Raw genomic sequence first — 57,671 nt, 5'->3', positions numbered from 1 at the left:
GGCGGCGAGCGCAAGGGGCGGTGTGGGCGCAGCCAGGTCCTATGGCCTCACATTGCGATCGATCAGGCGCTCGAGGTCTCGACCGCCGTCGCCGACGTAGGTGTGTCGCTGCGCGGTGCGGAATTCGCCCACGACCAGCGGACCGGTCACCGGACCCCTGGCCACATAGCCCGCGGCCCGGTAGCCCGATTGGAGGCGGCTGTTGGCGGAGAGCACATAAACCAGCGAGGCGTTGGTCTGCCCGACGTCCTCGGCTCTCACCTCAGCCCCCTTGGCGCTCGCGTGGACCACGGCGCGCTTGCGGCGACGCCCGAGGTCGACGTCTGCGTTCTCGCCTTCGCTGTGAATTTTGAAGCCGAAGAAATTTACGTCGGCGCGGCCGCCGGCGGAGTGGACATGAATGAACGGCAGATCGACATCGGCGCGATCGCCGGGCGTGTCATCGTCCACGGCCGAGACCGGCTGGCTGTAGACGGGGAGCAGGACGTGAAGCTGGGCCCGGGCGGGCGCCAGGGCGTCCGCGGGCGACCGGCCGTTCAGCGGCGCCACGCGCAGCCGCACGAATTCGCCTCTCGCGCTTTGGTAGTCGCAGGACTGGCCGTCCGTCGCTCGTGCTGTCCGGGTCAACTGACCCTCGTTTGCGGGGCAGTCGAGCACGGAGACGACCTTCAGCGGCGCGCCGTCGGCGGAAGCGGATCGCGCCTGCGCCGTCGTGGCTGCGCAGGCCAAAGCCGCCAGGGTGGCTACGGCCAGCGGCCTTGCAACCTTCGTACGCATCATCATGCCCTCAGCCCGCAATGGGTCGCCGAGACCTCGGTCTTGACCGCGGCAAAGTCCAGTGAACTCGCGGTAAGCTGCGGCTGGGCCGCCAACGACGAGCATACCGCAGTGCTCCGTTTTCGCACCGCCCTCGGGTTCGGGGCGCTTGGGTCTTGGCCCGCAAGGGCCTAGATCATCGCCATGGCCTCCGAACCCTTCTGGCGCCGCAAGACCCTCGAGCAGATGACCGTCACGGAGTGGGAAAGCCTCTGCGACGGCTGCGGGCTCTGCTGCCTGGTGCGCTTCGAGGAGGAGGACTCCGGCCAGGTCATTCCGACACGTGTGCATTGCAAGCTGTTCGACGCCCACGCCTGCGCCTGCACCGACTATGCGAACCGCAAAGCCCAGGTGCCCGACTGCGTGAAACTCACGCCCGGCAATATCGAACAGCTGGCCTGGATGCCGATGAGCTGCGCCTACCGGCGCCTCCACGAGGGCCGCGACCTGGCCGATTGGCATCCGCTGGTCTCTGGCGATCCGGAGAGCGTCCACCGGGCCGGCGTCTCGATCCGTGGCCAGACCATCAGCGAGACGGCGCTCACCGAGCCCGAGGACGCGCTGGACTTTGCCGCATGGGACCTCATCGCTGAGCGCGGCAGGGACTAGCGCATGTGATAATTTTGCAACATAAGACCTTGCGTGCAGACCCGAACCGACCAATCTAGAACCGCTGACACCACCACCAATTCGAAGGGCTGAGTTTCTTGGCGAGTGACCCCTATCAGGTCCTGGGCGTCCCGCGTTCCGCAAGCGCGGACGAGATCCGCAAGGCTTTCCGCAAGCTGGCCAAGGCCAACCATCCGGACACCAATCCCAACAACAAGGCCGCCGAGGAACGCTTCAAGCAGGTCTCCGGCGCCTTCGACATCCTGGGCGACGCGACCAAGAAGCAGAAATTCGATTCCGGCGAGATCGACGCCGACGGCCGCGAGACCATGCGCGGCTTCGGCGGGGGCCAGGGGCCCTGGGGCCCGCCTCCGGGCGGCGGGTTCGGTGGCGGGGGCGCTTACCGCGGCGAGAGCTTCGAAGGCGTCGATCTGGGCGACATTCTTGGCGAGATGTTCGGCGGCGGTCGCGGGCGTGGCGGCGCGGGCGGCCAGGGGGGCGGCGGCTTCGGCGGTTTTTCGCAGCGCGGATCCGACGTTCGCGCCCGGCTGGAGATCGACCTGGAAGACGCGATTCGCGGCGGCAAGCGCCGCATCGCCTTCTCCGACGGGCGCACTATCGATGTCACGATCCCCAAGGGCGCGCAGGAAGGCCAGACATTGCGGCTGAAGGGCCAGGGTTCCCCTGGTCGGGCCGGGCCGGGCGACGCCCTGATCGAGCTCGCCATCGCCCCGCACCCGACCTTCCGCCGCGAAGGCGACAACCTGGTGATGGACGTGCCGGTGACGATCTATGACGCGGTCCTTGGCGGCAAGGCCGAGGCGCCGACTCCCGACGGGCCGGTGACCCTCACCATCCCCAAGGGCGCCAACACCGGCACGCGACTGCGGCTCAAGGGCCGGGGGCTTGCGGGTCCGCAAGGCCGCCGGGGCGACCTCTTCGCCCGCCTTGTGGTGACCCTGCCCGACAAGCCGGATGCCGAGTTGGACGCGCTGGCCGAAAAGTGGAAGCGCGAGCGGCCATACACACCCCAGCGCCGTCCCTGAGGATGACACAGGTCGCGCGCGGTTTCATAGCTGGACGTTCAGGCCCGGTTCAGTCCCGGGCGCCTAGAGCTGACCCATGAAAAGCCTCCTGTTCATCGCCGCGCTTTTGCTGGGCGTTACGCCCGAAATGGCCCTGGCGGCCGGTCAGGAGCGGGGGGAAGCCGGCCAAAGCGGCAGCACCGTGCCGCTTTCGCGTGTTCTAGCGATGATCGCCCAGCGGTATCCTGGCCGGCAGCTCAACACGACCATGGGCGAGGCCGCCGGCCGGCCCGTCTACATCGTTCAATGGCAGCTCACCAACGGCCGGATTGTGATGCTTACGGTGGACGCCAGGAGCGGCCAGATCGTAGGCCAGTAGGGCGGTTCCTCCGCCCGGAAGGAAGGTACGAACTATGCGCATACTGCTAGTCGAAGACGATCCGGACCTGTCGCGGCAACTGAAGCTCGCGCTGGCCGACGCCGGCTATGCGGTCGACCATGCGCCGGACGGCGAGGAGGCTCAGTTCCTCGGCGATACGGAACCCTATGACGCGGTGATCCTGGACCTCGGCCTGCCGAAGGTTGACGGGGTTTCAGTGCTGGAACGCTGGCGTCGCGAGAAGATCACCACCCCGGTGCTGATCCTCACCGCGCGCGGGGCCTGGAGCGAAAAAGTGGCCGGCTTCGACGCCGGCGCCGACGACTATCTGACCAAGCCCTTCCACACTGAGGAACTGCTGGCGCGGCTGCGGGCGCTGTTGCGTCGTTCCGCCGGCCATGCCGCTCCCAACCTTGCATGCGGCGGGCTGCGGTTGGACCCACGGGCGGCGCGGGCGAGTGTCAATGGTGAGCCCTTGCGGCTGACCTCGCTCGAGTACCGCCTGCTGCACTATCTGATGATGCACCAGGGGCGGGTGATAAGCCGCACCGAGCTCGTCGAGCACCTCTATGACCAGGACTTCGACCGCGACTCGAACACCATCGAGGTGTTCATCGGTCGCGTCCGCAAGAAGATCGGCGCGGACAGGATCGAGACCGTCCGCGGGCTGGGCTACCGCCTGACCTGCCCCGAGGAGGAACGCGGCAGCGAGGCGCAAGCCTCGTGATCGACCCGCCGACCGACCTGCTGCCGAGCCTCGTGACCGGGTGAGGTTCCTCCCCGCGGGGCTGCGCCATCCCTCGCTCGCGCGCCGGCTCGTGCTGTTGGCGCTTGGCTGGAGCCTGGCGGCGCTGGTCGTCACTGCGGTGGTGTTCGCGCTTCTGTTCCAGCAGGCGGCCGTGCGTCGCGTCGACCAGACGTTGAACGACCTGACCGTCAATCTGGTCACCTATTCGACGGTGGATGGCGGGCAGGTGTACGCTCCGCTGTTCACCGATGAGCGGGCCCTGCGGGTCTACTCCGGGCGATACTGGGAGATTGTCGAGCCGACGGCTGACGGCAAGCTTCGCCCCATCGCCAAGTCACATTCGCTGTTCGACGCCGAACTGGGCGCCCCGCCGGACTGGGCCGCCCGGTTCAAGGCGAAGCCCGGCGCGGCCATCCACTATGATACAGCCGGCCCGCAGGACGAGCCGCTCCGCGCCCGGGCGCAACAGAACTGGTATCCCGGCCGCAAGGAACCGGTGATCTTCCTGGCCGCCGAAGATCGCAGCTCGGTCAACCGCGACGTGTCGACCTTCGTCGTGGCCACCGCGGCGGCGTTCGTCATCCTGGGCGCCGGCCTGATCGTGGCCATTGTGATCCAGGTGCGTGTCGGCCTTCGCCCGTTGTTCGAGCTGCGCCGGGAGGTGGCGGCCGTACGCCGCGGTCAGGCCGAGCGGGTGGCGGCGACCTATCCCAGCGAACTGACGCCGCTGGCGGACGAACTGAACGCCCTGGTCGACCACAACCGCCAGGTCGTCGAACGCCAGCGCACTCACGTCGGCAACCTGGCGCACGCCCTGAAGACGCCGATCTCGGTGATGATCGCAGAGTCCAGCCAGCGCCCGGGACCGCTGGCCGAGGTGGTGACCCGCCAGGCCGAGGCTATGCGCCAGCAGGTCGACCACCACCTGCGCCGTGCACGGGCCGCTGCACGCACCCAGGGGCAGGGCGAACGCACCTCCGTCGCAGAGGTCCTCGATGAGCTGACGCGGACCCTGTCGCGGATCTTCCAGGACAAGGGGGTCGAGATCGACTGGGACGTCGACGACGATCTTTATTTCCTCGGCGAACGGCAGGACCTGCTGGAGATCGCCGGCAACGCCATCGAAAACGCCTGCAAATGGTGCAGACGTCGCGTAAGGGTCCGCGTCGAGGAGGCCGGCGCAGAACGCCTGCGCCTGATTGTCGAGGACGATGGGCCGGGGCTGCCGCCCGAGCTGCGCGCGGAGGTGTTGCGGCGCGGCGCGAGGCTCGACGAGGATGCGCCGGGCTCCGGCCTCGGCCTGTCCATCATCGACGAACTGGCGCGCGCCTATGGAGGCGGCCTTGAGTTGGGCGACTCCGGCCTGGGCGGCCTGCGCCTGGAGGCCGACCTCCCCCGCGCGGCGTGAGCGGCTTCGGACAACCTTAACCCGCAGCGGGCATGCTGCGGATCGCGGGGGCGCCGTTCCCGCACGGAGCCCGAGCATGGTCGCCCTTTCCGACCGCAAGATCGAGATTGTCAGGACGCTGGTCGAAGCCGCGCCGGACAAGATCGTGGGTGGCCTCCACGAGGCGTTGGCGCAAACCGGCGGCGCAGATACGGGGCTGGCCGATGTGCGGCGCCTCGTCGAGGCCGAAGCCCGCGACCGGGTGTTGCGGAACGCCATCTTCGAGCCGGTGGCCCCGCTCTTCGTCGGCGACGGATCCGATCGGCGCAGCCTGGTTTTTCCGGCGCGTGCGCTCCCCTGCATCTGGCGGGGCCTGAAGGTCGTGGCGCCGACCGAGGTCGCGGCCGCCGCAGAGGTTTCGAACGGGGTTTTGAGCGCCCTGCGCTCCGGAAGGTCTCCGCCGGATCCCAGCGACGCTTTCGATGACCTGATCGAGGCTGCGGCGGAATCCCTGCGCTCCGGCGTCCAGCGTGATTTCCGCAACGCGATCGAACTCTGCGAGCGCGCCCGCCCCGGCCTCGCCGAGGTTCTGGCCGCCTGCCTCGATATTTCGCCGGTCCTGCGGCGCGTCCTGCCGCGCCTGCCGGATTGGATCGACCACAGCGGCGAAGACAACGGCGCCGCTGCGCGGCTCGCCTATAAGGACGCCGTCGCGATCGCCGAGGATGCGGGGCCTTGGTTCTTCGAGATGCTGGCCGGGCATCTCACGCCGCCCTGGATGGTGCTGCGGGTGATCTCGGCGATCATGGACAAGCCCACCGAGCGCTATCTGGCCGACTCGGAACTGGGGGGCTTTCCCGAGCGGCTGATGGGCGACATCGACGAGGCTTTGCAGGCCATCGCGACGCTCGACCTGGAGGGAGGGGCGAGCGCCGGCCGCGCCGTCGCCCGAAAGGTCACCGTGGTCACGCAGCAGGTCTTCGAGCTCGAAACCTGCATCGAGCTGACCCGGGCCCATGGCTGGGGCGAACGGATCGTAGGCCAGAAGAAATCGCTGGCCGGCCTCGTCGAAGCCCGCCTGCGAGACGCCGACAAACTCTCCCACGCCGCCCTGCCGATGCAGACCTCGGGATTTTCCCGCCTGCGCAAGGCCGCGCCGAAACTCGATGCGGCGCCCGATCCGAAGATCTCCGGGCGGGCGATCACCCTGCTAACATTCGCTCACGAAATCCGGCTTTGCGCCAACTACGGCGGCTTCTCCGCGACCCATGCCAAGGTGACGGAGAAAATCGGGGACATGCTCGACCGCTACGCTGAGGACGTGCTCGATCGGGTCCGGACCGGCGATGTCCCGGACCTGGGAATCGCTCATGGATTCCTGAACGTCGCCGCCGACCTTACGGCGCTTGTTCGTGACGAGAAGACCTCCGAACTGCTCCGCCGTAGGGCCTCGATGACCTGCCTGGCCGATACGCCGAACGCGCGCGAAGCCTAAGGCCGGATGCCGCACTCGCGCTGGCCGGCGCTTTCGGTTACACGCCGATCATGATCGCCTTTTGGGCCACGGCCGGCGTCCTTTCGGCCACGGCGGCCATCCTGATTTTGTTGCGCGCCGCACGGGCGGCGACCCACGTGGAGCGGGGTGACACCACAACCGTCTTCTACCGTCGCCAACTGGCCGAACTCAGCGACCTCGAAGACCGCGGCCTGCTGAGCGAGGGTGAACGCAAGAACGCCGAGGCTGAAGCGGGGCGACGGCTGCTGGCCGCCGCGGACCAGCCGGCCGAGGTCTGGTCGGCCGATCCGAGCCGGGGTGCGGTCTTGATCGCCGCCATCGTTGCGCCGGCCCTGGCGCTTGCGATTTATCTGGGACTGGGATCGCCTGGCATGGCCGACCAGCCCTTTTCCGGGCGCTTGGCGAAGTGGATGGCGGCGAGCCCCGAGACCCTCGCACCGCCCGAGATGGCCGCGGTGCTGGGCAAGCTCACCAAGGATCGGCCCAACGATCCGGAGGGTTTCCGCTTCCTGGCCCTGGCTGAGGGCGCCTCGAACAACCCTGCCGCCGCCGTGCGGGCCTTGAAGCGCGCCGTGCAGCTTGCGCCGGAGCGCGCGGACCTGTGGGAGATGCTGGGCGAGGCGCAGGTTTTCCGGAACGGGGGCGACCTCACTGACGAGGCCACTCAGGCCTTCGTCCAGACGCTGAAGCTCGATCCAAAGAATGTCGCAGCGCGGTTCCAGCTGGCCCGCGCGCGCATCAAGGCCGGCGACAAGGCCGGGGGAGTCGCCGACTGGAAGGCGCTGCTCGCCGACATGCCGGCCGCCGATCCCCGCCGCGCAGACCTTCAGACGGCGATCGCCGAGGCGCAAGGGGCGCCGGCGCCCCCGGCTCCGCAGGGTCTCTCGGGCGATCAGTTGACCGCGGTGCGCGGCATGGTGGCCGGCCTGGCCCAGCGGCTGGCGGCCAATCCAGATGATCCGCAAGGCTGGGTGCGCCTGGTCCGGGCCTATGCGGTGCTGGGCGATAGCGCCAAGCGCGATGCCGCCCTAAAGGACGCCCAGGCCCGCTATGCCGCCAAACCCGATGTGCTGGCCGAGCTAGCCCAGGCTGCAGCCGCCGAGCGAATGAAATGAGCTGGCTTCCCAAATCCCCCAAGGCCCGTCGGCGCCTGACCCTGATCGCGGCCATCGCGCCTGTGCTCGCGCTCGCAGTCGGTCTGACCCTGTGGGGCCTGCGTGACTCGATCTCGTTTTTCTACACGCCCTCGCAGGCCGCCCAGGCCCACCCTCCGTCCGGGCGTTCGATCCAGCTCGGCGGGCTCGTGCGGATGGGCAGCGTCAGGAAGCACCCCGACGGGCGCGTGGAATTCGTGGTCGCTGACCGGACGGCTCAGGACCAGGTGACCTTCCAGGGCGATCTGCCCGACCTCTTCCGCGAGGGACAGGGTGTGGTGGCCCTGGGCTCCTTCCGCCGCGACGGCGTCTTCGAGGCCAAGGAGGTGCTGGCCAAGCACGACGAGCGCTACATGCCGCGCGAGCTGACGAAGCAGCTCAAAGCCCAGGGCGAGTGGCGCGGAGACGGCTCGACACCTGACTACGCCAAGGCCAAGGACCCCTCATGATCGCTGAGTTCGGTTCCTTTGCGCTGATCCTGGCGCTGGCGTTCGCCATCGCCCAGTCCGGACTGTCGGCGGCGGCTCGCATCCGGCGCTCGACCGTGCTGGCCGCAGCAGGCGAGGGGGCGGCCGTGGCCTCCTTCGCGGGCGTGGCGATCGCTTTCGCCTGCCTGGTCCATGCATTTGTGACGTCCGACTTCTCGGTCGCCAACGCGGCGGCCAACTCGCACACCGAAAAGCCGATGCTCTACAAGGTCGCCGGCGCCTGGGGCAGCCACGAGGGCTCGATCCTGCTCTGGTGTCTTATCCTGACCGGCTACGGCGCGGCGGCGGCCACGCTTGGCCGTGGCCTGCCCAAGGGGCTGAAGGCGCTGATGGTGGCGGTTCAGGGCGCGCTGGGGACGGTGTTCCTGGCCTATACGGTCTTCGCCTCCAATCCGCTCATGCGTATCGCAACGCCGCCGGTGGAAGGCCGATCGCTTAATCCGCTGCTGCAAGACCCGGCGCTGGCGATCCACCCGCCGTTCCTCTACTCCGGCTACGTCGGCATGTCGGTGGTCTTCTCCCTGGCGATCGCAGCGCTCATCGAAGGCCGCGTCGACGCAGCCTGGGCGCGCTGGGTGCGGCCATGGGCGCTGGCCGCCTGGAGCCTACTCACCGTCGGCATCACCCTGGGGGCCTTCTGGGCCTACTATGAGCTGGGTTGGGGCGGCTGGTGGTTCTGGGACCCGGTGGAGAACGCCTCCTTCATGCCCTGGCTGATCGCCACGGCGCTTCTCCACTCGGCCATCGTGACCGAGAAGCGGGGTGCGCTTGCGGGCTGGAGCCTGTTCCTGGCGCTCAGCGCCTTCACGTTCTCGATGCTGGGGGCCTTCCTTGTGCGTTCCGGCGTGCTCACCTCCGTGCACGCGTTCGCCGTTGATCCCAGGCGCGGGGTCCTGCTGCTGATTATCCTGGGTCTGACCGCGGGTTCCGGGTTTGCGCTCTTTGCGTGGCGCGCGCCAAGGCTGGCTCAGGGCGGCCTTTTCGCGCCGGTCAGCCGGGAAAGCGCTCTGGTGCTCAACAACATCCTGCTGGCCGCGGCCACCGCGACAGTGATGCTGGGGACCCTCTATCCGTTGATCCGCGAGGCATTGACCGGCGAGGCCATCTCGGTGGGACCGCCCTATTTCAACCTGACCTTCGCGCCCCTGATGGCGGCGCTGGCCATCATCCTGCCGGCAGGGCCTTTGCTGGCCTGGAAGCGCGGCGACCTGCACGGAGTTGGCCAACGGCTGTGGATCGCAGCCCTGGTCGCGCTGGGCTGCGGCCTCTTGACCTTCGCCCTGGCCAGCCCGCGACGGGCCCTGGGGGCGGCCGGCATCGCCATCGGCGCCTGGCTCATCGCCGGCGCCGGCGCTGAACTCATCGAGCGCACGCGCTTCATGCGTGTTTCGGCCGGCGAAAGCTGGCGCCGGCTCCTTGGCCTGCCGCGGGGCGCCTGGGGCATGACGCTGGCGCACCTGGGCCTGGGCGTCTTCGTGCTGGGCGCCTGCTTCGAGATCGGCTGGAGGGCGGAGTCGGCCGAAACCCTGCCGCTGGGTGGCTCGCTCAATGTCGCCGGCTACCACCTCGTGCTGGAAAGTGTCGGACCCCGAGAGGGTCCGAACTACGAGGCGGAGCGCGCGATGATCCGCGTCAGCCGGAACGGCAAACCGATCTGCACCGGCGAGCCGGACCGGCGGTTTTATCCGGCCGGTGGCCAGACAGTCTCCGGGATCGCCCTTTGTTACCGCGGTCCTTCGCACCTCTACATGGTGCTTGGCGAACGGCGAAAAGCTACCGATGGAACACCGGTCTGGCTCATCCGGGCCTACTGGAACCCCTGGGCCAGCCTGATCTTCCTCGGGCCGGTGATTATGGCGCTGGGCGGGCTGGTGTCGCTTTCGGATCGCCGGATGCGGCTTGGCGTGGCGAAGCGGCGCCAGGAGCAGCCGGCATGAGGCTCAGGGCGCTCGCTGTGATGGTTGCCGGCGTGCTCTGCATGGCCGCAGCGGCCGATCCGGCCGATCGCCTGGCCGACCCGGCCCAGGAGGCGCGCGCGCGAGCGATTTTCCAGGATGTGCGCTGCCTGGTTTGTCAGAACGAGTCGATCGACGACAGCGAGGCCGAGCTTGCGCACGATCTTCGCCAAGTGGTCCGCGAACAGGTCCGCCAGGGGCGCAGCGATGCCGAAATCAAGCGGTTCCTGACTGACCGCTACGGCGAGTTTGTGCTGATGACGCCGTCGTTTTCGTGGATGAACCTGGCGCTCTGGGGAGGGCCCTTCCTGGTCGTTCTGGTGGGGGGCGGCCTGCTGGTGAGCCGCCTTCGGACACGAAACACCGATGCTGAACTGTCTCACGAGGAAAGCGAGCGTGTGAGACGGCTGTCGCAAAGCGACTCGGCCTGACATTATAAGGTCTAACATCCGTCGGAATGCGGAGCGCAGGGTGACCTAAACGTAACTTGAGAGCGGTTGCACTCTCGTGCATCGAACCTAGGTTTGTAGCGCGCGCCGCCTCCCCAGCAGGCGCGCACAGGGACAGAAGTCGTATGACCTCCAAGAACACCGGTTATCTCCTGGGCGCAATCGCCGGCGCAGGAGTCATGGTCGCCGCGGTCGCCGGGGCCAGCATGCAGCGCCCCGCCACCCACGTTGACCCGCAGGCCCACCTGATCAAGGCCTCCACGGCGCCCATCTTCGCGCCCCCTCCGGGCGCGCCGATGTCCTTCGCCGACATCTTCAACCGCGTTTCGCCTGCCGTGGTCTCGATCAATGTCACCAGCCGCGTCGACGCCAGCGCGCTTCGCAGGGTCCCGGGCTTCGAGAACTTCCCCTTCGATATCGTGCCGCGCGGCGGCCAGGGCGGCCAGGGCGGCGGGGACGACGATGACGCCGCGCCGCCACAGGGCGGGCGCACGGAGCGTGGCCAGCCGCGGCTGCCGCCGCAGCAGTCCGCCGGATCCGGGTTCTTCATCTCACCGGACGGCTACATCGTCACCAACAACCACGTAGTCGAGAACGCCGAGACCATCAAGGTCGTCCTGAAGGACGAAACCGAGCTTGATGCGGTCGTCGTTGGCCGGGACGAGGGCACGGACCTTGCGGTCATCAAGGTCAAGGGTTCACGGTCGAACTTCCCGTTCGTGGATTTTGAAAACGCCGCCAAGCCGCGCGTGGGCGACTGGGTGATCGCGGTCGGCAACCCCTTCGGCCTTGGCGGCACTGCGACCGCCGGGATCATCTCGGCCTATGGACGCGATATCGGCGAGACCTTCGTCGACTACATTCAGATCGATGCGCCGATCAACCGGGGCAACTCCGGCGGGCCGACCTTCGATATCTACGGGCGCGTCATCGGCGTGAACACGGCGATATTCTCGCCGTCCGGCGGATCGGTGGGCATCGGCTTTGCGATTCCCGCCGAGGTCGCCGATGCGGTGACCAAGCAGCTGATTTCCGGCGGCAAGATCCAGCGCGGCTATATCGGGGCGACGATCCAGAATTTCACGCCGGAGATGGCGGAAGCTCAGGGCATGGGCTCGCAGAAGGGCGCGATCGTTTCGGACCTGGTTCCGGGCGGACCGTCGGCACGGGGCGGGCTGATGCCGGGCGACGTCGTCGTCGGGATCAATGGCGTGCCCGTCAAAACCTCCTCGGAACTGACCCGCGAGGTCGCCAAGGGCAAGCCGGGCGACACCCTGCGGCTCGACGTGATCCGCGACGGCAAGCACCACCCTGTCGAGGTGCGCTCCGGCACCAGGCCTTCCGAAAAGGATCTGGCGTCCAACGACAACACTCCCGGCGTTGAACGCGGCGCCCCGGCGACTCCTCCGACGCCTCACCCCTCGGTGCTCGGCATGTCGCTCAGCACTCTGGATGAAACCACGCGCCGGCGCCTCAACGCCCCCGCCGAACTGCACGGGGTCCTGGTCGAAGGCGTCGACCAGAGCTCCGACGCGGGCCAGAAGGGACTGCATCGCGGCGATGTGATCGTACAGGCGGGCGGGCGTCCTGTGGCCAGCGCCGCCGATGTCGCCGCCGCCGTAGACACGGCCAAGAAGGCTGGGCGCAACGGCGTGCTTGTCGGCGTTTTCCGCCAGGGCCGCACGACGTTCCTGCCTCTCAAGATCGCGGCCGGATAATTTCAGCGTCGCGGGGGCGAAACGATGCGGATCCTGATCGTGGAAGATGACCGCGAGGCGGCGGAGGCCATGGAGCGCGGGCTCACCGAAGCGGGCAACGTCTGCACGCGCGCCGGTGATGGCGAGGAAGGCCTGGCCGCCGCCCGCGACGCTGAATTCGACGTCATGATCGTCGATCGCATGATGCCGAAGATGAACGGCCTTCAGCTCATCGAGACCCTGCGCCGCGAGGGCGACCAGACGCCGGTGCTGTTCCTGTCTGCGCTCGGCGAGGTCGGCGACCGCGTGGCGGGTCTGCACGCCGGCGGCGACGACTATCTGGTCAAGCCCTATGCCTTCGCCGAGCTTATCGCGCGCGTCGAGGCGCTGGCGCGGCGCCGTGAAACCGGTTCAGTGCAAACCTTGCTGCGCGTCGGCGAACTGGAGATGGACCTGATCGGCCGCACCGTTTCCCGGCAAGGCAAGGAGATCGACCTCCAGCCGCGCGAATTCCAGCTTCTGGAATTCATGATGCGACATGCCGGCCAGTCGGTGACCCGGACCATGCTCCTCGAGAAGGTCTGGGAGTACCACTTCGATCCGCAGACCAACGTCATCGACGTGCACATCTCGCGGCTGCGCTCCAAGATCGACAAGGGTTTCGACCGGCCGATGCTGCAGACGGTTCGCGGGGCGGGCTACCGCTTGGATGCCTGAACTTCCCGCCGCGCGGGAGAAGAGGATGCGCCTGCCGCGCATTTTCCGAACGACGCCGTTCCGGCTGACCCTGCTTTTCCTGGCGCTGTTCGCCTCGGCGGCAAGCGCCTTCCTGGCCTACATCTACGTGGCGACAGCGGGTGAGGCTCGGCGACGGACCGATATGGAGATCACCCGTGAGATGCACTCGCTCGTGGCCGCCTACGACCGGGCCGGGACCGACGCCCTCAATCAATCGCTGATCGAGCGAGCGGCCAGCGAGCGACCGTTCCTCTACCTGTTGATGAACAAGGACCAGAAACCGATCTCCGGTTCGATCCAGGAGAGTCCCGTCGAGAAGTTCGACGGCAAGATCGCCTGGACAAGCTTCCAGGTGACCGACCAGGACAATCAGGGCCACACCGTCAGGCACCCTGCCCGCGGGCTCCAGGAACGGCTGAGCGGCGGCCAGATCCTTTTCGTGGGCGCCGACATCGGGGCGGACGAGGCCTACGTCAACAAGGTCGTCCGCGCGCTCGAAGGGGCCGGCGCGCTGGTCGTGGTGCTGGGCCTGGCCTTCGGGGCGCTGTTCAGCCGCAACGTCACCCGCAGCATGGTGGGCCTGACAGAGGTTGTGGACGCCGTGCGCAACGGCGACCTGGGCGCCCGCGCCCGGGTCCGCGGCACGCGCGACGAGTTTGACGAGCTTGCATCGGGCGTCAACGAGATGCTGGACCGGCTCGAGCGCTCCATGGCCGGCCACCGGCACGCTGGAGATGCGATCGCCCATGACCTGCGCTCGCCCCTGACACGCCTGCGCGCCCGTCTGGAGGCGGCCTACATCGATGTGGAAGCCGGCAGGGGCGATCCCACGCAGGCGCTGGTCCAGGCGCTGGAAGACACCGACGGGGTGTTGAAGACCTTCGGGGCCGTGCTCTCGATCGCCCGCCTGCAGGCCGCCGGCGCCGCCCCCGATCCGGTGCTGTTCGACCCAGCTGAGCTTGCCGGCGACATCTCCGAGCTCTACGAGCCGCTTTGCGAGGAAAAGGGCATCGACTTCGCCGCCGAGTTCTCCAAGGACCTGCAGGTTCGCGGCAACCGCGAGTTCCTCGCCCAGGCGCTCGCCAACATCCTCGACAACGCCGTGAAGTACACACCCAAGGGCGGAGCGATCATGCTGCGGGTGCGCCGCCGCTCGTCCGGCGAAATCGAGTTCTCGGTCACCGACACCGGCCCGGGCGTCCCCGAGGACGATCGCGAGCGGGTGGTCGAGCGCTTTGTGCGCCTTGAGAACAGCCGCAATCAGCCGGGCGCAGGCCTTGGCCTGTCGTTGGTCGCCGCGGTGGCCGAGGCGCACCGCGGTCGGATTGAGCTGGCCGAGGGACCCGGCAAAGTGGGCGAGCTGGGTCCAGGCCTCAGGGTCGCCCTGATTTTGCCCCGACCATCCTAGCCGCAGTCACTTCGGCCGGCAGCGGCTCTCCGGCCTTCACCACGTGAGGGGTGACCACGATATAGAGCTCGCGTTTGGATCCGGTCGCCTTTTGCAGGCTGAAGAGCGCGCCGAGCAGCGGGATGTCGCCCAGCCCCGGCAGCTTCTCCTTCGTCGAGATGTCGGTTTCCTCGGTCAGGCCTCCGATCACGAAGGTCTCGCCGTCGCGCACGGTGGCCGAGGTCTCCGCCTCGCGCTGGCTGATCGTCGGATAGCCCTGGGAGAAGCCGGTGACGGTTGAGGCGACGCAGAAGACATGGCTGGTCACGTAGCCATCGGCGCTGACCCGCGGCGCGATCTGCAGGGTGACCCCGACGTTCACGTACTGCACCTGTTGGGACACCCCGTTGACGCCGGAGAGCTGGATCGACGTCAGGATCGGCAGGGCGTCGCCCGTGACGATCTTGGCCGAGGCGCCGCTTTGCGCGGCGATGCGCGGCCTGGAGACGATACGGCCTTCGCCCGCGCTCACCTGGGCGTAGATGGCCGCCTGCAGCGCGGCGCTCGACAGGGTGCGGTCGACGCGGAAGCCTGGCGGGATGAAGGCTCCGGCTGTCATCGTGCCGACGGCGATCTGCGAGTTGGCGTTGTTGAAGTCGATCCCGACGTTCTTGGCTCCGGTCTCGCTGAGTTCGACGAAGATCGTCTCCAGCACGACGCTCTGCACCGGCCGGTCGATCTCGGCGATCTTCTGCTTCAGACGCGCAATCCGCGTCAGCGAGCCCTTCAGGATGATGGCGTTCAGGCGCCGGTCGATGCCGATGTACTCGTCCACTGACTGGCCGAGCGGTTGGTCCAGCTGATCCGGATTGGGCGGGGGCGGGGCGCTGAAGGCGGCGGAGCCGCCCATGCCGGCCGAGCCGAACGCCGGCTCATGTGGGATGAAGGAGTCGTTGGCCTTGACTGTGAGGCCCTCGGTCAGGAGCCCGACCACCTCGCTGACATCGGCGTATTTCAGCAGCACCAGTTCGAAGCCGTCCTCATCCTCAGGACGGTCGGAGCCGCGGGGAAGGGGCCCTGAGGCCTGGACCGCGACCGCCTCCGCCCTGACCCGACCCGGCCGGGGGTTTGTGAGCGTCACCCGCAACGCCTGACTGCCCTCCGGCGAGATCGACACCTGCACGCCGGCCGTCGTCGCCATGTGGACCAGCAAGTTCGTATCGATCTGTTCGAACTCGACGCCGCGCAGGAGACCTTTCAGGCGAGCCGGCGTCGAGGCGCCCTGGCCTCGTGTGGTCAGGCCGAAGCCGATCGCCGGGCGGTCGGTGCCGTTCTGCACCACCGAGTATTTCGGCGCGACGGGCGTGAAGGTGAGCAACAGGCCGGCTTCGCTCGGGCTTGTGTCGGCCACCGACACCCCGGTCAGCACGCTCGGGGGTTGCTGCGGAGCTGCCTGGGCCAAGGCCGTCGGGGCTGTCAGGAGGATCAGCAGGAAGGCGGCGAACGCGCTCAGCCATCTGGCCACCGCCGATCCAGGCGGCTCCATCGTCCTGTCCCCCCGTGTCATTCGACGCCCCAGATCGAAACGGCGAGCCGAAATCCGACTCGCCGCTCGACAGCTTCAGTGTGCGGGGACGCTGCGCCCAAGGCAACGACCGGCGTTCGGCCGGCCGCCGCCGACGCGCGTCAGAACGGCGTGACGCCGTTGGGGGTGCCCAGGCCGGTCGGGCCGTCGTAGCCGACCCCGGCTGTGCAAAGGTAGAGCCCACCGCAACTATTTGAGGGGGTGGCGTTGCTGCCCGAGGTGACGTCGTGCAGTGAAACGGTGTTGTTGTAGGGATCGGAGCCGTATTTGACCGGCCCCCCGTTGGCCCCGTAGAGGCCCGCCACCAGGGGTGCTGCGACGCTCGTTCCCCCGAACACCAGCCAGGCCTCGTGGGTCGCGCTGGCCGGGCCGTAGACCGCCACGCCGGTGGCCGGGTCGGCGACCGCCGAGACGTCGGCCTCCATGCGGTTGTTGACGCAGTTGGCGTCGGTGACGCCCACCTGCCAGGTCTGCTTCAGATAGATTGCGCTGCAGCCGCTGCCGGCGCCGGACCAGGCCACCTCGCTCCAGCCCCGCGTGTTGCTTGCCTTTGTCAGAGTGGTGCCGCCGACCGCCGTCACGTGCGGCGACGATGCCGGAAACTGCACGCCATAGCCGCTGTCGCCGGAACTGACGGTGATGGCGACGTCGGGATGGTTGTAGTAGCCCTCGTAGGGTTGGGAGCCGCTCTCGCCGCCGCCGTAGCTGTTGCTGACCACGTGCGCGCGGCCCGCGGCGACGTTCTCGGCGGCGGCCAGGTTGGCGAATGTGGGCGAATTGGCCTCGACCAGGACGATCCTGCAGGTGGGGCACATGGCGCTGACCATGTCGAGATCGAGCGCCGTCTCCTGCGCCCAGCCGGTGTTGTCGCGCGGGTAGTTCCGGGCCTGGCCGTTCTGGTTCAGCTTGGTGAAGCAGCCGCTGGCGGTGGTGCAGGGCGGCAGGCCGTAGGTCGAGCGGTAGACCGCCAGATCGGACTCGGCCAGCGAATAGCCGTAGGCGTCGACGATGGCGACGACCGCTGTGCTGGAACCGGCGCCCACGTTATAGGCCCCGCGCAGGTCGGAAGGGCCGAACCCGGCGGGCAGGCCGACGGCGTTCCGGCCGTTTTCCTTCGGCGCGCCTTGAATGTCGGTGACCAGGTGCGCATGACAGCGCGCCGTGCCGGCTGCCTGCTCCAGGCAGACCGCCACGTGGTAGGCATTGCCCGAGCGGTGGACCATCCCGTTCAGGCTCTGTGCGACAGCGCCGGACGCAGCGGCGATGACCAGTGCGGCCGCAAGCAGAGTGCTCGCAAGTCGGGTACTCGAAAGATTATGAAACATGACGCCCTCCCGATCTCTATATGCGTTGATGGATCAGCCAAGACATCGCGCCAGATTTCCCGTCTCAGGCGAATTATGGCCTAACGATTTACTTATCCTTAAGGATGGTTAACCACAGCCCAACCAATCTGTATTGGACACCGCGGATATCTGTTTAAGCTGAGCCGTGAAGCTTGGCAATGGCGAGGGCGATCGCGACGAGCCGCAGCTGGGGCTGGCGAGCGGCGCGCTAGGCTGGCATGGATCGGTTGATGACGACCCTCGCCGGACAGCTTAGGCCTTGCGGGCCAGTGGTTGACGACAAGGCCGCGGAGCGGGCGCGCGAGATCGTCGCCGAAACCCTCTGGACCGAACGCCTGGGGCAGGCTTGGCCGGCGCTGGCCCCGGTCTTCGGCGCTGCGCCCTACCTGGCCGGTCTGGCTCGACGAGATCCGAGGCGGCTCGACGCGTTGCTGGGCGCAGAGCCGCACGCGCGGCTGGAGGACATCCTGGCGCGTACCGCCGCGGCGGCGGACCTGGACCTCGCGGCGGCGCAGGTTCGCCTTCGGGAGCTCAAGGCCGAGTTGCACCTTCTGACCGCGCTCGCCGATCTTGGCGGGGCCTGGGACCTCGACCAGGTCACCTCGGCCCTGACCCGCTTCGCCGACGCAGCCGTAGCCTCGGCCTTGATGGTCGCAGCGCGGGGCGAACTGGAGGCCGGGCGGCTCTGCAGCCTGGGGGAGGGCCCTGAAGGCCCTGTCCCCGGCTGGTTCTGCATCGCCATGGGCAAGCAGGGAGCGTTCGAACTCAACTACTCCAGCGACATCGACGTCTCTGTGTTCTTCGACCCTGATCGGCTGCCGCTGGCGCAAGGCGTTGAGCCGCAGGCTTTCGCTGTGCGCCTGACCCAGCGGCTCTCCGACTTGATGCAGGCCCGGACCGCCGACGGCTATGTCTTCCGCATGGACCTGCGGCTGCGGCCGGATCCCGCCTCGACCCCGCCTGCCGTGCCGATCCCTGCGGCTTTGCAATACTACGAGAGTGTCGGCCAGAACTGGGAGCGCGCCGCCTTCATCAAGGCCCGGCCCTGCGCGGGCGATATCCCCGCGGCCGAGGCCTTCCTGGGAGAACTCGCCGCCTTTGTCTGGCGCCGCAACCTCGACTTCGCCGCCATCGCCGACATCCACTCGATCAAGCGCCAGATCCACGCCCACAAGGTTGACGAGCGGGTCTCGGCGAAGGGCGTCGACCTGAAGCTCGGCACCGGCGGGATCCGCGAAATCGAGTTCTACGTCCAGACCCAGCAGCTGATCCTGGGCGGACGCAATCCGGCGCTTCGCAGCCGCCGCACCCTGGATGCGCTGGCGACGCTTGCCGAGGCGGGCCATGTGGCGCTGGAGACCGCCGCCGAACTGACCGAGGCCTACCGCCGGCTGCGAGGCGTCGAGCATCGCATCCAGATGCTGGCCGACGAGCAAACCCACCGCCTGCCGGAATCCGACGCCGAGCGCCGGCGCGTGGCGGCCTTGAGCGGTTACGACAAGCTCCGCAGCTTCGATGCGGCGATCACGCGCACGCTCAAGGATGTCAACGCGCGCTACGGCGAACTCTTCCCATCCGAGGAGCCGCTGTCCTCGCGGTTCGGCAGCCTGGTGTTCACCGGCGTCGAGGATGACCCGGAGACACTGGCGACGCTCAAGCGGATGGGGTTCTCGAATCCGGCGCAGGTCGCCGCGACCATCCGCGGTTGGCACCACGGCCATATCCCGGCCACAGCCACCGAGCGCGGCCGCGAGCTCTTCACCCGTCTGGCTCCACGCCTGTTGGACGCCGCGCAGGCTACCGGCTCGCCCGACGCGGCCTTCAATCGCTTCGGAAATTTCTTCTCCCGGCTGTCGTCTGGCGTGCAGCTCCAGTCGCTGTTCCTGGCTCAACCGAACCTCTTCGAACTGATCGTGCAGGTCATGGCCTTCGCGCCGAAGCTGGCGGCCACCTTGGCCAGGCGCCCGGCGGCCATTGACGCGATGCTCGATGGCGCGTTCTTCGAGACCATCGACATTGCCGAGGACCACGCGGTCATGCAGGCCGCCGTCGCACGCGCCGACGGCTTCGAGGACGCGATGGACACCGTGCGCGTGGTGCACCGCGAGCAGGCTTTCCGGGTCGGGGTGCAGGTGATGAGCGGGGCGGCCAGCGCGGTCATCGCCGGCAAGGCCTTCGCCGACCTTGCCGATGTCTGCATCGACGCCCTGGCCGCTTCCGCCTTGGCCGAGACCGAGCGGTTGGGCGGAGCCTTTGCGGGCGAGGTCGCGGTCGTGGCGCTGGGCAAGTGCGGCTCGCGCGAAATGAGCGCCGGATCCGACCTCGATCTGATGACCCTCTATCGCGCCGGCGACGTCGCCGTTTCGGAGCTCAAGGGCTGGGACGCGGCGACCTTCTATGGCCGCTTTACCCAGCGCCTGATCGCCGCGCTCTCCATCCCGACCGCGGAAGGCGGCCTCTACGAGGTGGACATGCAGCTTCGACCGTCGGGCACCAAAGGGCCGGTGGCGGTGAGCTTCGCCGCCTTCGAAGGCTACTACGCTGCCGAGGCCGAAACCTGGGAGCTCCTGGCGCTCACCCGCGCCCGCGTGGTTTGGGCGACCAGCCAGGACTACGCCCGCGCGGCGCGGGCGGCCATCGATGCAGCGCTGCGGCGTCCGCGCGAGCGCGCCGTCACCGCCCGGCACGTGCGCGAGATGCGCGAGCTGATGGCGGCGGAACGCCCACCGAAAGGCGAGTGGGACCTGAAGCTTTCCCCAGGCGGCCTGGTCGACATCGAGTTTGCCGCCCAGTTCCTGCAACTCGCTCACGCCGCAGCCGGCGGGCCGATTGCGGCCAACACCGCCGAAGCCCTCGCGGGTTTCCGCGAGGCAGGCCTCGCCCCTGCCCAGCCGCTCGCTGACCTGGAACGCGCCTGGCGGCTGCAGCAGAACCTAACTCAGCTCCTGAAGGTCGCACTGGAAGACGGCGAGAACCCAGAAGCCGAGCCGCCGGCCTTCCGGGCCCTCCTGGCTCGGGCCGGCGACGCACGTGACTTCCGCCAGTTGCGCGCGGCGCTGAAGGCTGCGCGGACGGCGGCCCACACGGCCTATGAGGCGATCGTGCGCGAGTAAGCCGCCAAGGGCGCGGCGCCGATATGGCATCGCGGCCGGCGAGAACTATGGTCGAGATGAGTGAACCCCGCCTCGGACAGCGATGGGTTGAGAAGACCGTAAGCCCGGACGGGATCCTCCGAGGCCTAGGCGTGCAGCGTCTCCTGAGCCCCGACTTCCAAGGCGGGCTCCTCCAGCGGCAGAACCTCTCCCTCGCGCGTCGCGATCAGGGACCGCGGTACGGTCAAAAGCACCGGGACGATAAGGGCGTAGACCACCGTGATGGCGATGACGCACGCTCCGAACCCACCCGCCTGCTCGTAGAGCCGCGTGCCAAGCACGTCGCCGAACCGGATAGCGACCCAGTAGAGGCTGCCCGCTGTCATCATGATGGTGCCCTGCAGCGCTTTGGGCGCTGAGCGCATCAGGAGGTCGATATAGGCCGCCGAGGCGACGCCGCCGGTCAGCCCGATGACGGCGGCCGCCCACATGGCCTGGTCCACGGAGTGGATGAAATAGAGCGGGACCATCTGGGGAATGCCCACTGCGGTGCCCCAGAAAAGCAGGGTGCGCGCCGTAAACCGCCGGCACAGGGCGCCATAGACCAGGTAAGTGGGGATGAAGGCGGCTGCGAAGATGGCGTTCCAGGCGCCCCACTGGGTGTCGCTGGCGTGCAGCGTGTTCTGCATGTGGAACTGCAGCGCGGTGCCTGATCCTGGCGCAAATGACCAGAGAAACCAGACCGCCAGCGCCGGATAGACCGGCCAGTGGCGGAACAGCCTGGCGAGGTCCTGCAGCGGTCGATCGGCATGAGCCTCGGCCTTGAGGTGGCTGTAGAGAAATTTCGGTTTCCAGGCGCTGTAGAGCGCCATCGCACCCATCACGCCTGCGGCGACCAGGAACAAGGTGCGCGCCGCCTGCTCTGCGGTACGGCCCTCCAGCGCCTGGCTCAGGGCTCCGCCTATGAGGTAAGCGCCGAGGTATGGCACCGAGGCGGCCATGCTCCAGATGACGCTCATCCAGCCCGTCACCGCAAGCTGCTGGCCCGCCATCGATGCAAGCCCTTGCTCGGCGGCGCGTGCGAACGACCACGCCACGGCGGAGAGGGCCACAGCCGCCATCAGCATGGGATAGCTTACGGGGACAAAGGCGAAGCCGGCGTACGCAGCAGCGCACACGCTGGCGAATACCATCATCATCCCGCGATCCTTGCGGCCCAGGATGTCCCAGCGGTCGCGCGCGAAACCAAACAGGAAGCCGACATAGAGCGGGATCGCCGCCACCAGCCGGAAGTTGGCGACCTCATGGGCCGGCAGGTGCAGCTTGTTCTTCAGGAAGAAGGTGATCGGGACATCGACCAGACCGGCCGCGGGCGAGCCGAAGCCTACCAACAGCATCAGCCCGAAGATGTAGGTCAACGAGCGATTGCGGTCGCCCGCGCCCAGCGTGCCGCCTGCCTGCGAAATCTCACTCAACCTAGTGCCCCCGCCCGTAGGTGTCGTCGCATTGAGACGTGAGCGGGCGCGGGGCGTCAATCGGTAAGGCGCAGGTCGCGCGAGCGTTTGCCTGCTCGCGGGCCGGAAGGGTGAGGATCGGCGTGCGGATCTTCGGGGCGCGCACATCGGCCCAGCGGGGTCGGAAGGTGGGATGAGAAAGCCGCAAGCTCTGCGGCTCGCGCAGGAAGTCCTTCCGATGGTCAGACGAGCGTCAGATCCCGTTCCCTACGTGCATGCTCCCTTGTCTGGTCCATGCTCCATGAAGGCCCATACAGAGTAGCCCAGCACGTATGCTGTCGCCGTTCCGAGGAGCGCGATCGGAACCATGCCGGGGAGCGGCAGGAGTGAAGTCACCGCAAAGGCCAGGCCGCCCAGCATATAGGCCCATCCACTCACCCGCAGCACCGCCTCCATGCGCATGGCCGATACGGCGTTGCGGTAAGCCCCCAGGGACTTCGGCAGGAAGTTTGCGTAGACCGCCAGGGTCAGGCCGATGAATGCCTGAAACGCGCGATCTCCGATGTCGTGCGGCAGGAGGCCCGACGTCTCCGCCGCCTTCATGGCCAACGCGCCTCCGATGTAGACGCCTGCGGTGGCAAGGCCGATGGCCAGGTTCTTGTGGATCATGACATCGTCCCCTTGATCGGCGCGGCGGTTGCGGGGCGCGTAACGGCGCTGAAGGCCCCCACAAAGCCCAAGAGCGCGTCCTCAAGCACCGACAGCTTCAGTCGATAGATGACGGTCTTCCCCACCTTTTGGGCGTCGACCAGGTTGGCCTCGCGCAACACCGAGAAGTGGGTCGACATGGTGGGCTTGGAAACCGGGAAATGGTCGGCCAGTTCGCCCGCCGTCATCGGCCGCTCCCTGAGAAGCTCCAACACATGGCGGCGCGTCGGGTCCGAGAGGGCTTTGAACACGGCGTTCATGGGTTGATAGTTAGCTAAACGTCGAATTGAAGTCAAGCGGGCTCCACGCACTCCGGCTCGGCCCCAATTGCCTACCCAAGGTTCGTGGCAGGCTGGCTAATCTGCGGGCGGCGAGCCGGGCTCGTTGGCTGCGGCAAGACGTCGATGCGCGTCGGCGACCATGGACTGGAAGCGCGGATCGGCGCGGAGGTGATCCATGTCGGGATCGACCTCGGCATGTCTGATTTCAGGCATGGTCCCCTTGATGAAATAGGGGCCCAGGAGCTCAAGCGCTGCGTCCGCGTCGTGGACATAATTCCCGATGCAGCAAGCGAGATTGTATCGCATGATCAGGTTTTCCGGATCGATCAGCAGTGCGCGCCTTGTCCACTCCCTGGCGCGCTCCGCCTCGCCTAGGCATGCAAGCCCATTTGCAATGGACGCCATGGCGGCTCCGTTGCTGCTGTCGTGCGCCAGGGCCTTCTCGGCGCGGCCGACGACTGCCTGCGCCGCGCGTTGGACCCCAACGGCGTCACCGAGCGCGGTGTAGCAAGTGATCAACATGAGCGGGTCGTGATAGTCGGTCTCCATGAGGGCCGCCGCCTTTTCAAAAAACGGCACCGCGGCAGCGATCCGACCCTGCCTGAAGATCAGCCGTCCGGCTTCCTTGTTCACTTCCCAAGACTCGGCGTCCAGCTGAAGGGCGAGTTCGATCTCCGCGTTCGCCTGGTCGTGAAGTCCTTGTTCGGCCAGATGCCTCGCCATGACACAGTGGGCCTCGGCAAGATTGGCGTCGAGCGCGAGCGCTCGTTCAGCGGCCGCCAGCCCATCGTTCTCCAGCTTTCCGTGCCTGAAACGCAGCGCAGTCTGCGTCAGGGCCATCAGGGCCCATGCCCGCGCATAGTTCGGGTCAATGTCCGTAGCCCGCCGGCAGATGCGAAGAATTGACTCATCCCGACGGCTATCGCCGTCATTGCCGCTCACCCAATACTGCCGCGCCATCAGATAGAGGTTGTAGGCATCGGAGCTCGTCGTCCCACGCTGCTCGATCGCCTGCTTCTCTTCCGGCAGCAGCTTCAGCTTCAGCGCCTTGACCACCGCCTCGGAGATCTCGTCCTGCAGGGCGAAGATGTCGGTGAGATCGCGGTCGTAACGTTCGGCCCAGACGTGGTCGCCCGCGGCGGCGTCGATCAACTGGGCGCTGATGCGCACCCGGTTTCCAACTTTGCGTACGCTGCCTTCCAGAAAATGACTGACGTTCAACTGACGTGCCACCTGCGACAGGTCGAAGGCCCGTCCCTTGAACGTGAAGGCGGTGTTTCGGGCGACCACCGAGAGCGCCGAGACTTTGGAAAGGTCGGTGATGATGTCCTCGCTGATGCCGTCGCTGAAATACTCCTGCTCGGCATCGCCGCTCATGTTGGCGAATGGCAGCACGCAGATCGACTGCTGGCGGGCCGATGCGGGCGCAGCCGGGGCCGCGGCGTGCGAGGCGGGGCCGCCCATCAGCTCGGCGATGCTGGCGGCCACCTTGCGCCAGCCCGGAGCGTCCAAGTCCCCTGTCCATCCGGTCAGGTCGGCGCACTGGATGCGGTCGAACGGCATGGGCAGCTTGGCGCCATCGAGCGTGAGCTGGACCAGTTTGCGTGCTGCGCGGGCCTGATCGGCCTCCGACTGCACCCACTCCGACCTCACCGCTTCCGCCGACCAGACAACCACCACCGCCTTGGCCGCGAGCAGACGCTCCTCAATCACGTCCGCATAAGCCCGGTGCGCCGGCAGCTCGTCATCGCGCCAGACGTCGTAGCCCAGGCCGCGCAGCGCCTCGGCGACCGCTTGCGCCTGGGTTGCCGTGGAGCGAGCGTAGGAGATGAAGATCTCGGACATTGTTGCGCCCCGCCCTGCGGCCCCAGAGGCACCTTAGCGAGCCGCGATCTCCTGCGGCAAGCGAAGCTGCCAATATGTCCGCCTTTCAGGCCCGTGCCTAAAGTCCCCCCAACCCGCACCCAGGGCGGGCCTTGGGGAGGTCCGCTTGTCGGACTAATGGATCTGCAACGCGACCGGCGTAGTCAGCCTCACGGCAACTTTCAACAACGGAGGTACGGCATGGAGATGGCGTATCGGGAGCGGTGGCAGGCTGAGATTGTCGAGCTGCAAAGGATCCTGTCTGAGTTTGACTTGAGAGAGGAGTGCAAGTGGGCAAAGCCCTGCTACACAATGGACGGAAGAAATGTCGTCATCATTCAGGGCTTCAAAGAATACTGCGCGTTGGGCTTCTTTCAGGGTGCGCTGCTGCAGGATCCGAAGAATCTGCTGGTGCAACTCGGACAGGTTCAGGCAGCGCGGGTGATGAAATTCACCGGCGCCAAGGAGATTGCGACGAAGGCGGCCACCATCAAGGCCTACGTGCGCGAGGCGATGGCGGCCGAGAAGGCGGGAATGAAGGTCGAGATGAGGCCCCCGGAGTATCCTGTGCCCGAGGAGTTGAAGGAGAAGTTCCGAAACGATCCGCGGTTCAAGCGCGCGTTCGAGGCGCTGACGCCGGGTCGGCAAAGAGGATACCTGTTTCACTTCGCCGGCGCGAAACAGTCTGCGACGCGGACCATGCGGATTGAGAAGGCGACGCCGGCGATTCTCGAAGGACGAGGGTTCCTGGAGCGGCGATAGATCGTGAAACTGTGGATACGTGCCGATGCGCTCGGCCGCTCCGTCAGCTTGCCGCGGCCAACGCCGAGGCGCCCTGGCGCACCGGCAGGGAGAATGTGGCGCTGGTTCCGTGGCCCGGGGCGCTGCGCAGGTCCAGAAGGCCGCCATGCATTTCGACCAGCGACTTGGTCAGCGCCAGCCCTAGTCCCGTGCCCTGCTGGGTCTTGGCGTGCTGGCTCTCGATCTGCTCGAAGGGGCGGGCCAGGCGCGCCAGATCGTCGGGCGGGATGCCGATGCCTGTGTCCTGCACGCTGATCCGCACCCATTCGCCAAGGGGATCGTTGCGGCGCTCGGCGCGCACGGTGACCATGCCGCCGCGCGGGGTGAACTTGATGGCGTTGGAGAGCAGGTTCAGCAGCACCTGCTTGATCGCCCGGTAATCGGCCTCGACCTCGGGCAGGTCGCTGAAGTCGAGCCTGAGCGCAAGACCTGCGGCCTCGGCGCGATTGCGCACCAAACGAAGGGCGTCCTCCGCCACGTCCTCCACCGCCACCGACTCGAAACGCAGGTTCATCTTGCCGGCCTCGATCTTCGACATGTCGAGAATGTCGTTGATCAGCGCGAGCAGGTGCTGGCCGGAGCTAAGGATGTCGCGCGCATAGTCGCCATAGCGGGCGTCGCCCAGCGGGCCGTAGATCTCCGTGGTCATCATCTCGGAGAAACCGTTGATCGCGTTGAGTGGCGTGCGCAGTTCGTGGCTCATATTGGCCAGGAACTCGCTCTTGGCCTGGTTGGCGCCTTCAGCGCGAACCTTCTCCGCCTCGTACTTGCGGGCCAGCTCCGACAGCTGCTCCTGGCTGCGCTCGAGGTTGTCGACGACGCGGCGCAGCTCCTCCTCATTGACCCGGCTGGCTTCCTCCTGGGCCTTCAGCGCGGTGATGTCGGCGGCCGTGACGACGAGGCCGCCCTCGGCGGTGGTGCGCTCCGAGACCTGCACCCAGCGGCCGTCAACCAGCTCGGCCTCGCGCACGCCGCTGCGGCCACCCAGCGCCGGGAAGTCCTGGCGCACCGCAAGCCTTGCATGGCCCTCCAGCTCCTCGCGCGCGACCCCCGGCTTCAGGACATGCGGCTCCAGCCGGAAGAAGCTGCGGTAGTTGCGGTTGCACATCAGGAGGCGGCCCTGCTTGTCCCAAAGCACGAAGGCTTCCGAGACGCTCTCGATCGCATCGCGCAGACGGCTCTCGGCGGCCTGGGCTCGAGCCTGGGCCAGGCGCTCCTCGGTTACGTCGAGGGCCACGCCGATGATGCGCGCATAGCCACCCTCGGGGCTCTTGCCGAAACCCTGGCCGCGGGCGTCGATCCAGACCGGCCGTCCGCCGGTCAGGCTGGGCACCCGGAAGGAAACATCGAAGCCGCCGTAGACCGCCGCGGCGCCCAGGGCCTCGCGCAGGCCGTCGCGGTGGCCCTCGGACACGCGGTCCAGCACCTGTTGGCCGTCGACCACTCCGCCGCGCCAGCCGAACAGGGCGGCGGTGACGTCGGACATGAAGATCTCGTCCGCCGTCAGGTCCCATTCCCAAATGCCGCAGCGGGCGGCCTCTACGGCCAGTCGGAAGCGCTGTTCGCTGTCGCTGAAAGCGGCGCGGGCGCGTTCGACTCGACGTGATTCGACCAACAACATCAGGCCGAGCGCGAAGGCCACGATCAGCGGGATCAGCAGGGAGACCAACTGCTCGGTGGGCCCAAGCGGTCCGCGCAGGAGGCGGGTGACGGCGACCGCTGTATAGACCGCCAGCAACAACAGGGCCGCGAGGATCGCCAGACGCGCAAAGCGCTGCGTCGGCGGCTTCATCGACAGGTCTGCGGACCGATCCGCCGGCCGCGCCTTAGCTGGCCGCGATCGGGCCGCGCTATCGCTGTCGCCTGCAGCCAACGCCCCCCGCTCCCCCGGTTGGAAACCAAATCACCCCGATCACGAGGCAGAGTCTAAGCCGGAAGCGCAAACAGCGTCACCGTCATTCGGTGAATTATCTCGCTAAGGTTGAGTGGGCTCCTTCTCGCCCAGGGCGCGGCTGACCAGCTCGAAGACGTTCTTGGACAGCCCAGGCGCCGCCAAAATCCGCTCAAGCTCCGCCCGCATCAGGGCGCCGAGCTCGGGCTTGTAGCGCCGCCAGCCGCCGAGCGGTTCGACGAGCCTCGCTGCAGTCATCGGGTTAAAGCCGTCGGTGGCGAGGATCTGATCGGCGAGGAAGCGATAGGACGCCCCGCTCGGATCGTGGAACCGCACGGGATTGAAGTTCGCGAACGTCGAGACCAGTGCCCGCAGGCGATTGGGGTTCTTGGCCTCGAACGCCGGGTGCGCGGTCAAGGCCATGACCCGGCCGAGCGCGCCTTCGTCGGGATCACGCGCCTGGGCGGCAAACCATTTGTCGATCACCAGGGGTTCGCTCTTCCAGCGCCCGTAAAAGTCGGTCAGCGCCTTTTCGTAGAGCTCGCCACCGATCAGCGTGAGCGCCAGGAGCCCGCCCATGGTGTCGGTCATGTTGGCTGCCGCCTGATAATGGCCCGCAGCAAGCTCGCCGATCTCGGAGCGGGGATTGGCGGCCATCAGTTCTAGCGCGGCGTTGCGCAGGGCCCGGCGCCCGGCGCCGGCCGCGTCCGGCGAGAACTCGCCGATTTCCTGCAGGCCCGAGTGCAGGCGCTTGAGCTCATCGGACAGATGCAACGCCAGCCGCGTGCGAAGGGCTTCGCGGGCATCGTGGATAGCGGCGGGATCGGCGGGGTTCATGGCCAGCGCCAGGTCCGGCTCTGACGGCAAGGCCAGCAGCAGCGCCTTGAACGCCGGGTCGGCGGCCTGGTCGGCCAGCGCTCGGCCGACGGCCTCGGCGTAGCGCTCCTCGCCCACTTCATCGGCCTGGCCGGTGGCGCGGCCCAGGATCAGGGCGCGCGCCAGCTCCTGGCCCGCTTCCCAGCGATTGAAGAGATCGGGGTCGCCTGCCAGCAGGATATAGCGGTCGCGGGCCTCGGCGTTGCTGACGAGCTTCACCGGGGCTGAGAATCCCCGGAGCGCCGAAACCACGGGGCGTTCGTCGACGCCGGTCAGCGTGACCGTGGTCCGCTCGCCGTCGAGGACGATCACCGTCTCATCCAGCGCCTGTCCGTCGCGCAGGAAGGCCTGTGTCCGGCCGTCGCCGTCGAGCAGGCCGATGGTCACCGGGATGGGGAGGGGGCGCTTGGTCGGCTGGCCAGGCGTCGGCGCCGTTTCCTGCGCCAGCTCCAGCGTCAGCTCGCCGCGCGCCTCATCATAGCGGCTGGAGAGGGTCACGTTGGGCGTGCCGGCCTGCTCGTACCAGGTGAAGAAGGCTGTCAGGTCCTTGTCGGAGACCTCCGCGAAGCAGCGGATGAATTCCTCGACGGTCGTGGCGTGGCCGTCCCAGCGCTCGAAATAGAGGTCCATGCCGGCTCGGAAGGCGTCAGGCCCGATCAGGGTCTTCAGCATGCGGATCACCTCCGCGCCCTTCTCGTAGATCGTCGCTGTGTAGAAGTTGTCGATTTTCAGGTAGCTGGTGGGCCGCACGGGGTGGGCGAGCGGACCTTGGTCCTCGGCGAACTGCCGGGCGCGCAGCGCCTTGACGTCCTTGATCCGCTGCACCGCGTGGCCGCGCATGTCGGCCGAGAAGCTCTGGTCGCGGAAGACCGTCAGGCCCTCCTTCAGGCACAGCTGGAACCAGTCGCGGCAGGTGACCCGGTCGCCGGTCCAGTTGTGAAAATACTCGTGCGCAACCACGCTCTCGATGCGCTCGAAATCCATGTCGGTGGCAGTCGCCGGATCGGCCAGCAGGAGCGAGGAGTTGAAGATATTCAACCCCTTGTTCTCCATGGCCCCGAAGTTGAAGTCGCGCACTGCAACGATCATGAAGAGGTCGAGGTCGTACTCGCGCCCGAACGCGTCCTCGTCCCATTTCATCGAACGCTTCAGCGCATCCATGGCGTAGGCGGCGCGCGGCGCCATGCCCGGATCGACGTAGATGCGCAGGTCGATGGTCCGCCCGCTCATGGTGACGAGCTTGTCCTCAAGGACGTCGAGCTCGCCGGCGACGAGGGCGAACAGGTAGCAGGGTTTTGGAAACGGGTCGTTCCAGACCGCGAAGTGGCGCCCGCCCGGCAAGGGACCGGTCTCCATCAGGTTGCCGTTGGCCAGCAAGCGGGCAAAGGAATTGTCCGCCTCGATCCGTACGGTGAAGCGCGACAGGACGTCGGGGCGGTCGGGCCAGAAGGTGATCTTGCGGAAGCCCTCGGCCTCGCATTGCGTGCAGAACCGACCGGCGGACATGTAGAGCCCGTCCAGCGCCTTGTTGGCGTCGGGATCGATCTCGACTTCGGTCTCCAGCGTGAAGGCGTCCGGCGTGTCGGGAATGGTCAGGAACTCGCCGTCGATCGCGTGCTCGCCCTGCGTCAGCGCCCGCCCGTCGATCGCCACGGAGATTGCCGTCAGCCGCTCCCCGTTGAACTTCAGCGGCTCGGCATGCTCGCCGTTGCGCCGCACCTTCAATTTCGCTTTCACCCGGGTCGCGGAGGGTTTCAGCTCGAAGGTCAGGTAGACCTCGTCGACCAGGAAGGCCGGCGGCCGGTAGTCGACGAGCCGGATGGGCGGGGGGCTTTCTGTGCGCATGGCCAGCATCTAGTCCTTCACGCCCGCCGGGCCAAGGCGTGAGCCGCGCGCGCTCTGGCTGGGCCGAGCGTCAGCGCCGCGCGCCTGACGCGAGGTCACGCTTTTCAGCCTACCTGCGGCGCGTATGCTGGCTATCGAGGAACCCTTTCGAAGTCCGGGAAAACCGGCGGGACAGGCGGCGCATGAACTTCGATTTCTCCGACGACCAGAAATTCCTGAAATCCGAGGCGCGAAAGTTCCTCGACGCCAACGCCTCGCCCGAGCGCGTGCGCGCCGTGCTGGACGATGAGGGAAAGGCTTTTGACCAGGCTCTCTGGAAGGCTGTGGCCGAACAGGGCTGGCTGGGCGCGGCGATACCCGAACAATACGGCGGCCTCGGCTTGGGCCACCTCGAGCTCTGCGTGATTGCCGAGGAACTCGGCAGGGCGGTCGCCCCGATCCCCTTTGCCTCGACCGTATATTTTCTGGCCGAGGCGATCCTGTTGGCCGGCGACGACGAGCAGAAGTCGGACCTGCTGCCGAAGATCGCCGCAGGCCGGATCATCGGGGCGATCGCCACGTCCGAGGGGCCGGGCGCGACGACCGCGGCGACCGTCCGGGCCACGGTCTCCGACGGCCGCCTGAACGGCGTCAAGCTGCCGGTCACAGACGGCGACATCGCCGATGTCGCGCTGGTGCTGGCCAAGGAGAATGGCAAGCCAGGTCTATTCCTGGTCGATCTCGAGGGCGCTGGCGTGACCCGCCAGGCGCTGAAGACCCTGGATCCGACGCGCGATGCCGCCAAGCTCACCTTCAGTGATGCGCCGGTCAGTCGCTTGGGGTCGGCCGGGGCGGGTATGGAGCTCGTCGAGCAGATCTTCGACAGGGCCGCGATCCTGCTGGCTTTCGAGCAGTGCGGCGGCGCCGACAAATGCCTTGAGATGGCCAAGGCCTACGCGCTGGAACGCTACGCCTTCGGTCGCGTCATCGCCTCCTATCAGGCGATCAAGCACAAGCTGGCCGACGTCTACGTCAAGAACGAGCTGGCGCGCTCCAACGCCTACTACGGGGCCTGGGCGCTCAATACCAATGCGCCGGAGACGCCATTGGCGGCAAGCGCGGCGCGGATCGCCGCCTCAGAGGCCTTCTGGTTCGCCGCGAAAGAGAACATCCAGACCCACGGCGGCATTGGTTTCACCTGGGAGATGGACTGCCATCTCTACTACCGCCGGTCGCGCCAGCTCAGCCTCGTGGCCGGTGCGCCCCGCGTCTGGAAGGAACGGCTGGTCAGCCATCTCGAACGCCGCAACGCGGCCTAGGAGCGGACAGATGGACTTCAACGACACACCCGAAGAAGCCGCCTATCGCACCCAGGTCAAAGCCTGGCTCGACGCCAATGCGCCCAAGCGCGGTTCCGCAGACGACGGCGAGGGCGGCGGGGCGATGGCCGAGTCGAAGGCTTGGCAGGCCAAGAAGGCCGCCGCGGGTTATGCCCAGATCACCTGGCCCAAAGAATGGGGCGGTGCGGGCGGAACACCGGTGCAGCAGGTGATCTTCAACCAGGAAGAGGCCAGGCATCCGGTGCCGGGCAACCCCTTCCAGATCGGCCTGGGCATGTGCGTGCCGACGGTGATGGCCTTCGCCGACGAAGCGACCAAGGCGCGGTTCGTCGGGCCGGCGCTACGCGGCGAGGAGATCTGGTGCCAGCTCTTCTCGGAGCCCTCGGGCGGATCGGATGTGGCGGCCGCGCGGACCAAGGCGGTGCGTGCGCCCGACGGTTCAGGCGACTGGCTGATCTCCGGCCAGAAGGTGTGGACAACGGGCGCGCAGTTCTCGGATTTCGGCATCGTCGTTTGCCGCACCAACCCGGACGCGCCGAAGCACAAAGGCCTGACTATGTTCTGGGTCGACATGCGCGACCCGGGCATCGAGGTGAAGCCGATCCATCAGATGTCCGGCGGGTCCGGCTTCAACGAGGTGTTTTTCACCGACGTCAGGGTCAAGGACAGCCAGCGGCTGGGGGCGATCGATGACGGCTGGAAGGTGAGCCTGGTCACGCTCATGAATGAGCGCCTGGCCGTGGGCGGGCCGTCGGGGGCGGGTTGGGCCCAGTTCCTGGAGGTAGCGCGCGGCATCACCGGCCTCGATGGCGCACCGGTCCTGAAGGACCAGGCGATTCGTGAGAAGCTGGCGGACTGGTACGTGGCGACCGAGGGCCTGAAGCACACCCGAAACCGCACCATGACGGCGCTGTCGCGAGGCCAGACACCGGGGCCTGAAAGCTCCATCGGCAAGGTGGTGAGCGCGCTGCAAATGCAGGACCTCGGCAATGCCGCGGTCGAGATGCTGGATCAGTTCGGGATCATCAACGACCCCGACCTGGCGCCGCTGCACGCCGGCTTCCACGCTTCGCTGATGTCCGCGCCGGGTCTTCGGATCGCCGGCGGCACCGACGAAATCCTGAAGAATATCATCGCCGAGCGGGTTCTTGGCCTGCCGGGCGATATTCGCGTCGACAAGGACGTGGCCTTCAAGGACATGCCGACCGGGCGATAGTTTTCGGCGCAGCCTGCGAGGGCAGGCCGTGGGATCGTGCCGGCTCGGCTGCCGGAAGACGCTTCAACCTTCCCGCATCTTCCCCTACGCGCTTAGCCTCATCGGCGGGCGCCGCGGCGTGCGGTCGAGGAGCCGAACGTAGAGCCGGGTCAGCCCCTCGAAGGTGTGGTCCCAGCTGTGACGGGTCTCCGCCCGTCGGCGCGCGGCGAGTTTCAGGGCTCCGAGATCGCGCGCGAAGAGGGTATCGACCGCGTCAGCCAGGTTCGCCGGGTCGACACCGTGAGCAAGCTGGCCCACGGCCTCGTCGAGAAGCTCGCCGACGCCGCCCTTGTTGGGCCCGATCACCGGCAGGCCGGCCGCCATGGCCTCCAGCACCACCAGCCCGAATATTTCATTCTCGTTGGCGTGCAGGAAGGCGTCGCAACTGGCGATGACCCCGGCCAGGCGTTCCGGCGCGCGCTCGAAATCAATGCAGGCGACGCGGCTGCTGTAGCGGACGTCCTTGCCTGCTCCGATGAGCACCAGACGGTAGGGATCGCCGAGCTTCTCCACGGCGGCCACCATGGCGTCGATGTTCTTCTCCCGCGCCGGGCGGCCGGCAAAGACCAGCAAGCGGCAATTGGTCGGGAATCCCAGCCGCCGGAGCAGGGCTGCGCGGTCACCGCGGCTTGGGTGGAAGAGGTCGAGATCGACCCCCAGGGGATGTACGCTCACCCGCTCGACGCCGGCGTCGGCGAGGCGCGAGGCGGTGTGGCGGCTCGGCGCCACCACATGGTCGAAGCGCTGATAGGCTTGGGCCCAGAGGTTGAAGGTCGGCTGCTCGGCCCAGTCGCCAAGGTGCAGGGCCGCCAGCGTCGGCGCGTCGGTATGGCAGACGCCGACCACCGGCACGCCCAGCGCCTCCCCTGCCTCCATCGCCGCGTGACCCGGCACGAAGACATCGCCGGCCTCGATGATGTCAGGCTCCAGGAGGCGCAGCACCGAGGCCCACTTGGTCGGGCTGGCGGGCATTCGGTAGCCGTCTCCGAAGGGCAGCTTGGCCGCCGAGATCGTGTGCAGGCCGGGCGCCTCGGCGCGGGTGGCCGAACCGGGCACCACCAGGGTGTGGCGGACATCTGGCCGACGGCTCTCGAGCCAGGCGCGCTTGGCGGTCAGGTAGCGTTTCACCCCGCCGGAGCGCGGCGCGTACATCATTGTCGTGTCGATGAGGTGAAAGCCTGGGGCCGCACCGTCGGAAGCGCCTTCGACCTCTGGACGCGGCGATCTGTCCGGTTTCACCCCAGAGGCGTCGAAATCCGAAACCCCGACGACCCGCTCAATTCTTCGTTCCTCGAACGCCATTGAAGACACCCCCGTTGAGGACGCAACGAACAGTCCGGCGCGCTCACGCCGGCGCTTGGCCCCCCGCTTTTCCGCTGGGGTGGTCCGGCTTGCCGATCTATTCCAAAGCTTGGCCAGGGGAAGGGCCTTTTTTTCTGCGAACGCTGAAGCTTCATACTCAAATTGGGGCGAAACGCGGACTGGGCAAGGGCCTCAACGCGGATCGTAGGCTTTCGCGAATTCCGGCCTCGCGCCGATGTTGGGCAAGAATTGTGGATTTATCCGGGCATGGGTCGCCTGTTCGAAGGCGTAACCCAGGGCCAGCAGTCGCGCCTCGGACCAGGCCGGCCCGATCAGCGACAGGTTTACCGGCAGACCGGAGACGTCACCCATTGGCACGGTGAGATGTGGATATCCCGCTACAGCCGGCAGGGTCGAATAGGAGCCCAGGGCCCGAGCGCCGTCGATCGGATCGACCATGAAGGCCGGGCCGGTGGAGGGTCCGACCAGCGCCTCGACGTTGTTGTCCTGCAGCATCTTGTCCAGGGCCTCCCGCGCCATCTTACGTGCTGCAGCGCGTTTCTGCAGATAAGGTTCGTCGGTGATCGCGGGCGCCTTGGCGGCCTGTTCGAAAATCTCCTGACCAAACAAAGGCGTTTCCCGCGGTTCCCGAGCGTTGAAGGCGATCAACTGCTCGAGGGTGCGCGTCTTCACCTTGGCCGGCGTCGAGGCCAGGTAAGCGTTGAGCGACGCCTTGAATTCGACGCGCAACGCCTCCGATTCGTTGCCGGCGATGGCGTTAAGGGTTGAATCCTCCAGGCCTCTTACCTCTACCAGCACCGCGCCGGCCTTGCGCAGGGTGGCGAGCTGTTCCTCGAAGATCGCGTCCGTTTGCGGCGAACGTCCGGCCGTCATCCGCAGGACGCCGATCCTTGCGCCCTTCAAAGCGTCAGCCTTGAGGCCGGCCAGGTAGTCGGCCTTGTGCGCGTCGGCCTCCTTCGTCCAAGGATCGGCCGGATCGGAGCCGGCGATCACGCCCAGCACGGCGGCCGCGTCCCTCACCGTGCGGGTCATCGGTCCGGGCGTGTCCTGCTCGGGAGAAATCGGCACCACAAAGGTGCGCGAAACCAAACCAACGGTTGGCTTGAGCCCCACCACCCCATTGCTCGCAGCTGGACAGGTGACGGAGCCGTCCGTCTCTGTGCCGATGGCCTCGGTCGCCAGGCCGGCCGCCACAGCCGCGCCAGAGCCGGCGCTGGAGCCGCAGGCGCTTCGATCGAGGGAATAGGGGTTGCGCACGAGGCCGCCGATCGCCGTCCAGCCGCTGATGGAGCGGGTGGAGCGGAAGTTCGCCCACTCCGAAAGGTTTGCCTTGCCGATGATCACCGCGCCCGCGGCGGTCAGCCGGCGGACAATCGTGGCGTCTCGACCGGTGACATTGTCCTTCAGCGCCAGCGAGCCCGCGGTGGTCGCGACACCGTCGTCAGCCTCGATGTTATCCTTCAGCAGCACCGGGATGCCGTGCAGCGGTCCGCGCACGTGGCCTGCCTTGCGCTCGGCGTCCAGCTTTCGGGCGTCGGCCAGGGCGTGCGGATTGAGTGCGATCACGCTGTTGAGCTTGGGGCCGCCTCTATCGAGGGCCGAAATCCTTGCGAGGTAATCCCTGACCAGGGCCTCAGACGTCAGGGTTCCAGCCGCCATCGCCTCCTGCTGTTCGGCGCCCGATGCGAAGGGGCTGAGCGGCTGGGCCATGGCTTGGCCGGTTAGGGCGAGGGTGGCGAGCGCTGCTGAGAAGGTGAGTTCCCTGAACATTCGCGTCCCCCGACTCCGACCCGCTCATTGGAGCCGACCCGGACGGAAAAGGCCAGCGGCCAAACTCGCCTAGAACGCGACTTGGGCGCCCAGTTCCACAACGCGCGAAGGCGGAATCTGGAAGAAGTCGGCGGTGCGTACGGCGTTGCGGGTCAGGAAGACGAACAGCAGGTCCAGCATGTGGCCGAGCCCGCCGCCACGGCGCGGCAGGAGGGTCCGTCGACTGAGGAAGAACGAGGTCCGCATGATGTCGAACTTCAGCCCTTTGGCGCGCGCAAGCGCCATACCCTTGGCGACGTTGGGCGTTTCCATGAATCCGAAAGACAAGGTCATGGATTTGAAGCCGGGCGCCAGGTCGGTGACCTCGACGCGGTCGGCGTCCACCACCCGTGGGCGGCGGGCCACCTTGACCGTCAGCAGGACCACCTGCTCATGCAGGACCTGATTGTGCTTGAGGTTGTGCATCAGGGCGGCGGGAACCGCCGTGGGGCTGGAGGTCAGGAACACCGCAGCGCCGCGGGCGCGCAGCGGCGGGCGCTGGGTCAGCATCGGCAGCACGTCGGCCATGGTCAGATCATTCTGCTCGGCGCGCGTCACCCTCGTGACCCCTCGCATCCAGGTCCACATGATCAGGATCAGCCCGGAAGCGATCAGCAACGGGACATAGCCGCCGTGAACGACCTTGGTCAGATTGGCTGCCAGGAACGCGGACTCGATCACCAGGAACGGGGAGAACGCCAACAAGGCTTGCCAGATCGGCCGTTGCTTCAGCCGGTGGATCGCTACGACCGCCAGCACCGAGGAGGTGATCATCGCGCCGACGACCGAGACGCCGTAGGCGTTGGCCAGGCCATCCGACGACCTGAAGCCGAGCACCAGGGCGATGACGCCGAACAGCAGGATCCAGTTGATCTGCGGCGCATAGATCTGGCCGATTTGCGCCTCGGACGTCGGCCGCAGCGTCATGCGCGGCAGGAGGCCGAGCTGCACCGCCTGCTGGGTCATCGAAAAGGCGCCGGATATCACCGCCTGGCTGGCGATCACGGTGGCGGCCGTGGCAAGCGCCACGAGGGGAATCTGGAACCAATCCGGGGCCAGGCGGAAGAACGGGTTGTCGACGGCGGCCGGGTTGGTCAGCACCAGGGCGCCTTGGCCCAGGTAGTTGGCGATCAGGCAGGGGAACACCAGCGCCACCCAGGTCAGTTGGATGGGCTTGCGGCCGAAATGGCCCATGTCCGCATAGAGCGCCTCGGCGCCGGTGACGGTCAGGAACACCGAGCCCAGGATCGCCGGGGCGATCTTCGGATGATGCGCCAGGACCGCCAGGCCGGGCAGCGGGTTCAGGGCGGCCAGCATCTGCGGCGCCTTAGCGAGCGAGGCCAGGCCGAGCACGGCAATGGTCGCAAACCAGGCGACGCAGACGGGACCGAACCAGCGACCTATGCCGCCGGTGCCGCGCCTTTGGACGACGAACAGGGCCACCAGCACCGCGACGGCCAGGGGCACGACAAAGGGATCGATGCGCCCGCTGAGGCCATGCACGACCTTCAGGCCCTCCACCGCTGATAGGACGGAGATCGCCGGCGTCAGGACTGCGTCGCCGAAGAACATGCCGGCGCCGACCATTCCGATGGCCAGAATCAGCCCCGCCCCGCGGCCGCCCGCTCTCTGAACCAGCGCCATCAGCGAAAGGGTGCCGCCTTCACCACGATTGTCGAAGCGCATGAGGATCACGACGTACTTGAGCGTCACGATCACCATCAGCGTCCAGAGCATCAGCGAGATCACCCCGATGACATCGGCCTGGGCGAGCCGGCCGCCGACGCGGGACAGATGCGTGACGGACTCCCGAAAAGAGTAGAGAGGGCTGGTGCCGATGTCGCCGTACACGACACCAGCGGACCCGAGCGCGAGCGTCAGAAGGGTTCGCAGGCTCTGCGCCGGAGCGGGAGCCGTATCGCGGGGCTCGGCGGTTGTGGCGGTCTGGTTGGTCGAAGCGGACATTCTGGAACGCCGAGATCCTAAGCCTGTCGAACGCCGCTTGTCGCTCAGGGGGACATAAAGGTCCCATGTGGTTGTCGAGGCCGGCGGCCGGAAAGCCTTGCGCCGGCGGGAGCGAAGGGCCTTCTTTGCGCCGTTCGAGCTGCCTTCGGAGGCGCACCCGTGAGCCCTGCCATCGATCTTGCCGGCGATCCGCACACCGAGCGCCTGCACCCGGCGGCGGCCTATGCCTTGTCGCTGCTCATGGTTGCGGGTGCGACGCTGGCCGCGGTGCTGGTTGATCGCATGCAGACGATCCCGAACCTGTCGCTGGTCTTCGTGCTGCCGGTGGTCATCGCCGCGGTGAGCTTTGGCTGGGGTCCGGCGCTCGCAGCGGCGATCGGCGGCGTACTTGCGTTCAACTTCTTCCTGATCGCGCCCATCTACAGCCTCAATGTCGCCGATCCGGCGAACCTGTGGGCGTTGATGCTCCTTTTGATCACCGCGGCCATCGTAAGCGCGGTCGCGGCCCAGTCACGTCGGCGCGCGGTCGAGGCCCGCAAAGCCGTGGATCAGGCGACCGCCCTGCAGGCCCTTGCCCGCAATCTGGTGGCTGCAAGCGGCGGCCAGGGCGCGGCCGCGGCCAGCGCCGAAGCCCTTGCGCGGCTCTTCCAGGCGCCAGCCGTCGTGCTGCTGCAACAAGATGAGCTCGCCGTCGCCGGCCGGGCCGGGGACAGGGATCTGACGGCGGCCGACCTGGAGGCCGCTGGCTGGGCGCTGGCGGCGCGTATGCCGACGCGCGGCGGGGCCTATCCGGTGGAGGGCGCGGCATATGACTTCTGGCCGGTGGTCACGCCGCAGCGACAGCAGGCGGTGATCGGAGTGGCGATCTCGCATGCCGAGACCGGGCGGCCCGCCTCGCCCGAGCGACTGGTGGAAATCGTCAGCGGGTATCTGGCCGTGGCGCTTGATCGCGAGGCCTATGCCGCGCAGGTCCTCGACAGCCGCGTGGAGGTGGCGAGCGAGCGCCTGAAGGCCGACCTGCTGGCCGCCGTGTCGCACGACCTGAAGACGCCGCTGTCGACTGTGCTGTTCACCCTGCAGAGCCTGCAGAAGTTCGCCGAGACCCATGACGCAAAGACCCGCGCCGAACTCCTGACCCTGGCTGAAACGGAGACCGCACGGCTGTCGGCCATGCTTGGCAACCTTCTGGACATGAACCGGCTCGACGCCGGGGCGGTGGTCGTGAAGACCGCAGCCGTCGAGCCCGCGGAACTGACCGCCGAGGCTCTTCGCAGCGCGGCCATGGCGCTTGCCGACCGGCAGGTGGTCAACGAGGTGAGACCTGGCGCGGCGCCGATGATGGTTGACGCCTCCCTGTTCGAGACGGCGCTCGCCAACGTGCTGGAAAACGCCGCCAAATACGCGCCGGCCGGATCGAAGATCTGGGTGCGTAACGGCGCGGGCAGGGGCGCGGGCTGGATCGAGGTGGAGGACGAAGGGCCGGGCTTTCCCGAGGCGATCGAGCCTCTGTTCGAGAAATTCTCCCGCGGTGTCTCCGGCGACGGGCGCCCGCCTGGGACCGGCCTTGGCCTTTCGATCGCGCGCGGCTTCCTGGAAGCGCAGGGCGGCCGCGTCGAGGCCCAGAACCGGGCCGGCGGCAGGGGCGCGCGGGTGAGGCTGTCGGCGCCGCTTGCTCGAGCGCTCCCGGCGCCGGCGTGATCAAAGCCGTCGCCGATCCCGCCACGGTGCTGGTCGTAGAGGACGACGCGAGCCTCAACGCAGCGCTGGCGACGACCTTGAAGGCTGCAGGGTTTCGCCCCGTCACAGCGCGCACGGCGGCCGAGGGCCTGCGCTGGTTTACCCATTACGCACCGGACCTCGTCCTGCTTGATCTGGGCCTGCCGGACCGTGACGGCCTTTCCGTGATCGCCGATATCCGCGCCAAGGGCCTGACGACGCCGATCGTGGTGCTGTCTGCGCGCGACGCCGAAGCGATGAAAGTCGAAGCGCTCGATCTGGGCGCTGACGACTATGTGCAGAAGCCGTTCGGGGTCGACGAATTGCTCGCGCGGTTGCGCGCCGGGCTGAGGCACGCGGTCCAGGTGCGCGGCTCGGCGCCCCTGGTGCGGACAGGCGACCTCGAGATCGACCTTGGCCTCCGGTTGGTGACCAAGGCGCATGCGCCGCTGAGGTTGTCGCCCAAGGAGTATGACCTGTTGGCTGAGTTGGCGCTGAACCTCGGCCGCACCGTCAGTCACAGAGAGCTGTTGCGCGCGATCTGGGGAAGCGAGCGGGCCGACATCCAGTACCTGCGGGTCTACATCGGCCAGCTCCGGCAGAAATTAGGGAGCACCGCGGACGCCCCGCTGCTCGTCAGCGTGCCGGGCATCGGCTATCGGCTCGCCGCGATCTCCTGAGCCGGACGCAGCGGGGGCCGCGGATCGAACCGCGGCCCCCGAGCTCGGACTTTCAGTGCTTGAGCGTCTTGTTAGCGGCGTCCTTCAGCGAGCCGACGCCTTTCTGCACCTTTCCGGCGACGCGTTCCGCCGCGCCCTCCGCGGCCATCCGGTCGTTTCCGGTGGCCTTGCCCAAACCTTCCTTGATTGAACCCTTGGCGTCTTTCGCGGCGCCCTTAACTTCGTCCTTGTCCATGGGAGTGGCCTTTACGCTAAGCGGCCGGCGGCCGTTGTGATGAGTACGCGGAAGGCTTGGGTAGGTTCCGGCGCGGCGTTGCGTCGTCGCCCGAAACCGGAGGGATGATTGCGCCGCGGCCTTCGCCCCGCTATCTGCACGCCTCAATTCCCAATCACTTCGATCGAGCGGTGCGGACGCCCCCATGGCGCAGCAATATATCTATCAAATGCAGGGCCTGACGAAGGCCTTCCCCGGTGCCCCAAAGAAGACCTTCGAGAACATCTGGCTGTCGTTCTATCCCGACGCGAAGATCGGCGTTGTGGGCGTCAACGGCTCCGGAAAGTCGACCCTGCTGAAGATCATGGCCGGCATCGACAAGGAGTTCTCGGGCGAAGCTTGGGCGGCCGACGGCGTGAAGCGCGGCTACCTGGAGCAGGAGCCGCACCTGGACGACAAGCTCGACGTCTGGGGCAACGTCATCGCCTGGTGCGAGGAGAAGAAGCTCTTCGACGAATACAACGCCATCGCCGCCAAGCTCGGCGAGGACTATAGCGACGAGCTGATGGAGGAGATGACGGCCCTCCAGGAGAAGCTGGACGCCGGTGACCTCTGGGACATCGACAGCCGTATCGAGATGGCGATGGACGCGCTTCGGTGCCCCGCCAACGACTGGCCGGTCGACAAGCTTTCGGGCGGCGAGCGGCGGCGCGTTGCGCTGGCTCGCCTGCTGCTCTCCAAGCCCGACATGATGCTGCTGGACGAGCCCACCAACCACCTGGACGCCGAAAGCGTGGCCTGGTTGCAGCACCACCTGGAGAGCTTTCCTGGCTGCATCATCCTGGTGACCCACGACCGCTATTTCCTGGACCAGGTGACCAAGTGGACGCTGGAGCTCGATCGCGGCAAGGGCATCCCCTACGAGGGCAACTACTCCTCCTGGCTGGAGCAGAAGACCAAGCGCATCGCCCAGGAAGAGCGCGAGGAAGCCGGCAAGAAGCGCACGATCGAGCGCGAGCTGGCGTGGGTGCGTTCATCGCCGAGCGCGCGGCGCACGAAGTCCAAGGCGCGGCTCGCGGCTTTCCACGACCTGCAGAACGAAGCCGAGAACGCCAAGCAGACCTTCGCCCAGATCCAGATCCCGCCCGGACCCAGGCTGGGACAGCAGGTGATCGAGGTCGCGGGGCTGGAGAAGGAGTACGGCGACAAGCTCCTCTTCAAGGACCTGACCTTCAAGCTGCCGCCCGGCGGCATTGTCGGGGTGATCGGACCGAACGGGGCGGGCAAATCGACGCTGTTCAAGATCATCACAGGTCAGGAAACGCCGGACCAGGGCTCGGTGAAGCTCGGCGAGACTGTGAAGCTCGCCTACGTCGACCAGAGCCGCGACAGTCTGGATCCCAAGAAGAACGTCTGGGAGGAGATTTCCGGCGGCCTCGACATCATGAAGGTGGGCGGGCGCGAGATCCCCAGCCGCGCTTATGTGGGCTCCTTCAACTTCAAGGGCGCCGATCAGCAAAAGAAGGTCGGCCTGCTGTCAGGCGGTGAACGCAATCGCGTGCATCTGGCCAAGACGCTGGCCGCCGGCGGCAATGTGATCCTGCTCGACGAGCCGACCAACGACCTGGATGTGGAGACCCTTGGCGCCCTGGAAAGCGCGCTCGAGGACTTCCCCGGCTGCGCCGTTGTGATCAGCCACGACCGCTTCTTCCTCGATCGCCTGGCGACCCACATCCTGGCCTTCGAAGGCGATAGCCAGGTCGACTGGTTCGAAGGCAACTTCGAAGCCTACGAAGAGGATAAAAAGCGCCGGCTCGGAGCCGACAGCCTGATCCCCCACCGCGTGAAGTTCCAAAAGTTCACGCGGTAACGGCGCAGGGGCGCCCGTTGCCCCTGCGGGATCCCGGTAGCGTCAGTCAGACCTAGGCGCCGTTGTTCGGAGCCTTCGGCGGCGTCGTGCTCGGGGCGGCCTCCGGCGTCGTGGAGGCGGGAGGATTGACCGGCCCGGTCGAGGAGGGTTCAGCCGACGGTTTGGCGTCCGGCGTGGAACGAACGTCGGACCCGGCGGTCGCCGAGGCATTTGTGCCCGACCCGGTCGAAGCCGCAGTCTGGCCGGAACTCCAGTCCTTAGACGCCCGCTGCTTCGGCGAAGCGCTCAGGTAGGCGTCCAGTTGGCTGTAGGGAATCGGCTCCTTCGGGCTCATCGCCATGGTCGAATGCGCCGAATGCTTGGTGGCGGCGAACGCAGTTCCGCCGCAGAGCGCTAGCGCCGCTGCGCCCGTAGCCAGGAAGAAAGTCTTCATCAGATGCTCCTCACGGCGAAACGCCGTTATGGATTAGTGCCGCGGCTTCAACACTCAACCAGGCCAAGTGGTTTCCCACGCGACAAGCGATCAGGGCGCGAGCGGCATCTCACGCACGGCGCGCAGCGGCGACAGCAGACCGGCCACAGGCCCGATAAGCAGCCCGCCGATAGCGAAGAGCAGCGTCTCGCGAAGTCCGAAGGCCTGCCCGAGCGCCCCGCCCATCAGAGCGCCGGCTACCGCTGCGCCGCCACTGACAGCGCGGAAGGTCGCTCCGACCCGGCCCAGGACGCTCAACGGCAAGATGGTCTGGCGCAGGCTCGAGGCCAGCACCAGGGGAACCACGCCGAAGGCATCGCCCAGGAACTGGGAGACGACCAGGGCGGCCATGCCGCCGACCGGCGTCGGCGGCGCGAGCAGCAGGATCATGGTGCCCAGCGCAGACAGGGCTCCGGAAACGCAAATCGCCGGGCCGACGCCCAGCCGGCGCGCCATGGGTTGGGCCAGCACTGAGCCCACCAAAGCGCCCAGGCCTCCGGTCGCGATCCCCAGGCCGAGCATTGCGGGCGTCAGGCCCAGGCCGCGCAGCACAAAGGCGATGTAGAGCGCGCTGAAGAAACCGCCGAAGAGGGCGCCGACGGCGGTCATGATCAACAGGATCCGCACCGATGGTTCTTGCCACGCCACGCGCGCGCCTGTGACGACGCCATCGACCCACCCGCGTCGTATCCTGGCGTTTGCGGGAGGCGGCTCCGGCTCGCGGACGCGGGCCAGGATTGCGGCGGAGACGATGTAGGTCGCCGCGTTGACTGCAACGGCGATGGGGGCGGTCAGCCATTGGAAGAGCACGCCGGCCAGCGCAGGGCCGCCCATCTCGGCGACCGACTCGGTGGCGCTGATCTTGGCGTTGGCGTCGGTGACCAACGGCTTGCCGACCAGGCCAGGCAAGTAGGCATGGTCGGCGATGTCGAAGAGCACGCTGGCGGCCGCCACCAACGCGGCGGCGGCATAGACCTCCAAGATATTGAGCAGTCCGAGCCAGGCTGCGATCGGCAGGACGATGAGAAGCAGCGCGCGGGCCAGGTCCATGGCGATGAGGATCGGCCGACGCGCGGTGTGGTCGACGAAGTCACCGGCAGACAGTCCGACAAGCAGGCCGGATCCGCTGGCCAGGGCGGCGAGCAGGCCCAGCTGCGCCGGCGAGGCCGCGAGCCCCGTCACCGCCATCATCGGGAGGCCTTCGCGTGTGATCCGGGCGCCGAAGTCCGACACCGTTTGTGCGGTCCACACGCGCAGGAAATCGCGGTGGCGCCATAGAGGACTCTTGAGGAGCATCGGGGTTCAGGCAGCTAGACGCAGCCAAGCGGCCGCTGGACCGCCGGTCAGGCGGAGCGCCGGTGAGCGCGAATTTTCCGGCCGCCGCGCCGCTCACCGTGCGGCCTTACTGCCGACCGGCGATATCTGAGTCAAGTCTGGGCGACAAGGAACTCGGCGAATGACGCGCCCCTTGCGGCGTGGCTATAGGACCTGTCGACCGAGATGAGAAAGACCCTGGATGTCCGAGCCGTCGGTATTGATATCGGTCCCGTTCCTGGCGTCCCTGGAGCCGCGGTTCGCCGCGGCGGGCTTAAGTACCGCGCGCGCCTGGGATTTGGCTGAGGACGACCGGGGAAGGGTTCGCGCCATCGTCCACGCCGGGGAGTTCGCGCTTACGCCGCAATTCCTTGAGGGTCTGCCGGAGCTCGGACTGATCGCGTGCGTGAGCGTCGGCTACGACGGGGTGGACGTCGCCTGGTGCCGGGCGCGCGGCATCGAGGTCACCCACGCGGAGGGCCTGAACGCCGAGGACGTCGCCGATCATGCGATCGGTCTGCTGATCGCCGCCTGGCGCAATATTCCGGCCTGGGACCGGACTGTGCGCGAAGACCGTTGGCGCCAGGAGGATCGGTTGGCGCCACAGCCGAGCCTTGGCGGTCGCAGGCTGGGCGTGGTGGGTCTTGGTTCTATTGGCGAGGCCGTTGCGCGGCGTGCGCAATCCCTGCGGCTGGAAGTCAGTTGGTGGGGACCGAACCCGAAGCCCGCGCCCTGGCCGCGAGCTGCAACCTTGCTCGACCTTGCGCGGGATAGCGACATCCTGGTCGTCGCAAGCCGGGCCGACGCCTCCAACCGGGGCCTCATCTCGCGCGAAGTGATCGAGGCCGTCGGCCCGACCGGGTTGATCGTCAACGTCGCCCGCGGCTCTTTGGTCGACGAAGACGCCCTGATCGCGGCGCTCAAGGATGGGCGACTGTGGCGCGCGGCGCTGGACGTCTTCGCGCAGGAGCCGACCCCTTCTGAGCGATGGGCCGAGGTTCCCAACGCTGTGCTCACGCCCCATACGGCCGGCAGCAGCACCGAGGCGATCCCCCTGATGACCGCCCAGGCGATCGACAATGTTCGACGCTTCCTGGCGGGCGAGGCGCTTGCGAGCCCGGTGCCGGGGCCGGACTGAGGCTCCATCGGCTTGACATAAAGACATAAAGATATCTTTATGTCATCTATGACGATCTCGGCGAACCAGGCGGTGGAGGTGCTTCGCGCGGCCGGCGAGCCCTCGCGCCTGCGCATCCTAGCACTTTTGGCGCGTGAGGAACTTGCCGTCCTTGAGCTCTGCCGCGTGCTCGACCAGAGCCAGCCGCGAGTCTCGCGCCATCTGAAGCTGCTGGCGGAAGCCGGACTTGTGGAGCGGTTTCCGGACGGCGCCTGGGTGTTCTATCGCCTGACCGCAGGCGGCGACGGCAGCGACCTGGTCGCCGAAGTGCTGGCGCGTATCGATCCCGCCGACCCGGTGCTGGTGCGTGACGCCGAAAGGCTTTCGGCGGTCTGGGCCGAGCGCGCGGCTGACGCCGGGGAGTACTTCGCGCGCAACGCGGCGCGCTGGGACGAGATCCGCTCGCTCTACGTCTCCGACGCCGACGTCGAGGCCGCGATTCTGGAGGCGGCCGGCCCGGGCCCCTTCAAGCGGATGGTCGACCTGGGCAGCGGCACCGGGAGGATGCTGACGCTGCTTGGCCCCCACGCCGAGGCGGCGCTCGGCCTCGACCTCTCACAGCAGATGCTCAACATCGCCCGCAACCGGGTGACCGAGGCGGGGCTTCCGCGCTGCGAACTGCGCCACGGCGACATTTTCGGAACCCGGCTGCCGGCCGGAAGCGCCGACCTGGTGGTGGTCCACCAGGTCCTGCACTACCTGGCCGACCCCGCCGCGGCGGTGAAGGAAGCCGCACGGATCGTCGCCGACGGCGGCCGGTTGATCATCGCCGACTTCGCCCCCCACCGGCTGGAGTTCCTGCGCGAGCAGCACCAACACCGCCGCCTCGGCTTCGCGGAGCCGGAGATGGCCCGTTGGCTGACCGACGCCGGCCTCAGCAAGATCAGGGTCACGGCCCTGCCGCCGGCCCGCAAGGAGGGGCTGACGGTCAAGATCTGGACGGCTGAGCGCGACCACCAGCGCCAGAGGAGCGCCGCATGAGAGACCATAAGTCCAACATTGGCGACCAGGTCCTTGGCCCGATCGCCCGCGCCGGCGGCGACGCACCGCGGCCCGACGTGTCCTTCGAGTTCTCGCCGCCGAAGACGCCGGAGGCGGAGGAGACCCTCTGGGAAGCGATCCGCCGGCTTGAACCGCTCAACCCCACGTTCGTTTCCGTGACTTACGGCGCGGGCGGCTCAACGCGGGACCGCACCCATCGCACTGTGCTGCGCATGCTGAAGGAGACGTCCCTTCGGCCCGCCGCGCACCTCACCTGCGTCGAAGCCAGCCGCGGCGACGTCGACGAAGTGATCCGGGACTATTGGGACGCCGGCATCCGTCACATCGTGGCCCTGCGCGGCGACCCGCCCGGCCAGATCGGAGGCGCCTACGCGCCGCGGCCCGACGGCTACAGGAACGCTACCGAGCTGACCGCCGGCATTCGCGCTATCGGGGACTTCGAGGTGAGCGTCGGGCTCTATCCGCACGTCCACCCGGAAAGCCCGTCGATCGAGCACGATATCGACGTGCTGAAGGCCAAGATCGACGCCGGCGCGACACGCGCCATTACGCAATTCTTCTTCGACCTCGATGGCTTCCTGCGGTTCATGGACCGGGTTCGCAAGGCCGGGGTGACGATCCCAATCTGTCCCGGGATCATGCCGGTGACGAATTTCAAGGGTTTGAAAAAGATGGCCGGGCCGATCGGGATCAAGCTGCCCGGATGGCTGGGCAACCTGTTCGAGGGCCTGGACAGCGATCCGGACACCCGGCGCCTCTTGGCCTGCTCGGTGGCGACGGAGACCTGCGCGCGGCTGGCCGAAGAGGGCTTTTCGGACTTCCATTTCTACACGCTCAATCGCGCCGATCTGACCTATGCGATCTGCCGCGTCCTGGGCGTGCGCGAACACGAACAGACGAAGGAGGCGGCGGCATGACCCGGACCGAACGCATCGCAGCGCTGAAACAGGCCGCCAAGGAGCGCGTGCTGATCCTCGACGGGTCGTGGGGCGTGATGTTCCAGAAGCGCGGGCTGGCCGAAGAGGACTACCGCGGCGAGCGCTTCAAGGACCACGTCGGCCAGATGAAGGGCAACAACGACATCCTGTGCCTGACCCGACCTGACATCGTCGGTGAGCTGCACGACGCCTATTACGCCGCCGGGGCCGACATCAGCGAGACCAACACCTTCTCGGCGACCTCGATCGGCCAAGGCGAGTACGCGCAGGAAGCGGCGGTGCGCGACATCAACCTGGCGGGCGCCCGCATCGCCCGCGAGGTCGCCGACCGATGGACCGCGAAGGAGCCGCAAAAGCCGCGGTTCGTGGCCGGTTCGATCGGGCCGCTTCCGGTGATGCTCTCGATGAGTTCGGACGTGAACGATCCGGGCGCGCGGAAGGTCACCTTCGAGCAGGTCTACCAGGCCTACTCGGAGCAGGTCCGCGCCCTGCACGACGGCGGCGTCGACATGTTCCTCATCGAGACGATCACTGACACGCTGAACTGCAAGGCCGCGATTAAGGCGATCCTGGACATGCAGGACGAAGGCTACGAGGCCCTGCCGATCTGGATCTCGGGCACCATCACCGACCGATCAGGCCGCACGCTCTCGGGCCAGACTGTCGAGGCGTTCTGGAACTCGGTCCGCCACGCCAAGCCCTTTGCGGTGGGGCTGAACTGTGCGCTGGGCGCCGACCTGATGCGGCCGCATATCGCCGAACTTGCCCGGATCGCCGACACCCTGGTCTCGGCCTATCCGAACGCCGGCCTGCCCAACGCCTTCGGGGAGTACGACGAGACGCCCGACCAGACCGGGCACCAGCTGCACGATTGGGCCGAGCAGGGCATCGTCAACATCCTGGGGGGCTGTTGCGGGACGACGCCCGACCACATCCGCCACGTGGCCGACGCTGTGCGGGGCCTCCAGCCGCGCCCGATCCCGGAACGGCCGACCGCCATGCGCCTGGCGGGGCTGGAGCCGTTCGAGCTTGTGTGACCTTCACCCGCTCATCTCTGCGAACGCGCGGGACGAGTAGGATTTCAGAGTGAGCTTGGCTCCCCGCCTTCGCGGGGATGAGCTGTTTGTGGGACTGAATGCGACCTCTTTTCATCAATGTCGGCGAGCGGACCAATGTCACGGGGTCGGCGAAGTTCAGGAAACTCATCACCGATGGGGACTATCCAGCGGCGCTGTCGGTTGCGCGCCAGCAGGTCGATGCCGGCGCGCAGGTCCTCGACATCAACATGGACGAGGGCCTGCTGGACTCCAAGGCGGCGATGGTCACCTTCCTCAACCTGATCGCCGCCGAACCGGATATCGCCCGCGTGCCGGTGATGATCGACAGCTCCAAGTGGGAGGTGATCGAGGCGGGCCTGCGCTGCGTGCAGGGCAAGGCGATCGTCAACTCGATCTCCATGAAGGAGGGAGAAGCAACCTTCATCGAGCACGCCAAGGCCTGCCAGCGCTATGGGGCGGCGGTCGTGGTGATGGCCTTCGACGAGGTCGGCCAGGCCGACACCGCCGAGCGCAAGGTCGCGATCTGCACGCGCGCCTACGAGATCCTCACCGAGCAGATCGGCTTCGCGGCTGAGGACATCATCTTCGATCCCAACATCTTCGCCGTGGCGACGGGGATCGACGAGCACAACAACTATGCGGTCGACTTCATCGAGGCGACCCGGCGGATCAAGGAAACCCTGCCGCACGCCCGGATCAGTGGCGGGGTATCCAACGTTTCGTTCAGCTTCCGCGGCAACGAGCCCGTGCGCCGCGCGATCCACTCGGTTTTCCTCTACCACGCGATTGCGGCCGGCATGGACATGGGGATCGTCAACGCCGGCGAACTGCCCGTCTATGACGAGATCCCCGAGGAATTGCGCGAAGCGGTTGAGGACGTGATCCTGAACCGGCCGCAGCGCACAAACATCTCCAACACCGAACGCCTGGTCGAGCTCGCACCCAAGTACAAGGGCGGCAAAAGCGAGGCCAAGGGGCCGGACCTGGCCTGGCGCGAGGGAAGCGTCGAGCAGCGGCTCAGCCACGCCCTGGTCCACGGCCTGACCGACTGGATCGAGGCCGACACGGAAGAGGCGCGCGCCGCAGCCAAGCGGCCCCTGCACGTCATCGAAGGCCCGTTGATGGACGGAATGAACGTGGTCGGCGACCTGTTCGGCTCGGGCAAGATGTTCCTGCCGCAGGTGGTCAAGTCCGCCCGGGTGATGAAGCAGGCGGTCGCCTATCTGATGCCGTTCATGGAGGCCGAGAAAGAGGGCAAGCCGCGCGAGGCGGCCGGAAAGATCCTGATGGCCACCGTCAAGGGCGACGTCCACGACATCGGCAAGAACATCGTCGGCGTCGTGCTGCAGTGCAACAACTACGAGGTGATCGACCTGGGGGTGATGGTCCCGGCCGACCGCATCCTCGACGAGGCGGTGGCCCACAAAGTCGACATGGTGGGGCTCTCCGGCCTGATCACGCCGAGCCTCGACGAAATGGCTTATGTGGCCGGCGAGATGGAGCGGCGCGGCTTTAAGATCCCGCTCCTGATCGGCGGCGCCACGACATCGAAGACCCACACGGCGGTGAAGATCGAGCCCAGGTACAAAGGCGGCCAGACCACCTACGTGCTGGACGCCAGCCGGGCGGTGGGCGTGGTCTCGGGTCTGCTTTCGCCCACCGAGAAGGATCGGCTGCAGGCAGCGACCGCGGCGGACTATGCCCGTGTGCGCGAGCAGTTCGCGCGCGGGCAGGACAAACGGGCGCGCGCCACCCTGGCGGAGGCCAGGAACAACGCCTTCGCACCCGACTGGGCGGCTTACGAACCGCCCAGACCCACATTCATCGGCACGCGGACATATGAGGCCTATGACCTGGCCGACCTTGCGCGCCACATCGACTGGTCGCCGTTCTTCGCGAGCTGGGAGCTGGTCGGCCGCTTCCCGCAAATCCTCGAGGACGACGTGGTGGGCGAGGCCGCGCGCGACCTCTACGGCGATGCGCAGGTGATGCTGCAACAGATCATCGGTCAGAGGTGGTTCGAGGCGAAGGGCGTCGTGGGCTTCTGGCCGGCCAACGCCGACGGTGACGATATCGTTCTTTATACGGACGAACACCGGAAGGCCGAGCTCGGCCGATTCCATTCGTTGCGCCAGCAGATGGCCAAGGACAAAAGCCAGGCCGACGGCGGGCGGGCCAACGTGGCGCTGTCTGACTTCGTGGCCCCGGAAGGGACGAGGCCCGACTGGGTGGGCGGTTTTGCGGTCACCGCCGGTCACGGCGAGGCCGAGATCGCCAAGGCCTTCAAGGACAAGGGAGACGACTATTCGGCGATCATGGCCGCGGCCTTGGCCGATCGCCTGGCCGAGGCCTTCGCCGAGGCCTTGCATCGCCGCGTGCGGACCGAGCTGTGGGCCTATGCGCCCGACGAGCCGTTCGACGTCGAGGCGATGATCGCCGAGCAGTACCGCGGCATCCGCCCGGCGGCCGGCTACCCGGCGCAGCCCGACCATACGGAGAAGGGCCTGTTGTTCGAACTGCTGGACGCCGAGAAGGCGACGGGAATCGAGCTCACGGAGAGCTACGCCATGTACCCGACCGCGGCGGTGTCGGGTCTCTATTTCTCACACCCGGAGAGTCACTACTTCGGCGTGGGGCGGATTGAGCGTGACCAGGTCGAAGACTATGCGCGGCGCAAGGGCTGGGATGTGAAGACCGCCGAGCGCTGGCTGGGGCCGATATTGAATTACGAGACGCCGTAGCGCCAGGCGTCCGGGCCCGGAAGGGGCCCGCGCCCCTTTCGGCTGCCAGATGGGCGGCGGCTCACTCCCGCCGGCCCAATCGCCAACGGGAGGTCCCTGCGGCGGCTCAGGTCTCCAGCGCAGGGGAATGCGGAGGATGCCTGATCCCCATGGCCGCCCCGGAGTGGATCGTTAGGCCTAGCCGCAAGGCTCCCCGGTACGCCCAGGGCGGGGAGAACAGGACCATGCCTCCAGCCCAACCTCGTCTAGCGAAGGACGGCCCAGGTGACCCGGATTTCTCCCTGATCGCCGGCGGGCCGCTCTATCAGCTCTTTCGGCGAGCCAGGCTCACGACCGAGGGGATGGACCTCGCGCCCCGACGCGTCATCGCCGTCATCCTGATCACCTGGGCGCCGCTCATGTTGCTCGCGGCGCTGCAGGGGGGCCTTTTCAGCGCGGGCCACGGAACGCCGTTGATCAAGGACGTCGGATACCACCTGCGCTTCCTCGTCGTGGCGCCGTTGCTGATCATCGCGGAAGGTATCGTGCATCGGCGGTTGCGCCCCATTGTCGGCCAGTTCACGGCCCGCGGCCTGGTGCGCGCGCACGAGGCGGACCGGTTTGCGGCCATCGTCCACCGGGCGGAGAACTTGCGGAATTCAGTGCTGGCCGAGATCCTCTTGCTGGGCGTCGTCTATGCCGTCGGCGTGCTTTTTACGTTGCGCCGCTATCTCGGCATGGGCGCGGCAGGGTGGTTCGCCCTACCCTCAGGCGGACTTTCGCCGGCTGGATACTGGCTGCTGTTCGTCAGCCTGCCGCTCCTGCAGTTTCTGCTGCTGCGATGGTACTTCCGCCTGTTCATCTGGGCGCGGTTCCTTTGGAGCGTCTCGAAGCTCGACTTGGACCTGAACGCGACCCATCCGGACAAGGCCGCAGGGCTGGGTTTTCTCGGAGGATCAGTCACTGCGTTCCTTCTGCTTGCTGCAGCACACGGAACGCTGTTCGCTGGAATGATGGCCGACCGCATCCTGTTCGGCGGAGCCAAGCTCCCCGACTTCAAGATCGACGTGCTCGAAGGCGCGCTCATCGTCCTGGTGGTTTTCGTCGGGCCCCTTATGTTGTGGGTACCCAAGCTGGCGCCGGTGAAGCGGTCTGGGCTGCGCGACTTCGGCGCGCTGGGCCAGAGCTACGTGCGGGAGTTCCGCGACAAGTGGTTCACCGATGCGCCCACGGGTGAGCCGTTGCTGGGCAGCGGCGACATCCAGTCCCTCGCTGACCTAGGGAACAGCTACTCTTCGGCCGCGCAGATGCGCCTGGCCCCGATCCAGTTGGCGGGTCTGGTCGCGTTTCTTGCGGCCTTCCTTGCGCCGATGGTTCCCTTGTTGCTCACTATGATGTCGCTCGAGGCCGTGATCAGCCGCTTTGTCAAAATCGTGTTTTAGGGCGCGCGCGATGTCGAACGGAGGCTGGCTGGGCAAGCTGCGGGCGGGCTTCGTCGTTGCGATCCTCCTGGCCGGCGCGCCCGCGCGGGCCCAGACCTTTGTCCGCGCCGATTGCCGGATGCTGATCGCGCCGGACCAGCTTGGCTATACGTCGCTGGCGGCGCGGCGGCGCCGGCGCTTCTGGACCGGCGAGTGCAACGACCTTCGGGGCTGCAGGAAAGGCTCTCCAAACTGGGAATGAGATCGTCGGGCAGCTTCTCGCCCGAAGTTCGCGAAGCCATCGCTCCGAGGTGTTCTCCAGGGGCTGTCGACCGGGGCCGCTGATCGGGCACGAACGGACCAGGCCGCGCGCAGTCCGGCGGATCGACACTGGAGACCTGCGGCGCTTCAACGCCACGCTGGAGTCCGCCCCAGACGTTTTGGAAGGCCTCGCCAGGGCCGAGGCCCAGGTCCGCGCGAAGATAGCCGATGGCGCCCCTTCGACGGTTCCGGGAGGCGCTGGACTAGCCTGACATTGCCATGCAACCTCGCTTGCGTCCGGTCGGGGGATCGAACTGGGGAGGCAATCCCATGCAGGTCAAACCCCACATCGTTCCGGTGCTGGCCGCCGCAGCGGCGGTAATGGCGATCGGCGGCGGAGTTGCGGTCGCCTATGCGCAGGGCGCCGCGAGCGCGACTGCGATGAAGTCTGCTCCAGCGGCCTCTAAGGCCGCCGTCAAAGGGACGAAGACACCGACCAAGGCCGCAAGAATGAAGACCGGCGTGGCCTAGTGGATCATCGCGCTCGAGTGCGGTGGCAAGGACGATAGGGCAAGTGCGACTCCGGTACGTACGATCTGTCGAATACGCAGAGCCGCGGCTTCCACCGCCGGCCCCTGCATCAATTGGCGCGGCATGGATTGCCCGAGTTAGGGCCGCGCGGGGTCCCCGCAGGCCCGGCTGCGACCGCTGCGGTCGCTGCGCCCGCGAAGGCTGCGCCGTCCCTCTGACCGTTCAGGCGGCTGCGCGGGCCGGAACCAGCCCGCGCAGCACCCGGGCAAGCTCGGCTTGGTTGAAGGGCTTAGAGAGCCGCGGCAAGGCGTCGTCGGCGCCGGGCGGCAGCTCGGCGTAGCCGGTCGCCAGGACCGTGCGCAGGCCAGGTTTCCGAACCTGGATCTCGCAGGCCAGCTGCAAGCCGGTCATTTGCGGCATGGCGTAGTCAGTGATCACCAGATCGACGGCATGGTCGCCCAGCATCACCAGCGCCTCGGCCGCCGACGAGGCCGTGAGCGCGCGATGGCCGAGATCCTCCAGCATGGCTGCCATGTTCGTGAGCACCAGGCTGTCGTCGTCGACCGCCAGCACGAGCAGGGCGGGGCGGGCGGTCTCGTCGACGAACCTCGGTGCGGCCGACGCTTGAGGAGAAACGGCGTCGGCCTGGGGTAGCCAGAGCTCGGCGCAGACGCCGCAGCCCGGGCGGCTGGTGAGCCGCAGTCGCCCGCCGGATTGTTCCGCCAGCCCGTGGACCATGGGAAGGCCAAGGCCCGTGCCCTTGCCGACCCCCTTGGTCGTAAAGAAGGGCTCGGCGGCGCGGGCAAGCGTCGTCTCGTCCATGCCCGTCCCCTCGTCCAGCACCGCAAGGCGCAGATAGGGCCCGGCGGGCAGGCCGAGATCCGAGCCGGGGGCGAGCATCCGTTCGCTGGCCTCGATGGTGATTCGTCCGCCTTCGGGCATAGCGTCGCGCGCGTTCACGGCCAGATTGAGGAGTGCGATCTCCAGCTGGTTGGCGTCAGTGCGGACCGGCGCCAGGCCGGCGGGAAAATCCGTTTCCAGCCGGACCAGGGGGCCGAGCGAGCGCTGGAGCAGCCCGGTCATGCCGGCGACCAATCCAGGGACATCGACGCCTTGCAGATTCAGGTCCTGCTTGCGGGCGAAAGCCAGCATCCGCTGGGTCAGGGCCGCGCCGCGCTGCGCGCCCTGCACGGCATTCTCAAGCAGCCGCTCGGACTTCGGATCCTCCGGAAGCCGCTTGCGCAGGAGCTCGAGGCTGCCGAGCACAGCCGTCAGCAGGTTGTTGAAGTCGTGGGCGACGCCGCCGGTCAGCTGTCCGATAGCGTCGAGTTTCTGCGATTGGAACAGCGCCTGGCGGGTCGTCTCCAACTCCTCTTGCGCCTCGCGCCGCTCGGTGATGTCCCGGGTGATCTTCGCAAAGCCGATCACCTTGCCCTCGTCATCGCGGATCGGATCGATGATGACATGGGCCCAGAAGCGGGTCCCGTCCTTGCGAACCCGCAATCCCTCCTTTTCGAAGCGGCCCTCGGCAGCAGCGGTGCGTAGCGCCTTTGCCGGTTCGCCGGCTTCCTGGTCGGCCTCCGTGTAGAAGCGCCCGAAATACTGACCCACGATCTCGTGGGGTGCGTAGCCTTTGATCCGCTGCGCGCCGGCGTTCCAGCTGGTCACTCGCCCGTGCAGGTCGAGCATGTAGATGGCGTAGTCGGTGACGCCCTGGACCAGCAGGCGGAACTGCTCGTCGCTGCGCCGCAGGGTCTCCTCCGTCGCCCCTCGCCCGGTGAGATCTCGCGTGGTCGTGGCAAAGCCAATCAATTCGCCCGAGGCGCTGCGGATCGGATCGATAAATACCTGGGCCCTGAAGCGGGTCCCGTTCTTGCGGACCCACCAGGCTTCCATCTCCAAGCGGCCTGCGGTGGCGGCGGTGTCCAGAGCGGCGGCCGGGATTCCGGCGGCGCGATCGTCTTCGCTGTAGAAGCGGGCGTAGTTGTCGCCGATGATTTCCGCGGATTTGTAGCCCTTGATACGTTGGGCGCCGGTGTTCCAGCTTGTCACCCGACCCTCAAGGTCGAGCATGCAGATGGCGTATTCGGTGATCGAATCGACCAGCAGCCGGTAGCGCCCACCTGCAGAAGTGCTGAACGCACCGATACTGTTTTGACGCATAAGCGCCCCCGGCCCATTTCGCCGTAAGGCTAGCGCCCGGCGCCGCGGAAAGTTCCGCAAACGGCCGAATTTAGCAAGTGGGCTCGGCGATCTGCGGCGCCGCCGGCCATGCGGATCGAATCGGCGACTTTCGGCGGAACGAGGCCGTCGCTCTGGTGTTCTGACTGCGCGGAGCGGTTGGCGATCCCCGTCCCGAGGCCAGCCACAACGCGCAGTCACACGCGTGGGCCCCCGGTTCTGGCACAAGGACCGGGGGCTGTGCCGGGTCTCCGTCCAAGCGACGGCGGCGCGGTTCCGGTGCGGGGATTGAGGTCGCCGTTCCACCAGCGCGGATGTAGGATCCCCGTGTGCCGGCTCCGTCAATCGGCGGGGTCTTTTCGCACTGCTAATCCCCCTAGGTTCCGGATCATGGCCGTCGCGTTCACCCGAGAGGAAGACTACGAGTCCCAGGCCGCCGACCTGCCGGACCGGCCGGTTTCGCCGCATCCGAACCTGGTCACCGCCACCGGGATGGCCGCCATCGAAGCTGAGTTGGCGGCGGCGCGGGCCGCCTATTCGACGGCGCAGGCCGAAGGCGGCGTGAGCACCGACCGGACCGCCATGGCGCGCGCCACCCGCGACCTGCGCTATTGGTCCGCGCGGCGCGCCTCGGCCCAGCTGACCGAGCCTCCGGTCCAGCCAGACAAGGTGCAGTTCGGCCGCACCGTGGAGTTCGAACGCGAAGACGGCCGGCGCCAGACCTACCGCATCGTGGGCGAGGACGAGGCCGACCCAGCGAACGGCAGCGTCTCATACGTCTCGCCGCTGGCCCGCGCGCTGCTCAACAAGGCGGTGGGCGAGGTGGCGCTTGTCAATGGCGCGGAGATTGAGGTGATCGGCGTGCGCTGACCCATCGATGGGAGCGAATTTCATCGTCCCTAAGCGATTGATATAATTCAATCTTGTTCGAGTCCGGCGCTAGCCCCGGACGCCGGAGCCAGCTTTCCACATCTCCAGCAACTTCGCCTCGCGCTCAGGCGGGAGGCCGGCGCGCAGTTTTGCCTGGCGTTCGGCGGGCTGGCGCCTGAACCAGGCGAGCGTTTCGGCGGCGCTCACACTCAGCGGGCGGTAGGTGAGGCCGGCGGCCTGCGCCCTGGCGATACTGCGTCGGTGGAACCCTGCGGTGTCGCCCTGCCCGGGAATCCAGACCGGCAGGTCGCTCCACGGGGAAACTTTCTGGGCCTGGAGGAACGCTGTGGAGACCCATGTGAGCCGCGCCTCGGCGTGGACCGCAGGGGCGATGGCCTCCAGCATGGAGCGCATCGTCAAGGGCTGCAGCGGCCCCGTCGCATTGTAGACGCCGGGCGTGGTCCGCTCGGCCAGACGCACGGTCCACTCAGCCAGGTCGCGGGCGTCGATGACCTGCACCGGATCGGCGCCGTCTCCGGGCGCCAGGACCTCGCCGCCACGGGCCAGGCGGACGGGCCAGTAGGTGAAGCGGTCGGTCTCGTCGCCGGGGCCGATGATCAACCCGGGCCGGATGATAGTCACCGCGTCTCCGAATTGCCGCTTGGCTTCCTGTTCGCTCACGGCCTTCAGCTGTCCGTAGAGCTCGCCATGGGCGCGCAGGGTCTCAGCTGTCTCGGCCATCGGATCCTTGCCGCTGTAGGCGGCGAGCGGCGCGGCCTCGTCGGCCGCCCTGTCGTTGGCCGCGTAGGTCGAGATCGTCGAGATGAAAATATAATGGCCCACCTTTCCGTGCAGCACGCGTCCGGCGTCGCGGACCCAGAAGGGAAGCGTCGTGGGGTTGTCGACGCAGACGTCCCACTCGCGGCCCTCCAGGGCCTTCAGATCGCCGGTGTTGCGGTCGCCGAGAAGTTCCTCGACCTGTCCCGGCCAGTCCTGGGGTTGCCGGCCACGATTGAACAGGGTCACCTGATGGCCGCGCGCGAGGGCATAGCGGACCTGATGCGGTCCAATGAAGCCGGTCCCTCCCATGATGAGGATGCGCAAGGGTTTCTCCGACCTGCCGGTGGGCTCGGCGGCGAGCGCAAGGCCCGGAACGACGAGACCCGGCACGGCGAGCGCCGACAATCTAACCAGGCTCCGGCGGGTCGTCCGCATTCTCGTCTTTCGGCCGTGACGCCCACAGGGCGCCGTCTGCCTTATCTATAGCGCGCCGATGGGGGCTTTCACCCATTCGTCGCCGATCGGCCCAGCGCTACTTGGGCGGCGGCTTGTCGCTCTTGGCGACCTTGCGGCGGCGTTGCGGCAGGTTGGGATAGGCGTAGCGCTCGCGGTAAGCGGCGTTGTGATCGGGGGCGTTGCGGCGGGCCACCCGCTGCTCAAGCACAGCGGCGAGCAGGGCGGCGACGATCACCGCCGCCAACGGAT

General features: G+C 67.4%; 46 protein-coding genes. 29 read left to right on the top strand and 17 right to left on the bottom strand.

Annotated features, from left to right (window positions below; genetic code table 11):
- Positions 1–39: 39 nt before the first annotated feature.
- Entirely contained in the window at positions 40–777 is a 738-nt protein-coding gene (locus VGI62_RS15700; RefSeq protein ID WP_331505457.1) for a hypothetical protein, read from the bottom strand.
- 183 nt (positions 778–960) lie between these two features.
- Between VGI62_RS15700 and VGI62_RS15695 the strand changes: the two genes are divergently transcribed.
- The 13 genes from VGI62_RS15695 to VGI62_RS15635 all read left to right on the top strand — a co-directional run bounded on the left by VGI62_RS15695 (position 961) and on the right by VGI62_RS15635 (position 14,369).
- Positions 961–1,425 (top strand): YcgN family cysteine cluster protein, encoded by a 465-nt coding sequence (locus tag VGI62_RS15695; RefSeq protein WP_331505456.1) that lies wholly within the window; start codon positions 961–963, stop codon positions 1,423–1,425.
- A 98-nt stretch (positions 1,426–1,523) separates the two neighbouring features.
- Positions 1,524–2,471: a DnaJ C-terminal domain-containing protein gene (locus VGI62_RS15690; RefSeq protein ID WP_331505455.1), complete on the top strand. Its 948-nt coding sequence runs from the start codon at positions 1,524–1,526 to the stop codon at positions 2,469–2,471.
- Between the two features lie 76 nt (positions 2,472–2,547).
- Positions 2,548–2,829, top strand: a complete 282-nt coding sequence (locus VGI62_RS15685; RefSeq protein WP_331505454.1) for a PepSY domain-containing protein — start codon at positions 2,548–2,550, stop codon at positions 2,827–2,829.
- A gap of 34 nt (positions 2,830–2,863) precedes the next feature.
- A complete protein-coding gene (locus VGI62_RS15680) occupies positions 2,864–3,556 on the top strand; it encodes a response regulator transcription factor (protein WP_331505453.1) in 693 nt (230 codons plus the stop codon).
- A 40-nt stretch (positions 3,557–3,596) separates the two neighbouring features.
- Positions 3,597–4,985: an ATP-binding protein gene (locus VGI62_RS15675; protein WP_331505452.1), complete on the top strand. Its 1,389-nt coding sequence runs from the start codon at positions 3,597–3,599 to the stop codon at positions 4,983–4,985.
- Positions 4,986–5,061: 76 nt separating this feature from the next.
- Positions 5,062–6,459: a hypothetical protein gene (locus VGI62_RS15670; protein ID WP_331505451.1), complete on the top strand. Its 1,398-nt coding sequence runs from the start codon at positions 5,062–5,064 to the stop codon at positions 6,457–6,459.
- 50 nt (positions 6,460–6,509) lie between these two features.
- A complete protein-coding gene (gene ccmI / locus VGI62_RS15665) occupies positions 6,510–7,595 on the top strand; it encodes a c-type cytochrome biogenesis protein CcmI (RefSeq protein WP_331505450.1) in 1,086 nt (361 codons plus the stop codon).
- Complete coding sequence (gene ccmE / locus VGI62_RS15660; protein WP_331505449.1) at positions 7,592–8,083, top strand: cytochrome c maturation protein CcmE; 492 nt, start codon at positions 7,592–7,594, stop codon at positions 8,081–8,083. The genes ccmI and ccmE overlap by 4 nt, the downstream gene beginning before the upstream one ends.
- On the top strand, positions 8,080–10,059 hold the full coding sequence (locus VGI62_RS15655; protein WP_331505448.1) for a heme lyase CcmF/NrfE family subunit: 1,980 nt from the start codon (positions 8,080–8,082) through the stop codon (positions 10,057–10,059). Before ccmE ends, VGI62_RS15655 begins: the two co-directional genes overlap by 4 nt.
- Positions 10,056–10,508 (top strand): cytochrome c-type biogenesis protein, encoded by a 453-nt coding sequence (locus tag VGI62_RS15650; protein ID WP_331505446.1) that lies wholly within the window; start codon positions 10,056–10,058, stop codon positions 10,506–10,508. Before VGI62_RS15655 ends, VGI62_RS15650 begins: the two co-directional genes overlap by 4 nt.
- 143 nt (positions 10,509–10,651) lie before the next feature.
- Complete coding sequence (locus VGI62_RS15645; RefSeq protein WP_331505445.1) at positions 10,652–12,244, top strand: Do family serine endopeptidase; 1,593 nt, start codon at positions 10,652–10,654, stop codon at positions 12,242–12,244.
- Positions 12,245–12,268: 24 nt separating this feature from the next.
- The gene (locus tag VGI62_RS15640) at positions 12,269–12,940 is read left to right on the top strand and encodes a response regulator transcription factor (protein ID WP_331505444.1); all 672 of its coding nucleotides are present in this window, start codon (positions 12,269–12,271) and stop codon (positions 12,938–12,940) included.
- 25 nt (positions 12,941–12,965) lie between these two features.
- Complete coding sequence (locus VGI62_RS15635; RefSeq protein WP_331505443.1) at positions 12,966–14,369, top strand: HAMP domain-containing sensor histidine kinase; 1,404 nt, start codon at positions 12,966–12,968, stop codon at positions 14,367–14,369.
- Here VGI62_RS15635 and VGI62_RS15630 read toward each other — a convergent pair.
- Positions 14,335–15,894: a type II and III secretion system protein gene (locus VGI62_RS15630; RefSeq protein WP_331505442.1), complete on the bottom strand. Its 1,560-nt coding sequence runs from the start codon at positions 15,892–15,894 to the stop codon at positions 14,335–14,337. The genes VGI62_RS15635 and VGI62_RS15630 overlap by 35 nt on opposite strands.
- Positions 15,895–16,034: 140 nt before the next feature.
- Positions 16,035–17,258, bottom strand: a complete 1,224-nt coding sequence (locus VGI62_RS15625; RefSeq protein ID WP_331505441.1) for a S53 family peptidase — start codon at positions 17,256–17,258, stop codon at positions 16,035–16,037.
- A gap of 251 nt (positions 17,259–17,509) precedes the next feature.
- Between VGI62_RS15625 and VGI62_RS15620 the strand changes: the two genes are divergently transcribed.
- Positions 17,510–20,392 (top strand): bifunctional [glutamine synthetase] adenylyltransferase/[glutamine synthetase]-adenylyl-L-tyrosine phosphorylase, encoded by a 2,883-nt coding sequence (locus VGI62_RS15620; protein WP_331505439.1) that lies wholly within the window; start codon positions 17,510–17,512, stop codon positions 20,390–20,392.
- A 125-nt stretch (positions 20,393–20,517) separates the two neighbouring features.
- On the opposite strand, the gene VGI62_RS15615 is transcribed toward VGI62_RS15620, so the two are convergent.
- The 4 genes from VGI62_RS15615 to VGI62_RS15600 all read right to left on the bottom strand — a co-directional run bounded on the left by VGI62_RS15615 (position 20,518) and on the right by VGI62_RS15600 (position 24,659).
- Positions 20,518–21,846: an MFS transporter gene (locus tag VGI62_RS15615; protein ID WP_331505438.1), complete on the bottom strand. Its 1,329-nt coding sequence runs from the start codon at positions 21,844–21,846 to the stop codon at positions 20,518–20,520.
- Between the two features lie 246 nt (positions 21,847–22,092).
- Positions 22,093–22,494, bottom strand: a complete 402-nt coding sequence (locus VGI62_RS15610) for a hypothetical protein (protein ID WP_331505437.1) — start codon at positions 22,492–22,494, stop codon at positions 22,093–22,095.
- Entirely contained in the window at positions 22,491–22,793 is a 303-nt protein-coding gene (locus VGI62_RS15605) for an autorepressor SdpR family transcription factor (RefSeq protein ID WP_331505436.1), read from the bottom strand. Before VGI62_RS15605 ends, VGI62_RS15610 begins: the two co-directional genes overlap by 4 nt.
- A 96-nt stretch (positions 22,794–22,889) precedes the next feature.
- Positions 22,890–24,659: a TIR domain-containing protein gene (locus VGI62_RS15600; protein ID WP_331505435.1), complete on the bottom strand. Its 1,770-nt coding sequence runs from the start codon at positions 24,657–24,659 to the stop codon at positions 22,890–22,892.
- Positions 24,660–24,878: 219 nt separating this feature from the next.
- Here VGI62_RS15600 and VGI62_RS15595 point away from each other — a divergent pair, with 219 nt between their 5' ends.
- The gene (locus VGI62_RS15595) at positions 24,879–25,439 is read left to right on the top strand and encodes a YdeI/OmpD-associated family protein (protein WP_331505434.1); all 561 of its coding nucleotides are present in this window, start codon (positions 24,879–24,881) and stop codon (positions 25,437–25,439) included.
- A 43-nt stretch (positions 25,440–25,482) separates the two neighbouring features.
- On the opposite strand, the gene VGI62_RS15590 is transcribed toward VGI62_RS15595, so the two are convergent.
- Positions 25,483–27,270 carry a PAS domain-containing sensor histidine kinase gene (locus VGI62_RS15590; RefSeq protein ID WP_331505433.1) on the bottom strand — a complete coding sequence of 596 codons (1,788 nt, stop codon included), beginning with the start codon at positions 27,268–27,270 and terminating at the stop codon, positions 25,483–25,485.
- 183 nt (positions 27,271–27,453) lie between these two features.
- Entirely contained in the window at positions 27,454–30,090 is a 2,637-nt protein-coding gene (gene pepN, locus VGI62_RS15585) for an aminopeptidase N (protein ID WP_331505432.1), read from the bottom strand.
- 182 nt (positions 30,091–30,272) lie between these two features.
- Here pepN and VGI62_RS15580 point away from each other — a divergent pair, with 182 nt between their 5' ends.
- Positions 30,273–31,388, top strand: a complete 1,116-nt coding sequence (locus VGI62_RS15580) for an acyl-CoA dehydrogenase family protein (protein WP_331505431.1) — start codon at positions 30,273–30,275, stop codon at positions 31,386–31,388.
- 10 nt (positions 31,389–31,398) lie between these two features.
- Positions 31,399–32,625: an acyl-CoA dehydrogenase family protein gene (locus VGI62_RS15575; protein ID WP_331505430.1), complete on the top strand. Its 1,227-nt coding sequence runs from the start codon at positions 31,399–31,401 to the stop codon at positions 32,623–32,625.
- A gap of 84 nt (positions 32,626–32,709) precedes the next feature.
- Here VGI62_RS15575 and VGI62_RS15570 read toward each other — a convergent pair whose 3' ends face one another.
- The 3 genes from VGI62_RS15570 to VGI62_RS15560 form a co-directional block, all read right to left on the bottom strand.
- On the bottom strand, positions 32,710–33,966 hold the full coding sequence (locus VGI62_RS15570; RefSeq protein WP_331505429.1) for a glycosyltransferase: 1,257 nt from the start codon (positions 33,964–33,966) through the stop codon (positions 32,710–32,712).
- A 192-nt stretch (positions 33,967–34,158) separates the two neighbouring features.
- The gene (locus tag VGI62_RS15565) at positions 34,159–35,757 is read right to left on the bottom strand and encodes an amidase (RefSeq protein WP_331505428.1); all 1,599 of its coding nucleotides are present in this window, start codon (positions 35,755–35,757) and stop codon (positions 34,159–34,161) included.
- 69 nt (positions 35,758–35,826) lie between these two features.
- The gene (locus VGI62_RS15560; protein ID WP_331505427.1) at positions 35,827–37,761 is read right to left on the bottom strand and encodes a potassium transporter Kup; all 1,935 of its coding nucleotides are present in this window, start codon (positions 37,759–37,761) and stop codon (positions 35,827–35,829) included.
- Between the two features lie 159 nt (positions 37,762–37,920).
- Between VGI62_RS15560 and VGI62_RS15555 the strand changes: the two genes are divergently transcribed.
- Positions 37,921–39,459, top strand: coding sequence for a DUF4118 domain-containing protein (locus VGI62_RS15555; RefSeq protein WP_331505426.1), 1,539 nt, complete (start codon positions 37,921–37,923; stop codon positions 39,457–39,459).
- Entirely contained in the window at positions 39,456–40,157 is a 702-nt protein-coding gene (locus tag VGI62_RS15550) for a response regulator transcription factor (protein ID WP_331505425.1), read from the top strand. The genes VGI62_RS15555 and VGI62_RS15550 overlap by 4 nt, the downstream gene beginning before the upstream one ends.
- Before the next feature lie 52 nt (positions 40,158–40,209).
- Here the strand turns inward: VGI62_RS15550 and VGI62_RS15545 are convergent, their stop codons facing one another.
- Complete coding sequence (locus VGI62_RS15545) at positions 40,210–40,392, bottom strand: CsbD family protein (protein WP_331505424.1); 183 nt, start codon at positions 40,390–40,392, stop codon at positions 40,210–40,212.
- A 184-nt stretch (positions 40,393–40,576) separates the two neighbouring features.
- Here VGI62_RS15545 and ettA point away from each other — a divergent pair, with 184 nt between their 5' ends.
- A complete protein-coding gene (ettA, locus tag VGI62_RS15540) occupies positions 40,577–42,241 on the top strand; it encodes an energy-dependent translational throttle protein EttA (protein ID WP_331505423.1) in 1,665 nt (554 codons plus the stop codon).
- A 52-nt stretch (positions 42,242–42,293) separates the two neighbouring features.
- Here the strand turns inward: ettA and VGI62_RS15535 are convergent, their stop codons facing one another.
- A complete protein-coding gene (locus tag VGI62_RS15535; RefSeq protein WP_331505422.1) occupies positions 42,294–42,674 on the bottom strand; it encodes a hypothetical protein in 381 nt (126 codons plus the stop codon).
- Between the two features lie 90 nt (positions 42,675–42,764).
- Positions 42,765–44,009 (bottom strand): MFS transporter, encoded by a 1,245-nt coding sequence (locus tag VGI62_RS15530; RefSeq protein WP_331505421.1) that lies wholly within the window; start codon positions 44,007–44,009, stop codon positions 42,765–42,767.
- Between the two features lie 220 nt (positions 44,010–44,229).
- Between VGI62_RS15530 and VGI62_RS15525 the strand changes: the two genes are divergently transcribed.
- The 8 genes from VGI62_RS15525 to VGI62_RS15490 all read left to right on the top strand — a co-directional run bounded on the left by VGI62_RS15525 (position 44,230) and on the right by VGI62_RS15490 (position 53,135).
- On the top strand, positions 44,230–45,165 hold the full coding sequence (locus VGI62_RS15525) for a 2-hydroxyacid dehydrogenase (RefSeq protein WP_331505419.1): 936 nt from the start codon (positions 44,230–44,232) through the stop codon (positions 45,163–45,165).
- A gap of 48 nt (positions 45,166–45,213) precedes the next feature.
- Positions 45,214–46,185 carry a metalloregulator ArsR/SmtB family transcription factor gene (locus VGI62_RS15520; RefSeq protein ID WP_331505491.1) on the top strand — a complete coding sequence of 324 codons (972 nt, stop codon included), beginning with the start codon at positions 45,214–45,216 and terminating at the stop codon, positions 46,183–46,185.
- Positions 46,182–47,123, top strand: a complete 942-nt coding sequence (gene metF / locus VGI62_RS15515; protein ID WP_331505418.1) for a methylenetetrahydrofolate reductase [NAD(P)H] — start codon at positions 46,182–46,184, stop codon at positions 47,121–47,123. Before VGI62_RS15520 ends, metF begins: the two co-directional genes overlap by 4 nt.
- Complete coding sequence (locus tag VGI62_RS15510) at positions 47,120–48,181, top strand: homocysteine S-methyltransferase family protein (protein WP_331505417.1); 1,062 nt, start codon at positions 47,120–47,122, stop codon at positions 48,179–48,181. The genes metF and VGI62_RS15510 overlap by 4 nt, the downstream gene beginning before the upstream one ends.
- A 98-nt stretch (positions 48,182–48,279) precedes the next feature.
- Entirely contained in the window at positions 48,280–50,943 is a 2,664-nt protein-coding gene (gene metH / locus VGI62_RS15505) for a methionine synthase (RefSeq protein WP_331505416.1), read from the top strand.
- Between the two features lie 224 nt (positions 50,944–51,167).
- Positions 51,168–52,364 (top strand): hypothetical protein, encoded by a 1,197-nt coding sequence (locus VGI62_RS15500; RefSeq protein ID WP_331505415.1) that lies wholly within the window; start codon positions 51,168–51,170, stop codon positions 52,362–52,364.
- A gap of 10 nt (positions 52,365–52,374) precedes the next feature.
- Positions 52,375–52,605 (top strand): hypothetical protein, encoded by a 231-nt coding sequence (locus VGI62_RS15495; RefSeq protein ID WP_331505414.1) that lies wholly within the window; start codon positions 52,375–52,377, stop codon positions 52,603–52,605.
- A 329-nt stretch (positions 52,606–52,934) separates the two neighbouring features.
- Complete coding sequence (locus VGI62_RS15490) at positions 52,935–53,135, top strand: hypothetical protein (RefSeq protein WP_331505413.1); 201 nt, start codon at positions 52,935–52,937, stop codon at positions 53,133–53,135.
- 222 nt (positions 53,136–53,357) lie between these two features.
- Here the strand turns inward: VGI62_RS15490 and VGI62_RS15485 are convergent, their stop codons facing one another.
- The gene (locus VGI62_RS15485; RefSeq protein WP_331505412.1) at positions 53,358–55,298 is read right to left on the bottom strand and encodes a PAS domain S-box protein; all 1,941 of its coding nucleotides are present in this window, start codon (positions 55,296–55,298) and stop codon (positions 53,358–53,360) included.
- Positions 55,299–55,706: 408 nt separating this feature from the next.
- On the opposite strand from VGI62_RS15485, the gene greA reads away from it, so the two are divergent.
- Complete coding sequence (gene greA, locus VGI62_RS15480) at positions 55,707–56,186, top strand: transcription elongation factor GreA (protein ID WP_331505411.1); 480 nt, start codon at positions 55,707–55,709, stop codon at positions 56,184–56,186.
- Between the two features lie 69 nt (positions 56,187–56,255).
- Here greA and VGI62_RS15475 read toward each other — a convergent pair whose 3' ends face one another.
- Positions 56,256–57,371, bottom strand: a complete 1,116-nt coding sequence (locus VGI62_RS15475) for an NAD-dependent epimerase/dehydratase family protein (protein WP_331505410.1) — start codon at positions 57,369–57,371, stop codon at positions 56,256–56,258.
- Positions 57,372–57,671: the final 300 nt, after the last annotated feature.

This window comes from Phenylobacterium sp. (genome assembly GCF_036495085.1).
In the GTDB taxonomy this organism is placed as follows: Bacteria; Pseudomonadota; Alphaproteobacteria; order Caulobacterales; family Caulobacteraceae; genus Phenylobacterium.
This window is presented reverse-complemented; position numbering and strand designations above follow the sequence as displayed.

What these genes read in the sequence shown, in the direction of transcription:
- VGI62_RS15700 (WP_331505457.1), bottom strand. Translation starts at nt 777, where the DNA reads ATGCGTACGAAGGTTGCAAGGCCGCTGGCCGTAGCCACCCTGGCGGCT.
- VGI62_RS15695 (WP_331505456.1), top strand. Translation starts at nt 961, where the DNA reads ATGGCCTCCGAACCCTTCTGGCGCCGCAAGACCCTCGAGCAGATGACC.
- VGI62_RS15685 (WP_331505454.1), top strand. Translation starts at nt 2,548, where the DNA reads ATGAAAAGCCTCCTGTTCATCGCCGCGCTTTTGCTGGGCGTTACGCCC.
- VGI62_RS15680 (WP_331505453.1), top strand. Translation starts at nt 2,864, where the DNA reads ATGCGCATACTGCTAGTCGAAGACGATCCGGACCTGTCGCGGCAACTG.
- VGI62_RS15670 (WP_331505451.1), top strand. Translation starts at nt 5,062, where the DNA reads ATGGTCGCCCTTTCCGACCGCAAGATCGAGATTGTCAGGACGCTGGTC.
- ccmI (WP_331505450.1), top strand. Translation starts at nt 6,510, where the DNA reads ATGATCGCCTTTTGGGCCACGGCCGGCGTCCTTTCGGCCACGGCGGCC.
- ccmE (WP_331505449.1), top strand. Translation starts at nt 7,592, where the DNA reads ATGAGCTGGCTTCCCAAATCCCCCAAGGCCCGTCGGCGCCTGACCCTG.
- VGI62_RS15655 (WP_331505448.1), top strand. Translation starts at nt 8,080, where the DNA reads ATGATCGCTGAGTTCGGTTCCTTTGCGCTGATCCTGGCGCTGGCGTTC.
- VGI62_RS15650 (WP_331505446.1), top strand. Translation starts at nt 10,056, where the DNA reads ATGAGGCTCAGGGCGCTCGCTGTGATGGTTGCCGGCGTGCTCTGCATG.
- VGI62_RS15645 (WP_331505445.1), top strand. Translation starts at nt 10,652, where the DNA reads ATGACCTCCAAGAACACCGGTTATCTCCTGGGCGCAATCGCCGGCGCA.
- VGI62_RS15640 (WP_331505444.1), top strand. Translation starts at nt 12,269, where the DNA reads ATGCGGATCCTGATCGTGGAAGATGACCGCGAGGCGGCGGAGGCCATG.
- VGI62_RS15635 (WP_331505443.1), top strand. Translation starts at nt 12,966, where the DNA reads ATGCGCCTGCCGCGCATTTTCCGAACGACGCCGTTCCGGCTGACCCTG.
- VGI62_RS15630 (WP_331505442.1), bottom strand. Translation starts at nt 15,894, where the DNA reads ATGGAGCCGCCTGGATCGGCGGTGGCCAGATGGCTGAGCGCGTTCGCC.
- VGI62_RS15625 (WP_331505441.1), bottom strand. Translation starts at nt 17,258, where the DNA reads ATGTTTCATAATCTTTCGAGTACCCGACTTGCGAGCACTCTGCTTGCG.
- VGI62_RS15620 (WP_331505439.1), top strand. Translation starts at nt 17,510, where the DNA reads ATGACGACCCTCGCCGGACAGCTTAGGCCTTGCGGGCCAGTGGTTGAC.
- VGI62_RS15610 (WP_331505437.1), bottom strand. Translation starts at nt 22,494, where the DNA reads ATGATCCACAAGAACCTGGCCATCGGCCTTGCCACCGCAGGCGTCTAC.
- VGI62_RS15605 (WP_331505436.1), bottom strand. Translation starts at nt 22,793, where the DNA reads ATGAACGCCGTGTTCAAAGCCCTCTCGGACCCGACGCGCCGCCATGTG.
- VGI62_RS15600 (WP_331505435.1), bottom strand. Translation starts at nt 24,659, where the DNA reads ATGTCCGAGATCTTCATCTCCTACGCTCGCTCCACGGCAACCCAGGCG.
- VGI62_RS15595 (WP_331505434.1), top strand. Translation starts at nt 24,879, where the DNA reads ATGGAGATGGCGTATCGGGAGCGGTGGCAGGCTGAGATTGTCGAGCTG.
- VGI62_RS15590 (WP_331505433.1), bottom strand. Translation starts at nt 27,270, where the DNA reads ATGAAGCCGCCGACGCAGCGCTTTGCGCGTCTGGCGATCCTCGCGGCC.
- pepN (WP_331505432.1), bottom strand. Translation starts at nt 30,090, where the DNA reads ATGCGCACAGAAAGCCCCCCGCCCATCCGGCTCGTCGACTACCGGCCG.
- VGI62_RS15580 (WP_331505431.1), top strand. Translation starts at nt 30,273, where the DNA reads ATGAACTTCGATTTCTCCGACGACCAGAAATTCCTGAAATCCGAGGCG.
- VGI62_RS15575 (WP_331505430.1), top strand. Translation starts at nt 31,399, where the DNA reads ATGGACTTCAACGACACACCCGAAGAAGCCGCCTATCGCACCCAGGTC.
- VGI62_RS15570 (WP_331505429.1), bottom strand. Translation starts at nt 33,966, where the DNA reads ATGGCGTTCGAGGAACGAAGAATTGAGCGGGTCGTCGGGGTTTCGGAT.
- VGI62_RS15565 (WP_331505428.1), bottom strand. Translation starts at nt 35,757, where the DNA reads ATGTTCAGGGAACTCACCTTCTCAGCAGCGCTCGCCACCCTCGCCCTA.
- VGI62_RS15560 (WP_331505427.1), bottom strand. Translation starts at nt 37,761, where the DNA reads ATGTCCGCTTCGACCAACCAGACCGCCACAACCGCCGAGCCCCGCGAT.
- VGI62_RS15545 (WP_331505424.1), bottom strand. Translation starts at nt 40,392, where the DNA reads ATGGACAAGGACGAAGTTAAGGGCGCCGCGAAAGACGCCAAGGGTTCA.
- ettA (WP_331505423.1), top strand. Translation starts at nt 40,577, where the DNA reads ATGGCGCAGCAATATATCTATCAAATGCAGGGCCTGACGAAGGCCTTC.
- VGI62_RS15535 (WP_331505422.1), bottom strand. Translation starts at nt 42,674, where the DNA reads ATGAAGACTTTCTTCCTGGCTACGGGCGCAGCGGCGCTAGCGCTCTGC.
- VGI62_RS15530 (WP_331505421.1), bottom strand. Translation starts at nt 44,009, where the DNA reads ATGCTCCTCAAGAGTCCTCTATGGCGCCACCGCGATTTCCTGCGCGTG.
- VGI62_RS15525 (WP_331505419.1), top strand. Translation starts at nt 44,230, where the DNA reads ATGTCCGAGCCGTCGGTATTGATATCGGTCCCGTTCCTGGCGTCCCTG.
- VGI62_RS15520 (WP_331505491.1), top strand. Translation starts at nt 45,214, where the DNA reads ATGACGATCTCGGCGAACCAGGCGGTGGAGGTGCTTCGCGCGGCCGGC.
- metF (WP_331505418.1), top strand. Translation starts at nt 46,182, where the DNA reads ATGAGAGACCATAAGTCCAACATTGGCGACCAGGTCCTTGGCCCGATC.
- VGI62_RS15510 (WP_331505417.1), top strand. Translation starts at nt 47,120, where the DNA reads ATGACCCGGACCGAACGCATCGCAGCGCTGAAACAGGCCGCCAAGGAG.
- metH (WP_331505416.1), top strand. Translation starts at nt 48,280, where the DNA reads ATGCGACCTCTTTTCATCAATGTCGGCGAGCGGACCAATGTCACGGGG.
- VGI62_RS15500 (WP_331505415.1), top strand. Translation starts at nt 51,168, where the DNA reads ATGCCTCCAGCCCAACCTCGTCTAGCGAAGGACGGCCCAGGTGACCCG.
- VGI62_RS15495 (WP_331505414.1), top strand. Translation starts at nt 52,375, where the DNA reads ATGTCGAACGGAGGCTGGCTGGGCAAGCTGCGGGCGGGCTTCGTCGTT.
- VGI62_RS15490 (WP_331505413.1), top strand. Translation starts at nt 52,935, where the DNA reads ATGCAGGTCAAACCCCACATCGTTCCGGTGCTGGCCGCCGCAGCGGCG.
- VGI62_RS15485 (WP_331505412.1), bottom strand. Translation starts at nt 55,298, where the DNA reads ATGCGTCAAAACAGTATCGGTGCGTTCAGCACTTCTGCAGGTGGGCGC.
- greA (WP_331505411.1), top strand. Translation starts at nt 55,707, where the DNA reads ATGGCCGTCGCGTTCACCCGAGAGGAAGACTACGAGTCCCAGGCCGCC.